51 protein-coding genes and 2 pseudogenes (2 of these 53 only partly in view) are annotated in these 55006 nt (G+C 72.9%); 27 read left to right on the top strand and 26 right to left on the bottom strand.

Annotation, left to right across the window (positions count from 1 at the left end):
- On the bottom strand, nt 1–1772 hold the 5' portion of the coding sequence (locus ACH4SE_RS17055; protein ID WP_398544189.1) for a cellulose binding domain-containing protein. The gene continues 277 nt to the left of window position 1, outside the view; only the first 1772 of its 2049 coding nucleotides appear in the window; the start codon lies at nt 1770–1772; its stop codon lies beyond the left edge, outside the window.
- A gap of 65 nt (nt 1773–1837) precedes the next feature.
- Between ACH4SE_RS17055 and ACH4SE_RS17050 the strand changes: the two genes are divergently transcribed.
- Complete coding sequence (locus ACH4SE_RS17050) at nt 1838–1996, top strand: hypothetical protein (protein ID WP_398544188.1); 159 nt, start codon at nt 1838–1840, stop codon at nt 1994–1996.
- Nucleotides 1997–2055: 59 nt separating this feature from the next.
- Here the strand turns inward: ACH4SE_RS17050 and ACH4SE_RS17045 are convergent, their stop codons facing one another.
- A complete protein-coding gene (locus tag ACH4SE_RS17045) occupies nt 2056–3471 on the bottom strand; it encodes a non-reducing end alpha-L-arabinofuranosidase family hydrolase (RefSeq protein WP_398544187.1) in 1416 nt (471 codons plus the stop codon).
- Nucleotides 3472–4152: 681 nt separating this feature from the next.
- Nucleotides 4153–5208, bottom strand: a complete 1056-nt coding sequence (locus ACH4SE_RS17040) for a LacI family DNA-binding transcriptional regulator (protein ID WP_398544186.1) — start codon at nt 5206–5208, stop codon at nt 4153–4155.
- Between the two features lie 409 nt (nt 5209–5617).
- On the opposite strand from ACH4SE_RS17040, the gene ACH4SE_RS17035 reads away from it, so the two are divergent.
- The 4 genes and pseudogenes from ACH4SE_RS17035 (at nt 5618) to ACH4SE_RS17020 (ending at nt 9733) form a co-directional block, all read left to right on the top strand.
- On the top strand, nt 5618–6670 hold the full coding sequence (locus ACH4SE_RS17035; RefSeq protein ID WP_398544185.1) for a pectinesterase family protein: 1053 nt from the start codon (nt 5618–5620) through the stop codon (nt 6668–6670).
- A 224-nt stretch (nt 6671–6894) separates the two neighbouring features.
- Nucleotides 6895–8025, top strand: a pseudogene (locus ACH4SE_RS17030) (right-handed parallel beta-helix repeat-containing protein); the annotation flags it as partial.
- Between the two features lie 99 nt (nt 8026–8124).
- Nucleotides 8125–8484, top strand: a complete 360-nt coding sequence (locus tag ACH4SE_RS17025; RefSeq protein ID WP_398544548.1) for a cellulose binding domain-containing protein — start codon at nt 8125–8127, stop codon at nt 8482–8484.
- A 127-nt stretch (nt 8485–8611) separates the two neighbouring features.
- Nucleotides 8612–9733, top strand: a complete 1122-nt coding sequence (locus ACH4SE_RS17020; protein WP_398544184.1) for an arabinogalactan endo-beta-1,4-galactanase — start codon at nt 8612–8614, stop codon at nt 9731–9733.
- 367 nt (nt 9734–10100) lie between these two features.
- Here the strand turns inward: ACH4SE_RS17020 and ACH4SE_RS17015 are convergent, their stop codons facing one another.
- Nucleotides 10101–13016 carry an AAA family ATPase gene (locus ACH4SE_RS17015; protein WP_398544183.1) on the bottom strand — a complete coding sequence of 972 codons (2916 nt, stop codon included), beginning with the start codon at nt 13014–13016 and terminating at the stop codon, nt 10101–10103.
- Nucleotides 13017–13222: 206 nt separating this feature from the next.
- On the opposite strand from ACH4SE_RS17015, the gene ACH4SE_RS17010 reads away from it, so the two are divergent.
- Entirely contained in the window at nt 13223–13900 is a 678-nt protein-coding gene (locus ACH4SE_RS17010; protein WP_398544182.1) for an esterase/lipase family protein, read from the top strand.
- A gap of 138 nt (nt 13901–14038) precedes the next feature.
- On the opposite strand, the gene ACH4SE_RS17005 is transcribed toward ACH4SE_RS17010, so the two are convergent.
- The gene (locus ACH4SE_RS17005; protein WP_398544181.1) at nt 14039–14896 is read right to left on the bottom strand and encodes an alpha/beta fold hydrolase; all 858 of its coding nucleotides are present in this window, start codon (nt 14894–14896) and stop codon (nt 14039–14041) included.
- 100 nt (nt 14897–14996) lie between these two features.
- On the opposite strand from ACH4SE_RS17005, the gene ACH4SE_RS17000 reads away from it, so the two are divergent.
- Nucleotides 14997–15452, top strand: a complete 456-nt coding sequence (locus ACH4SE_RS17000) for a winged helix-turn-helix transcriptional regulator (protein WP_398544180.1) — start codon at nt 14997–14999, stop codon at nt 15450–15452.
- A 154-nt stretch (nt 15453–15606) separates the two neighbouring features.
- Here the strand turns inward: ACH4SE_RS17000 and ACH4SE_RS16995 are convergent, their stop codons facing one another.
- Together ACH4SE_RS16995 and ACH4SE_RS16990 are read right to left on the bottom strand one after the other, a co-directional pair.
- Nucleotides 15607–17145 (bottom strand): glycoside hydrolase 43 family protein, encoded by a 1539-nt coding sequence (locus ACH4SE_RS16995; RefSeq protein ID WP_398544547.1) that lies wholly within the window; start codon nt 17143–17145, stop codon nt 15607–15609.
- A 42-nt stretch (nt 17146–17187) separates the two neighbouring features.
- A pseudogene (locus tag ACH4SE_RS16990) lies at nt 17188–17658 on the bottom strand (RICIN domain-containing protein); the annotation flags it as partial.
- A gap of 734 nt (nt 17659–18392) precedes the next feature.
- Between ACH4SE_RS16990 and ACH4SE_RS16985 the strand changes: the two are divergent.
- Entirely contained in the window at nt 18393–20819 is a 2427-nt protein-coding gene (locus ACH4SE_RS16985) for an RICIN domain-containing protein (protein ID WP_398544179.1), read from the top strand.
- Between the two features lie 93 nt (nt 20820–20912).
- On the opposite strand, the gene ACH4SE_RS16980 is transcribed toward ACH4SE_RS16985, so the two are convergent.
- Together ACH4SE_RS16980 and ACH4SE_RS16975 are read right to left on the bottom strand one after the other, a co-directional pair.
- A complete protein-coding gene (locus ACH4SE_RS16980) occupies nt 20913–21518 on the bottom strand; it encodes a lytic polysaccharide monooxygenase (protein WP_398544546.1) in 606 nt (201 codons plus the stop codon).
- Between the two features lie 412 nt (nt 21519–21930).
- Nucleotides 21931–22359 carry a nitroreductase/quinone reductase family protein gene (locus tag ACH4SE_RS16975; protein ID WP_398544178.1) on the bottom strand — a complete coding sequence of 143 codons (429 nt, stop codon included), beginning with the start codon at nt 22357–22359 and terminating at the stop codon, nt 21931–21933.
- A gap of 193 nt (nt 22360–22552) precedes the next feature.
- On the opposite strand from ACH4SE_RS16975, the gene ACH4SE_RS16970 reads away from it, so the two are divergent.
- Together ACH4SE_RS16970 and ACH4SE_RS16965 are read left to right on the top strand one after the other, a co-directional pair.
- Nucleotides 22553–22894, top strand: a complete 342-nt coding sequence (locus ACH4SE_RS16970) for a hypothetical protein (protein ID WP_398544177.1) — start codon at nt 22553–22555, stop codon at nt 22892–22894.
- A 19-nt stretch (nt 22895–22913) separates the two neighbouring features.
- Entirely contained in the window at nt 22914–23195 is a 282-nt protein-coding gene (locus tag ACH4SE_RS16965) for a hypothetical protein (protein WP_398544176.1), read from the top strand.
- A 174-nt stretch (nt 23196–23369) separates the two neighbouring features.
- Here ACH4SE_RS16965 and ACH4SE_RS16960 read toward each other — a convergent pair whose 3' ends face one another.
- Nucleotides 23370–23660: an ArsR/SmtB family transcription factor gene (locus tag ACH4SE_RS16960; protein WP_398544545.1), complete on the bottom strand. Its 291-nt coding sequence runs from the start codon at nt 23658–23660 to the stop codon at nt 23370–23372.
- 287 nt (nt 23661–23947) lie between these two features.
- On the opposite strand from ACH4SE_RS16960, the gene ACH4SE_RS16955 reads away from it, so the two are divergent.
- Nucleotides 23948–24901, top strand: a complete 954-nt coding sequence (locus tag ACH4SE_RS16955) for an NmrA/HSCARG family protein (RefSeq protein WP_398544175.1) — start codon at nt 23948–23950, stop codon at nt 24899–24901.
- A 122-nt stretch (nt 24902–25023) separates the two neighbouring features.
- Here ACH4SE_RS16955 and ACH4SE_RS16950 read toward each other — a convergent pair whose 3' ends face one another.
- From ACH4SE_RS16950 to ACH4SE_RS16935, 4 genes are all read right to left on the bottom strand, one after another.
- Entirely contained in the window at nt 25024–25986 is a 963-nt protein-coding gene (locus ACH4SE_RS16950; RefSeq protein ID WP_398544174.1) for a zinc-binding dehydrogenase, read from the bottom strand.
- 89 nt (nt 25987–26075) lie between these two features.
- Nucleotides 26076–27950: a hypothetical protein gene (locus tag ACH4SE_RS16945; RefSeq protein WP_398544173.1), complete on the bottom strand. Its 1875-nt coding sequence runs from the start codon at nt 27948–27950 to the stop codon at nt 26076–26078.
- Nucleotides 27951–27972: 22 nt separating this feature from the next.
- On the bottom strand, nt 27973–29799 hold the full coding sequence (locus ACH4SE_RS16940; RefSeq protein ID WP_398544172.1) for an arabinofuranosidase catalytic domain-containing protein: 1827 nt from the start codon (nt 29797–29799) through the stop codon (nt 27973–27975).
- A gap of 710 nt (nt 29800–30509) precedes the next feature.
- Nucleotides 30510–31583, bottom strand: coding sequence for an alkene reductase (locus ACH4SE_RS16935; RefSeq protein ID WP_398544171.1), 1074 nt, complete (start codon nt 31581–31583; stop codon nt 30510–30512).
- Nucleotides 31584–31743: 160 nt separating this feature from the next.
- Here ACH4SE_RS16935 and ACH4SE_RS16930 point away from each other — a divergent pair, with 160 nt between their 5' ends.
- On the top strand, nt 31744–32190 hold the full coding sequence (locus tag ACH4SE_RS16930; protein WP_398544170.1) for a MerR family transcriptional regulator: 447 nt from the start codon (nt 31744–31746) through the stop codon (nt 32188–32190).
- Between the two features lie 159 nt (nt 32191–32349).
- Here the strand turns inward: ACH4SE_RS16930 and ACH4SE_RS16925 are convergent, their stop codons facing one another.
- Nucleotides 32350–33420 (bottom strand): aldo/keto reductase, encoded by a 1071-nt coding sequence (locus ACH4SE_RS16925; protein ID WP_398544169.1) that lies wholly within the window; start codon nt 33418–33420, stop codon nt 32350–32352.
- 190 nt (nt 33421–33610) lie between these two features.
- Here ACH4SE_RS16925 and ACH4SE_RS16920 point away from each other — a divergent pair, with 190 nt between their 5' ends.
- Nucleotides 33611–34189: a TetR/AcrR family transcriptional regulator gene (locus ACH4SE_RS16920; RefSeq protein WP_398544168.1), complete on the top strand. Its 579-nt coding sequence runs from the start codon at nt 33611–33613 to the stop codon at nt 34187–34189.
- Between the two features lie 241 nt (nt 34190–34430).
- Here ACH4SE_RS16920 and ACH4SE_RS16915 read toward each other — a convergent pair whose 3' ends face one another.
- A complete protein-coding gene (locus ACH4SE_RS16915; RefSeq protein ID WP_398544167.1) occupies nt 34431–35393 on the bottom strand; it encodes a zinc-dependent alcohol dehydrogenase family protein in 963 nt (320 codons plus the stop codon).
- A 165-nt stretch (nt 35394–35558) separates the two neighbouring features.
- Here ACH4SE_RS16915 and ACH4SE_RS16910 point away from each other — a divergent pair, with 165 nt between their 5' ends.
- Nucleotides 35559–36212, top strand: coding sequence for a TetR/AcrR family transcriptional regulator (locus tag ACH4SE_RS16910; protein ID WP_398544166.1), 654 nt, complete (start codon nt 35559–35561; stop codon nt 36210–36212).
- Between the two features lie 77 nt (nt 36213–36289).
- Here ACH4SE_RS16910 and ACH4SE_RS16905 read toward each other — a convergent pair whose 3' ends face one another.
- The 3 genes from ACH4SE_RS16905 to ACH4SE_RS16895 all read right to left on the bottom strand — a co-directional run bounded on the left by ACH4SE_RS16905 (nt 36290) and on the right by ACH4SE_RS16895 (nt 38818).
- Nucleotides 36290–37207: an MBL fold metallo-hydrolase gene (locus tag ACH4SE_RS16905; protein WP_398544544.1), complete on the bottom strand. Its 918-nt coding sequence runs from the start codon at nt 37205–37207 to the stop codon at nt 36290–36292.
- Between the two features lie 72 nt (nt 37208–37279).
- Nucleotides 37280–37954, bottom strand: a complete 675-nt coding sequence (locus tag ACH4SE_RS16900; RefSeq protein ID WP_398544165.1) for a TetR/AcrR family transcriptional regulator — start codon at nt 37952–37954, stop codon at nt 37280–37282.
- A 222-nt stretch (nt 37955–38176) separates the two neighbouring features.
- Nucleotides 38177–38818, bottom strand: coding sequence for a carbonic anhydrase (locus tag ACH4SE_RS16895; RefSeq protein ID WP_398544164.1), 642 nt, complete (start codon nt 38816–38818; stop codon nt 38177–38179).
- An 899-nt stretch (nt 38819–39717) separates the two neighbouring features.
- Between ACH4SE_RS16895 and ACH4SE_RS16890 the strand changes: the two genes are divergently transcribed.
- From ACH4SE_RS16890 to ACH4SE_RS16875, 4 genes are all read left to right on the top strand, one after another.
- A complete protein-coding gene (locus tag ACH4SE_RS16890) occupies nt 39718–40113 on the top strand; it encodes a peptidoglycan-binding protein (protein ID WP_398544163.1) in 396 nt (131 codons plus the stop codon).
- Between the two features lie 863 nt (nt 40114–40976).
- The gene (locus ACH4SE_RS16885) at nt 40977–41642 is read left to right on the top strand and encodes a hypothetical protein (protein ID WP_398544162.1); all 666 of its coding nucleotides are present in this window, start codon (nt 40977–40979) and stop codon (nt 41640–41642) included.
- 71 nt (nt 41643–41713) lie between these two features.
- Entirely contained in the window at nt 41714–42790 is a 1077-nt protein-coding gene (locus ACH4SE_RS16880) for a polyprenyl synthetase family protein (protein ID WP_398544161.1), read from the top strand.
- Between the two features lie 952 nt (nt 42791–43742).
- The gene (locus ACH4SE_RS16875; protein WP_398544160.1) at nt 43743–44198 is read left to right on the top strand and encodes a hypothetical protein; all 456 of its coding nucleotides are present in this window, start codon (nt 43743–43745) and stop codon (nt 44196–44198) included.
- Nucleotides 44199–44553: 355 nt separating this feature from the next.
- Here the strand turns inward: ACH4SE_RS16875 and ACH4SE_RS16870 are convergent, their stop codons facing one another.
- On the bottom strand, nt 44554–44682 hold the full coding sequence (locus tag ACH4SE_RS16870; RefSeq protein ID WP_398544543.1) for an LPFR motif small protein: 129 nt from the start codon (nt 44680–44682) through the stop codon (nt 44554–44556).
- 483 nt (nt 44683–45165) lie between these two features.
- Between ACH4SE_RS16870 and ACH4SE_RS16865 the strand changes: the two genes are divergently transcribed.
- The gene (locus ACH4SE_RS16865; protein WP_398544159.1) at nt 45166–46158 is read left to right on the top strand and encodes an Acg family FMN-binding oxidoreductase; all 993 of its coding nucleotides are present in this window, start codon (nt 45166–45168) and stop codon (nt 46156–46158) included.
- Between the two features lie 520 nt (nt 46159–46678).
- The gene (locus ACH4SE_RS16860) at nt 46679–47197 is read left to right on the top strand and encodes a hypothetical protein (RefSeq protein WP_398544158.1); all 519 of its coding nucleotides are present in this window, start codon (nt 46679–46681) and stop codon (nt 47195–47197) included.
- Between the two features lie 87 nt (nt 47198–47284).
- Here the strand turns inward: ACH4SE_RS16860 and ACH4SE_RS16855 are convergent, their stop codons facing one another.
- Complete coding sequence (locus tag ACH4SE_RS16855; RefSeq protein ID WP_398544156.1) at nt 47285–47965, bottom strand: hypothetical protein; 681 nt, start codon at nt 47963–47965, stop codon at nt 47285–47287.
- A 110-nt stretch (nt 47966–48075) separates the two neighbouring features.
- On the opposite strand from ACH4SE_RS16855, the gene ACH4SE_RS16850 reads away from it, so the two are divergent.
- Together ACH4SE_RS16850 and ACH4SE_RS16845 are read left to right on the top strand one after the other, a co-directional pair.
- On the top strand, nt 48076–48510 hold the full coding sequence (locus ACH4SE_RS16850) for an Hsp20/alpha crystallin family protein (RefSeq protein WP_398544155.1): 435 nt from the start codon (nt 48076–48078) through the stop codon (nt 48508–48510).
- Between the two features lie 100 nt (nt 48511–48610).
- Nucleotides 48611–48907: an STAS domain-containing protein gene (locus tag ACH4SE_RS16845; RefSeq protein WP_398544154.1), complete on the top strand. Its 297-nt coding sequence runs from the start codon at nt 48611–48613 to the stop codon at nt 48905–48907.
- Nucleotides 48908–48973: 66 nt separating this feature from the next.
- On the opposite strand, the gene ACH4SE_RS16840 is transcribed toward ACH4SE_RS16845, so the two are convergent.
- On the bottom strand, nt 48974–49417 hold the full coding sequence (locus ACH4SE_RS16840; RefSeq protein ID WP_398544153.1) for a winged helix-turn-helix transcriptional regulator: 444 nt from the start codon (nt 49415–49417) through the stop codon (nt 48974–48976).
- 97 nt (nt 49418–49514) lie between these two features.
- Here ACH4SE_RS16840 and ACH4SE_RS16835 point away from each other — a divergent pair, with 97 nt between their 5' ends.
- On the top strand, nt 49515–50372 hold the full coding sequence (locus tag ACH4SE_RS16835) for an NAD(P)H-binding protein (protein WP_398544152.1): 858 nt from the start codon (nt 49515–49517) through the stop codon (nt 50370–50372).
- Between the two features lie 46 nt (nt 50373–50418).
- Here the strand turns inward: ACH4SE_RS16835 and ACH4SE_RS16830 are convergent, their stop codons facing one another.
- Complete coding sequence (locus ACH4SE_RS16830) at nt 50419–50886, bottom strand: PPOX class F420-dependent oxidoreductase (RefSeq protein ID WP_398544151.1); 468 nt, start codon at nt 50884–50886, stop codon at nt 50419–50421.
- Between the two features lie 278 nt (nt 50887–51164).
- Here ACH4SE_RS16830 and ACH4SE_RS16825 point away from each other — a divergent pair, with 278 nt between their 5' ends.
- The gene (locus ACH4SE_RS16825; protein ID WP_398544150.1) at nt 51165–51863 is read left to right on the top strand and encodes a rhomboid family intramembrane serine protease; all 699 of its coding nucleotides are present in this window, start codon (nt 51165–51167) and stop codon (nt 51861–51863) included.
- A 60-nt stretch (nt 51864–51923) separates the two neighbouring features.
- Here the strand turns inward: ACH4SE_RS16825 and ACH4SE_RS16820 are convergent, their stop codons facing one another.
- Entirely contained in the window at nt 51924–52343 is a 420-nt protein-coding gene (locus ACH4SE_RS16820) for an organic hydroperoxide resistance protein (RefSeq protein WP_398544149.1), read from the bottom strand.
- An 83-nt stretch (nt 52344–52426) separates the two neighbouring features.
- Between ACH4SE_RS16820 and ACH4SE_RS16815 the strand changes: the two genes are divergently transcribed.
- Nucleotides 52427–52873, top strand: a complete 447-nt coding sequence (locus ACH4SE_RS16815; RefSeq protein ID WP_398544148.1) for a MarR family winged helix-turn-helix transcriptional regulator — start codon at nt 52427–52429, stop codon at nt 52871–52873.
- A gap of 171 nt (nt 52874–53044) precedes the next feature.
- Entirely contained in the window at nt 53045–53293 is a 249-nt protein-coding gene (locus ACH4SE_RS16810; RefSeq protein WP_398544147.1) for a WhiB family transcriptional regulator, read from the top strand.
- A 150-nt stretch (nt 53294–53443) separates the two neighbouring features.
- On the opposite strand, the gene ACH4SE_RS16805 is transcribed toward ACH4SE_RS16810, so the two are convergent.
- Together ACH4SE_RS16805 and ACH4SE_RS16800 are read right to left on the bottom strand one after the other, a co-directional pair.
- On the bottom strand, nt 53444–54238 hold the full coding sequence (locus ACH4SE_RS16805; protein ID WP_398544146.1) for an SDR family NAD(P)-dependent oxidoreductase: 795 nt from the start codon (nt 54236–54238) through the stop codon (nt 53444–53446).
- 116 nt (nt 54239–54354) lie between these two features.
- The gene (locus ACH4SE_RS16800) at nt 54355–54630 is read right to left on the bottom strand and encodes a hypothetical protein (protein ID WP_398544145.1); all 276 of its coding nucleotides are present in this window, start codon (nt 54628–54630) and stop codon (nt 54355–54357) included.
- A 138-nt stretch (nt 54631–54768) separates the two neighbouring features.
- On the opposite strand from ACH4SE_RS16800, the gene ACH4SE_RS16795 reads away from it, so the two are divergent.
- Nucleotides 54769–55006, top strand: partial view of a LysR family transcriptional regulator gene (locus ACH4SE_RS16795; RefSeq protein ID WP_398544144.1) — the 5' end (the start) only. The gene runs 677 nt beyond the window's last position; the window shows 238 of its 915 coding nt (coding positions 1–238); the start codon lies at nt 54769–54771; its stop codon lies off the right edge, out of view.

Genomic DNA, 55006 nt, shown 5'->3' with positions numbered 1-55006 from the left:
GAGATGTTGGCGACGAAGCCGCTCTCCCAGTCGGTGCTCACGTCGTAGCTCACGGCGCAGGTGCTGTTCTGGGGTGTGCCGGTGATGAAGGTCACGGGTTCGGAGGGCGCACTGAGATAGCCGCGCTGGCTTCTGGCCAGCACGTTGAGCGTGTAGGCGGTGCCGGGCCGCAGGTTGTGCGCGGTGAACGAGGTCGAGGCGGACTCGCCGAGCAGCACGCTGTTGGTGCCGTTCTGCTGGTAGACCTCGTAGCGGGTCACGTCGCCGCCGGTGGACGGCCGCCAGGAGATGGTGGCGCCGTCCGGGCCGACGGAGGTGACGGTCGGGCTGCCGGGCGCGGTCAGGGTGCGGTCGACCGGGTTGTCCGGCGACGGGGTGAGCTTGACGGTGACGATCGAGTACGGGGGGACGACCTGGGTGCCGGCCGTGCCCTTCTGCGTACTGGTGATCGAGGTGGCTTCGTCTGCGTAGGTGTAGACGGTCGGGGTGGCGCTGTCGGGTGTCCAGCCTCCGTAGTCCAGGTTGACGGTGTAGGCGGCCTGCGGGTCCTGGTTGACCAGTTCGACGCTCAGGTCGCCGTTCGCGTTGCGGGCGGCGTGCACGGAGAGCAGGGGGTTGCTGGAGGAGGAGTTGACCAGCGTGTCGCCGGGCTGGGCGACGTGGCTGAGCATCTGCAGCCCGTAGTAGGAGGGAAAGGGCGTGTTCCACGGCGGTTCGCAGGACGCCCCGCTGGAGAGCAGGCCTCCGTCGCCGTAGTCCGTGGCGCCGTCGGGGGCGGTGGTGATGTTGCTGCAGTCCGTGCCGTTGCGCGTGTCCCAGTAGTCCACGGTAAAGGCGCCGTTCTCCAGGGCGGTGAAGAACATGTCGGTGTCGAACAGGGCCCCGACCTGCGTGTCGGACTGGAAGTTCGACTGGGCCTCGGTCACCGCGACACCGATGTTCGGGCCGTTCGTCCCGGCGTACCGGTTGATCTGCTGGCGCAGCTGCGCGAGTTCCGCGGGGAGCAGTTTCGTCTGCTGCAGGATGTCGGCGGCGGTGGTGTGATTCGGGTAGTAGTGCACGCTTGCGAAGTCGACGTAGGGGCCGACGACGGGCAGCACCGTCCGGTTCCAGTCCTTGCTGTCTCCGGAGGCGACGACGCCGTCGGGCCAGCTGTCCGGCAGGGTGAGCACGACTCCGATCTTGATCGTGGGGTCGACGGCCTTCATCGCCTTCGCGTACTGCACCACGTTCGCCGCGTAGGTGGCCGGGCTTTTGTCAGCGTGCTGATCGAGCTCCCAGTCGGCACCGTAGTAGCCGTTGCCGTAGACCTCGTTGCCGATCTCCCAGTACTGGTCGTGGTACCCCTTGGTGACGTTGGCGTAGCGCACCCAGTCGGCTGCTTCGTCCGCGGAGCCGGAACCGTAGTTCGCGATCAGGATCGCCTGCGCGCCGACGGACCCGACGGTACCCATGAACGAGTCGAAGTCCGTTCCGGGCGCGACGTACCCGCCGCCCGTGACCGTGTTGGTCTGCCAGTGGTAGCCGTCGCCGTAGGAGCCGCCCGGGTAGCGCATCATGCCGACGTTCGCCCCGCGCAGTACGCTCGCGGCCTCCGGCACGTTCATGCTGCCGTCCCACACGGCCTGATTCGCGCCGTACGCGGTGGAAGAGACCGTCCCGAGTCCCTCGTTGGCGTTGACCGTGACGTCGACGGTCGCGCTCGCCGCGTGGGCCGCCGTGCTCTGGGCCGCGGGGGGTGCGGCGATCGTCAGGACGGCTGCCGCGCTCACCGCGAGCCTGCGCAGTCTCCTGCTCCTGCGCAGAACGGGCACATTGGGACGGAATCTGCTTTCTGATGGCATTCGGGCCTCCAGGTCGACAGAGCGGCACCGGATCGGACGAGCAGGTAGGGGAGCACTTCCCCGTGCGGATGGGCCCCGTCGACGCGACGAGTTGCGCCGAATTCGTCGACGGGGCCGAGGAGGAGGTGGCCGCGAAGTCGCCCGCGCCGTGAATTGCTCGTCCACGTGTAAGCGGACCGCACCACCTCGCGATCACCGAAGACCGGGCGGGTCAGTGCTGCAGGGTGAGCACGCCCGGCCGCCACGGCAGCAGGTTGTAGGAGGTGCCGTCCGAAGCAGGGTTCCTGCCCTGGTAGAGGAACTGCAGGTTGCAGGGGTCGATGGTCATGGTCTGGTCGGGGTTGTTGCGGACCAGGTCACCGTGGCTGATGTCGTTGGTCCAGGTGGCACCGCTGTTGACCTTGCCCGCGAAGGGGTTGCTCTCGGAGGCGGCCTGCGGGGTCCACGAACCGCTCAGACTGGAGGCGGTGAAGGAGCGGAAGTACCGCCCGTTCGCTCCCATGGCCTCCACGATCATGAGGTACTGGCTCTGCCCCTGGACCTTGTACACCTGCACCGCCTCGAACAGGTTGGCCGTCGTGTCGCTCATCACCGTGGTGTACGAGGAGCCGAAGCTGCCGGGGAAGTTCCCGATCGGCATGCTGGCCCGGTAGATGCTGCCGTTGTCGCCGGCGAAGAACAGGTACATGTTCTGGCCGTCGGCGATCAGCGTCTGGTCGATGGGGGCGGAGTTGGGGATGCTCCCGGTGAACAGCGCCTGCGGCGCGGACCAGCTGTTGGGGTTGGTGGGGTCGCTGGAGGTTCGGTAGAAGAACGGCCACTGCCCCCACTGGGACGCCAGCACCCAGATGTTCCTGGGCGCGAAGTAGAAGAGCGTGGGCGCCACCGTGCCCTGGTTCATTCCGGTCTGGCCGGCCGACGCCATGTCCGACCAGTTCGTGAAGGGCGCGAAGCCCATCGAGCCGTATGACCCGGACTGGTTGACGGTCGAGCCGTAGACCAGGTGCTTGCCGTTGTAGACGACGCTCGAGAAGTCCTTCAGCGACACCCAGCCGTTCGCCGGCTGCGCCAGCGCACCCGTGGACGTCCAGTGGTACGCGGAGGGAAGAGAACAGGTGCCGCCCGTCCCGGACAGGCCGGTCCACTGCTGGTTGGTACGGCCGTTGCAGGTCCAGATCTCCACCGGGCTGCCGTTGACCGTGGCGCCGCCCGTGACGTCCAGGCACAGTCCGGACTCCACGGCGACGACCGTGCCGTCGGGGTTCACCCGCCACTGCTGGTTCGCACCACCGTTGCAGGTCCAGATCTCCACCTTCGTACCGGCGGCGGTGGCGTGACCCGGGACGTCCAGGCACTTGCCTCCGTACACGGTCAGCTGGTTGCTGTCCGTCAGCGTCCACTGCTGGTTGGTCCCGCCCGAGCAGTCGTAGATCTGCAGGTACGTCCCGTCGGTCTGGCCGGAATTCGGCACATCGAGACACCGGCCGGAACCGACACCGCGCAGGGCACCGCTGGTGGCTGCCTGAGCTGGAGCGGCGACGAGCATCGCCGCCACCGCGACCAGGGCCGCCACCACGGCCGTGAGCACCGCGGACAACCGCCTGCGGCGGATTCGTCCTCTTCGCATGGGAAACTCCTCATTCCTGACTGATCCCGAGCAAGCCGTTACGGACCGGTTCCGGCCAAGGGCCGGAACCTCGACGGCGATCACACCGGTGACCACCGCGAAGGCAGGGGACAGGACGCTCCGTGGAAAGCCAGGACATGGAAGATCAATCTCCTCGCGTGGGGGGCAAGGCGGCAATCGCGCCTTGGAGAGGAACTGGGCCGTGCTGGGTCCGACCGTCGGCCGACGGCCCTCGCGCTTCCTCGTAAGGGAGACAGGGAGGAAAGTTTCTCGCGATGTGTCCGACACATAAACTGCATCAGGCGGCAGAAGCCGTCAAGACCGCAGAGCCCGAACGCGCGCACCGGCAACCCAGTTGTCCGGAAGTGCACGATGCGGCGCCGCGACCACCGCCCGAGTACCGCCCGGCACCGCTCGGATCACGGGGTACAGCGCCGCTTGCGGAACGCGTGCCAGATCCGGGGGCGTTCTTGACGTTCCGTGCCAAAGAGGACCTCGGGCGCACCCACCGGCCGCTTTCGGTTTCCGAAAGACGGAGCGAAACGTATCGCACGAGCTGAAGGCCGGCTGACGCTTCGGTGGGCACGGGCTCCCACGCGGCAGTACGCCGGCAGGAACCGGCCGGAGCGGGGAAGGAGCCGGGGCGGCACGGCCGGCGGATGCGCGGACCGGCCCGCAGGGTCAGATCGCCTTCGGTTCCTCTGCCGGCGGAGCCGTGCTCTCACGGACGGTCAGCGACGTGGCGATCTCCAGACCGGTCCGAGTGGGCCGCTCGCCCCGGCCGAGCGCCAACGCCAGCTCCGTGGCGGCCTCCGCCATCTCCGTGAGCGGTTGGTGAACGCTCGTGAGCGGCGGATCCACCCAGGACACGATCGGCAGGTCGTCGAAGCCGACCACGCTCAGATCGGCCGGAACGGCCAGGCCCAACTCGCGTGCCGCCTGGTAGACGCCCAGAGCCTGCAGGTCGTTGGCGGTGAAGATCGCAGTGGGTCTGTCGGGGATCCTCAGCAGCTGGTGTGCGGCCTGGCAGCCGCCCTCCCGGGTGAGCGCCGCGTGAACGACCAGGCCGTGGTCGACGGGAAGTGCCGCCGCCGCCAGCGCGGAGACGTAGCCCGCCTGCCGCGCCTGGAAGCAGGACTGCTGCGCAGGCCCTCCGATCATGGCGATCCGCCGGTGACCGAGGTCGATCAGGTGCCGCGCGGCCGATCGCCCGCCCCGCCAGTTGGTGGCGCTGACGTACGGCACACCGTCGGGGAGTTCCTCCGTGGGATCGAAGACCACGAAGGGGATTCCCCTCTCGGCGAGCTGGGCCCGCTCGTCGTCGGAAAGCTGGGCCACGGAGAGCACGCTGTGCGGCCGCCGGTCGACCATGTCGTCCATGGTCCGGTCGTGCAGGCCGAACTCGGAGACCATCACTCCGACCCGGTTCCTGCCCGCGGTCCGTTCGACCCCCCGGATGATCTCCACCGCCCACATGCTCTCGAGCTCGCGGAAGATCAGCTCGACCACGTTGTTGCGGCTTGCGGGGGGCCTTTTGTAGCCGTATCTGTTGATCAGGTCCTCGACCCGCGCGCGGGTGTCACTGGACACCCCGGACCTGCCGTTGAGCACTTTCGAGACGGTCGGGATCGACACTCCGGCCGACTTGGCGATGTAGGCGATGGTGACCGGGCCCCTGGGCTCGTCGGGCAGATCCTGCTCGTCCTCCGGAGACCCTCCAGCCCTGCTGTCCGCCACAGTCGCCTTTCCCTGGTCGCGCAGACTGTCGGGACGAGCGGTTCTCGCAGCCCGCCGCAGCCTGGAGCCGTCATTGTGGCACGCCGCTCCGAGAACGGTCATGCAGGCCGCAGCCCGGCAGCAGGCCCCCCGCCGGGCGCCCGGCGGGGGGCCGGGACAGCTGCGCGACGTCCCGGGGCAACGGCGGTGAACGTCCGGCTCCCCACCCCTGTGCCGGTGCGCCCCAGCGCCCGGCGGACGGGTGCCTCGGATCCACGGTGAAGCGCTTCGATTGCCCGCTCCCGACGTCTTGCCGACCCCGGGACTGTGGCCTAAGTTCTGGGCTGCAAGCGCTTCACGCGTGCCGCGTTGTTAGCGCTAACGTTTGACGATCCGCTTCCTCACCCCCCACATCCGAGGACGGTCTCCCATGTTCTCCCCATCCTCAAAAGCGGTCGGGACCGCGGCCCTGGCATGTCTGCTCTCCCTCGCCGGCCCGGCCCTCCTCCCCACCCCCGCGCACGCCGCCGGCGTGACGCTCACCGTCGCCCACAGCGGCGCGCAGTTCTCCAGCATCCAGTCGGCGATCAACGCCGTGCCGGACAACTCCCCCACCGCGTACACCATCTCCGTGGCCGCCGGGACCTACGACGAATACCTCACCGTGCCGGCCACGAAACTCCACCTGACCATGACCGGCGCCACGGGGAATCCGGCCGACGTGCACATCGACGGCGCCCGCTACAACGGGCTGGCCAAGCCCGGCGGCGGCACGTACGGCACCGAGGGCTCGGCCACCGTGCATGTGAAGGCCAACGGCTTCACCGCCGAGCACCTCACCTTCCGCAACCTCTTCAGCCGACTCGCCAATCCCTCGGTGACGGGCACCCAGGCAGTGGCGCTCGCCATGGAGGGCGACCGGCAGACGTACCTGGACTGCATCTTCTACGGCCACCAGGACACCTTGCTGTCCTGGAACTCCACCCCCACCACGAACCTGCGGCAGTACGTCTACGGCGGCGAGGTGGAGGGGGACGTCGACTTCATCTTCGGCAACGGAACCCTGGTCGTGGACCGCTCCCACATCAAGGTGCTCGACGACGACGGCTTCACCAGCGGCTACCTCGCGGCCCCGGCCACCTACAGCGGCAACCCGCACGGCATCCTCCTCACCGGCGACAACGTGACCAGCACCTTCGCCGCCGGTCGCCTCTACCTGGGCCGTGCGTGGAAGCCCTCGGCGGGCATGGACCCGCAGATGGTGGTCCGCGAGACGACGCTGCCCGCGGCGATCAGGACGGACGGCCCGTGGACCGGTATCTCCGGCGCCACGTGGACCCAGGGCCGGTACGGCGAATACGCGAACACGGGCCCTGGCGCGACCGTGAACTCGGCACGCCCCCAGCTCTCCGCCGCGAACGCCGCCTCCTTCACCGCAGCCGCCTATCTGGCCGGCGGCGACAACTGGGACCCGGTGCGGTAGCGGGCCCGAGAACCCCGCGAGCCTGCCCGCACGTGCGTGCCCCCAGCCGTTCCGATGACGTACGCCTCCGGACGAAAGGTCCCCCCACCGTGAGACACGATCCGCTTCCCCCTGCCCTCCTGCACGGCTCCCGCCCCGCGAGAGACGGCGCCCCAGCCCGTCGGCGGCGGCCGCGTCCGGGCGGCATCACCGCGGCGCTGGTGTCAGTGGCCGCAGCAGCCGGCCTGGCGGCGCTTCATCCGTCGGTCTCGCAGGCTGCCCCTGCGCTGAACAGCAACGCCCTGTACGTCGCACCGTCGGGCACGGACAGCGCGGCCGGCACGCAGTCCGCGCCCACGACGCTGGCCTCGGCGGTCACACGGATCTCCGCCGGCGGCACGATCTACGTACGCGGGGGCACGTACCACCTCTCGCAGACGGTCACGATCGCCACCGGCAACAACGGGACGTCCGGCGCCCGCAAGGAGATCTCGGCGTATCCCGGGGAGACTCCGGTGCTCGACTTCTCCGCACAGAGCGAGAGTTCCGCCAACCGGGGCGTCGAACTGAACGGCTCCTACTGGCACCTGTACGGGCTGACGGTCGAGCACGCCGGCGACAACGGCATCTCCGTCGGTGGCAGCAACAACATCATCGAACGCACGGTCACCGCGTACAACCGCGACTCCGGGCTGCAGATCTCCCGAGCAGGCTCCAGCACCCCGCAGAGCCAGTGGCCGTCCGACAACCTGGTGATCAGCTCCGAGTCGCACGACAACGCGGACTCCGACGGTGAGGACGCCGACGGCTTCGCCGCCAAACTCACCGCCGGGACGGGGAACGTGTTCCGCTACGACGTGTCGCACAACAACATCGACGACGGGTGGGACCTCTACACCAAGTCGGACACGGGCCCGATAGGTCCGGTGACCATCGAGAACTCGCTCTCCTACGGAAACGGCACCCTCACGAACGGGCAGCGCAACAGCGCCGGTGACCGCAACGGCTTCAAGCTCGGCGGGGACGGCGTCGCGGTCAACCACATCGTCCGGAACGACATCGCCTACGCCAACGGCCACCACGGCTTCACCTACAACAGCAACCCCGGCTCGATGACGGTCTCCGGGAACGTCGGCATCGACAACGCCGAACGCAACTTCTCCTTCGACAGCGGTACGTCCACCTTCCGCAGCAACACCTCCTGCCGCAGCAGTTCCGGCTCCAGCGACAAGGTCGTCGGCGATGCGGACGGCTCCAATCAGTTCTGGTCCGGCACCAACGGTTCGCGCTGCAGCTCCTACGGGGGCGCCATGGCCTGGTCCTTCGCCTCCGACGGCACCCTCGTCGTCACCTTCGGCGGCCAGTCCGTCACCGGGGGCACCACCGGCTCCGGCGGATCGACGACCTCCGGCACCTCGACCGGCGGCACCTCGACCGGCGGCACCTCGACCTCCGGCACCTCGACGGGCGGCACGGTGACGGGCGGCGGGACGGCCACCGGAGGCACCGGCACCGGACCGGCCTGCACGGCCACCTACACGCCCAGTTCCTGGCCCGGCGGATTCACGGCCAACGTGACACTCACCAACACCGGCTCGACGACCGTCAACGGCTGGACGGCTGCCTTCACACTGCCCGCCGGCCAGACGGTCACCAGCTCGTGGAACGCGACCGTCAGCCCTGCCTCGGGCGCGGTGACCGCCACGAACGTCTCCTACAACGCGCAGATCCCGCCGGGGGCAAGCCAGTCATTCGGCTTCCAGGGCACCTATACCGGGAGCTTCGCGCAGCCCACGGGCTTCACGCTCAACGGAGTCTCCTGCTCGGCCGCCTGACGGGCGGCGCCGGTGGCCGGGCGTGCCCGGGCACCGGCGTGGGAGGGCGGCGGGCGCCCCGTCCCACCCGGGTCGGGCGACGTCCCCGCCTGCACCGCCTCCTCGATTCACGGAAAGGGGATCGGACATGACGACCCACAGAACCGGCCGGTGGGCGACCGTCGGCCTGCTGCTCGCAGGCCTTGTCGTGCCGGCGGCCATGCTCGGCAGTCCCACCACGGCATCGGCCGCGAACGCGCTCAGCATGCGCGGCGCGGACCTGTCGACCACACAGCGGGCGCTGGACCTCGGCGCGAAGTACTACGACGCGAGCGGCAACGCCGGAGACCCGCTGGACATCCTCAAGGACGTGGGCGTCAACTACGTCCGCCTGCGGGTCTGGAACAACCCCGCCAGCGGCTACAACAACAAGGCGAAGGTCCTGCAGTACGCGCGGGCGGTCAAGGCCAGGGGCCTGAAGCTGCTGGTCGACTTCCACTACTCCGACAGCTGGGCCGACCCGGGGCAGCAGAACAAGCCCGCGGCGTGGACGGGCCACGGCATCGGCCAGCTCCAGACGGACGTCTACAACTACACCTACGACGTCTGCACCAGCCTGAAGTCCCAGGGCACGACGCCGGACAGCGTGCAGATCGGCAACGAGATCAACACCGGGATGCTGTGGAACGACGGCAAGGTGGTGAACAACGACTTCACCAACCTCAGCCTGCTGCTGAAGGCGGGATACAACGCGACCAAGGCGTGCAACAGCGGCACCCAGGTCGTCATCCACACCGCGGACGCCGACAGCGACGCCCACGCCCGCTGGTTCTACGACGGGATCAGGGCCAAGGGTGTCACCTGGGACGTCACCGGCCTCTCCTACTACTGCATGTGGCACGGCTCCCTGGCGAACATGGGCAGCGTCGTCTCCGACATGAGGTCCCGCTACGGCAAGGACGTCGTCATCGCCGAGACCGCCTATCCCTTCACCTCGGCGAACGCCGACGGCACCGGCAACTCGGTCACCTCGGGGTGCACGGGCTACCCGCTCACCTGGCAGGGGCAGGCCGACGAGTTCGCCGCGGTGCAGAACACCGCGCGTAACGCCGGGGCGGTGGGCGTCTTCTACTGGGAGCCCACCTGGTACGCCGTGCCCGGCAACGGGTGGGACCCCGCCGACATCAACAACAGCGGGGACGGTTGGGACAACATGGCCGTCTTCAACTGGACGGGTCACATCAACCCCGGCGTCAGGTGGACCCCGTAACGCGCAGCCCCTCCCTTCGCCGCGTGCTGCGTGGCCGCACGCGGCGAAGGGCCACGCGGCCGGTGGACGACGCGTTCGCCCACCGACGGCCGGGCGAGCCGTTGTCGCCGCGGGGGGGCGTCGTCCTCCCGCGCGGCGACGATGCGGCCGCCGGGCGGCTGCGCCGGCTTCGGGTGCGGCACGCACGGAACGTGTCTCGGCCCGCGGTGTCCGCGCGGCGGGACCACCGCATCGGCGAGAGGTTCGCACCACCCTCTCGCGTTCGTGACCCGCTTCCCGCGCCGTTCACGGGAGGGAGCCGTGACGACCGGTCCGAGGTGCTGCGGTCTCCCCCGGCGGCCGCTCTTCTCACCCCCCCGGAGGCCTCTCAGCGGATGACGGACACCAGCTCCACCCGGGACCGCACTCCGAGCCGGACGAAGATGTTGCGCAGGTGGTACTCCACCGTCCGGGTGCTCAGCACGAGCAGGTCGGCGATCTCGCGGTTGGTCGCTCCCTGGGCGACCAGGTCGCAGATACGGGCCTGCTGCGCCGTCAGCTCGGCGGTAGCACGTGTGCCGCCACGCGGGGCGAGGGGACCCACGCTGTCGCCGGCCGCCCGCAGTTCGGCGGTGGCGCGCTCGGCCCAGGCACGCGCCCCGGCCTGCCGGAAGATGCCCAGGGCCTCGCGCAGCAGGCCGCGGGCAGCGCCGGGCCGGCGGGCGCGGCGCAGCCGGTGCGCGAAGAACAGCTCGGTCTTGGCCCGCTCCAGTGCGGTGTCGCCCGCCGCGTGCAGCAGCAGGGCCTCGCGGAAGTGCTCCTCGGCCGCCGCGTGCCCGTCGGCGAGCAGCCCGTGGCAGCGGTGGGCCAGGGCCCGCCGGGTGGTGCTGCCGGAGGCGACAGCCCAGTGCTCGAAGCCGCGCAGGGCGCCGGCGGCCTTGGTGTGCCGGCCGCACCGGACGGCGGCCTCCACGAAGTGCGGAGCGGCCAGGCCGCGGATCGCCAGGTTGATCTGGCCCGCGCCGGCGGTCATGTGCCGGAAGCGGTCGAGCGCGTCGGCGGGCCGGTCCTCGACGAGGTCCACACAGGCCGCGACCCAGCAGCCGAAGGCGCTGGGGCGGCCCAGTTCGCGCGACGCGACCTCGTGCGCGGCCGTCCGCAGCCGCACCGCCGCGGACGTCCCGTCCCCTTGCAGCGCGGCCAGCAGGCCCAGCACGGCCAGGTGGTCAACCGCGAGGTTGCGCTGCCCCAGCGAACCGGCGAGCCGCAGTCCGTCCAGTGCTGCGGTCTCGGCGGCGGCGTAGCGGTCGAGCATCAGGGCGGACAGGGCCTGGTAGACCAGCGCGCCGGGCACCAGCGAGACGGCGCCCAGCTCCTGGGCCTGCTGCACGGAGCTGACGGCCAGCCGGTGGGCCCGGTCGGCGTCGCCGAGGGTGTACGCGGCCTGGCTGGCCCAGCACGTGGCCTCCGGCTCGCGGACGGCGGCGGCCAGCCGTACCACCTGCCGCAGCGAACGGCTCGCCTCGTCGTGGTTCCCCCTGAAGGTGGCGGCCATCCCCGCGAAGTGGTCGTGGATGAGCCGTACGGCGGGCGGGTCGTCGTCCGTGCGCAGCCTGCGGGCGCGTTCGGCGAGCGAGAAGTAGCCGGCGAAGTCGCCCGCCAGGCAGCCGGCCTCGCCCGCCAGCATCAGCGCGCGGGCGGCCGGTTCGCGCTGGGAGGGCGGGAACGCGGTCACCGCCGCCGAGAGGTCACGGTACGCCCGGGCCGGCACGCCCTCGCGCAGTTCCATCTCGCCCCGCACCAGCATCCGCAGGGCCCGGGTCGCCGGTGCCGGGCCGTGCGGCAGCACCCTTCGCAGCAGGTCGCGGGCGCGCGCGGACTCACCGGCCAGCAGCCGGTCGGCGGCCGCCGCGACCAGCCAGCGCGCCCTGGCGTCGGTGCGGACGGTCACCTCCGCGGCCCGTTCCAGTGCGGACGCGGCCGCCCGGGGTTCACCGGCCTCCCGGGCCGCGGCGGCGGCCGCGTCCAGTTCCCCCGCCAGCCGCCGCGACGGCCGCTCCGCGGCCGCCAGCCGGTGCACCGCCGCAGGGAGGCGGGCCGAAGCGCGGTCCAGCACCCCGGCCAGTGCCGTGTGCGCGGCCTGCCGGTCGGCGAAGGCGAGATCGGCGGACAGGCAGCCGCGCACCGGAGGCCCGGCAACGGTGACGGCACCGGAGTCCACCGTCACCAGTCCGGAGCCGAGGGCTTCGTCCAGCGCCTCCGGGCCGGCGCCGAGCCGGGCCGCGGCCGCCAGCGCCGCCCGTACCTGCAACCGGTCTCCGACGAGGCCCAGGCAGACGACGGCCCGCGCGCCGGGGGTGAGCGCTGCCAGGCGTTGCCGGTAGTGCGCCCGCAGGCGGCTGCCCGGCGGCAGCGCGAGCGGCGGGGTCCCTCCCCCGTCCAGCACGGCGGCCAGCTCCACCAGGGCCAGGGGGTTGCCGCCCGCGAGGTCCACCGCCTCGGCCGCCGCCTCGGGGGCGGGCTCGGCACGGCACCGGTCGGCGACCACCCGCAGCGCCGCGGCCCGGTCCAGCGGCGCGAGCCGCGCCACGCCGGCTCCGTCCAGCTCCCGCTCGGCGGCCGCCCCTTCGTCGGCCGCCAGCAGGAAGGCCACCGGCAGGGCCGCCGAGCGGCGTGCCACGAAGCCCAGCAGGCGCAGCGACGTCTCGTCGAGCCACTGCGCGTCGTCCACGCACCACAGCAGCGGGCACTCCGCCGACGCCGCTGCGAGCAGCCGCAGCAGGGCGACACCGGTGGCGAACGACTCGCGCGCGGAGGGGGGCCGGCCGGCGAGTACCCGCTCCAGCGGGCGCGTCTGCGCCGCGGGCAGCCTCTGCGTCCAGGCGCCCAGCGGCATCAGCAGCCGGTGCAGCCCGGCGGCCGGGACCAGCGCCTCGGACTCTGCGCAGGCCGTACGGCACACCGTGAGCCGGGCGGCCCCGGGGGCCGGGGCCGCCCGGCCGTTCGCGGTCCCGTCCCCGGGCCCTGGGCCGCCGCCCGTGACGGCACCGGCCCGGGAGCCTGCTCCCGCCGGGGCGTCGGGAGGTGTGCCCCCGGGGGTGCCGCTCGCCCCCTCGGCGGCCGCCGCCCGGGCCGCCTCCGCCAGCAGCGCGGAACGGCCCGTGCCCGGTGCACCGGCCAGCAGGACGGCCGTACCCCGTCCGGCGCGGGCACCGGACACCGCGTCGGCCAGCAGTGCGCGCTCGGCGTCCCGCCCGTGCAACGGATGCGGGAGCACGGCGCGCCGGCCCGGTTCCGCCATCATGCCGCCAGTGTCACGCGCCGGTAGCCCGGCCCGGAAGGGGTAGGCCGGTGCCGCCTGTGACAGCAGAGGCGAACCGGGCGGCGGGCGGGGCACAGGAGCGATCGCACCCGAAGGGCTCCGGGAAGACCGGTGATTCCACCGGTACGCGCGCGCGGGCGGCGGCCCACACTCCAAGGATCCGGCCCCCCACTCGACAAGGAGAGTCCATGCGACGGATATCCGCGGTCCTGCTCGCCCTGCTGTCCGCTCTCGGCCTGGGATTCGTGCTGCAGCCGGGCGCCGCGAGCGCCGCGACCGCGCACACCCCGGTGGTCTTCGTCCACGGTTTCAGCGGCAACGCGGGCAACTGGGCAACCGCCGAGGCCGTGTTCGAGGCCAACGGCTACGGAAGCAGCGAGCTGTTCGCCTACCAGTACGACTGGACGCAGTCCAACAGGACCAGCGCGGCGGGCCTGGCGGCGTACGTCAGGCAGGTGCTCGCCACGACCGGCGCCGGCCAGGTCGACATCGTCAACCACTCCATGGGCGGCCTGGTCAGCGACTGGTACGTCAAGGAACTCGGCGGCCAGCCGTACGTCCGCCACCTCGCCTCGATCGCCGGCGCCAACCACGGCACCACCTTCGCAGCCGCGTGCCTGGTCTACAGCTCGTGCGTCGAGATGTATCCCGGCTCCGGCTTCCTCGGCACGCTCAACGCCGGCGACGAGACGCCGGGCAGCACCGCGTACGCCACCTGGTACTCCCCGTGCGACGGCGTGATCATCCCCTACACCAGCACGGAACTGAACGGCGCCACCAACAACCTGGTCCCCTGCCAGACCCACCTCGGCTACCTCACCGACGCCGTGACCCTGACCGCCGTGGAGCGTTTCCTCGCCTCCTGAGCCGGCCTGCACCGCCCCGGTGAGCCCACCGTCCGGGCCGCGGCACCCACCGCGTCCCGGACGGTCCGCACGAAGGAGCGGCCCGCGACCACGCTGACCGGCTCGCCCCGGCGCCATGGTGCGTCGGTCCCGCTCCGGTCACTTCGGCAGATCGGCGGAGAGGAAGGGGTCGAGGAGCGCGGTCAGTGCGTCGGGGCGGTCGAGGGGGATGATGTGGCCGCAGTCCTGGAGGTGGTGTCCGACCAGGTCGTCGGCGACGGGACGGAGCTGGCGCTCGAGCCCGGTGCCGACGGGGTGAGAGCCGACGGCCACGGTGGGCATCGTCAGCCGAGCCGTCGCGACGGCGTCCTGCAGCTGCTGCGCGCTGGTGGGCAGGGCCCGGTACCAGGAGAACGCGCAGCGCAGGGCCTCGCTCCCGGTGTACGCACGGACGAAGGCCGCACGGATGTCGTCGGGTACCCCCCGCCCGAGCGTCCCCGCGTCGAGGAACCAGTCGAGGTACGGGGCCTCGTTGCCGGCCAGGACGGTCTCGGCGAGGCCGGGGACGGCGTGGAAGCCGAACCACCACGGGGCGCCGCCCGCGATGCCGTGTTCCGCTCCGGGCAGGCCGCCGAGCAGTGCCTCCATCGCGACCAGGCGCCGGACGCGGTCGGGGCGGCGCAGCGCGAGCAGGACGGCGGGGGCGGTGCCCGCGTCGATGCCCACCACCGCGGCCGAGGGCTCGCCGAGTGCGTCGAGCAGCCCTTCGGCGTCGGCGGCGAGGGTGCCTGCGTCGTAACCGTCGACGGCTCGCGTGCTGGCGCCGAAGCCGCGCAGGTCCGGGGCGATGACCCGGTACCGCCCGGCCAGCCGGCCCATGATGCCGCTCCAGAGCTGCCAGGTGTGCGGGAAGCCGTGCAGCAGGAGGACAGCCGGTCCGTCCCCGGCGACTGCGACGTTGAGCCGGACGCCGTTCGTCGCGACACGGCGGAGGGGGATTGCGGTGGTGGCGGGCATGACGGCTCCTCCGACTGGTTACCATTGGTGACCAGAAAACGATAGGTAACCGTCCGACCGCTGCCCAGACGGCACTTTCGGGGAAGGTGGTGAGCCACAGGTGACCACCCGGGGAACCGCGGCCGCCGGCCGCGGGGTGCGCGGCGATCTGTTCGATCCCCAGTGCCCGACGCGGCAGTTGCTGGACCGCATAGGTACGAAGTGGACGTCCATGGCCGTCAGGACGCTCGCCGATGCGGCACCGGACGAGGTGCGCTTCGCGGAGCTGAGACGCCGGATGCCCGGTGTCTCGCAGAAGATGCTGTCCGTGACGCTGCGAAGCCTGACCCGCGACGGGCTGGTGTCGCGCCGGGTCGAACCGGCCGTTCCGCCGCGGGTCTTCTACCGGCTCACCGCACTCGGGCTGTCCCTGGAGGTCGCCCTCGCGGGGCTGCGGGCCTGGGCGGAGGAGCACATGGCCGAGATCAGCCGCGCCAACGAAGCCGCCGACCAGGAGGACCCGGGCCGTACGGCCGGTGCCGGCGTGGTGGACGGTGTTGCGGACGCCGCCTCGTAGGCGGCCGGGCCCACCGCACCGGGGCCGTGGACGGTGCGGGTGGCCCGGCCACGGCGGGGGTCGAGGTGACCACCGCCGTGGCGGGCGACCGGACGGGCAGCCCGGCGAGCGCGCCGCGTGTCCTCGCCGGCGGGCGAAGGCGCGGCGCACCGCGTCATGGCGTGGCCAGGTCGAAACTGCTGACGTTCACCGATCCGCCGAGGGACTGGGTGGCGTAGTCGAACAGGGCGAAGCGGTAGCCCATGAAGAACTGCCAGCTGCTGTCCATGGTGAAGGCGGATCCCAGCGGCGTGAAGTTCGTTCCGTCGGTGCTGTAGGAGAAGTGCGCCTGGCGGCCGGAGCCCGGGCGGATGTCGGCGGTGGCACGCAGCCAGATCTTCCCTCCGGACACCGGGGCGGAGGCGACTTCCGTGCCGGTCGCCGTGGTGTTCCAGTTGCCGTCCATGGTGATGTTGTCGACCATGGACACCCGGGTCTGGCCGCCGTCACGTCTGACGCCGATCCAGGCGGAGGAGTTCCGCAGCATGGCCAGCCCCGCTCTGTCGCCGTCGTGCATCGCGGAGTAGTCCATTGTGACGGTCGCCGTGGAGGACGGGCCGAGGATCCGGTGGGTGAGGGTGTTGCGGGCCGAGTAGAGGTCGCCGGTGACGGTCGCCGTCCGGAGCTGGAGGCCGTTGTTCACGGTGTACTTGGTCGTGTCGGGGTTGTGGTTCCACTCCCACTCCGGTCCGAGCGCGGTGCCGCTGAAGGTGTCCGTCCCGGTGGGGGACTTCACCTGCCGCGTCGAGGCGGGGATGTTCGGCAGGGGGTAGGACGAGCCCCACGCGTTGTTGACCGTCTGCACGACCGGCCAGCCGTCGGACGTCCAGGTGACGGGGGCGAGGACCGGAACCCGGCCGCCGGGGTAGGCGTCCTGGAAGGCCATGTAGTACCAGTCGCCGTTCTGGGTCTGCACCAGCCCGCCCTGGTGCGGCACTCCGCCCCCGGCGACCGGCCCGGGCAGGTCGAGCAGGACCTGGTGCATGGTGTAGGGGCCGAACGGACCGCTGGTCGACTTCAGGATGTACTGGCCGTTGGCCGGCCTGGTCAGGAAGATGTAGTAGTTCCCGTTGATCTTGTACATCCGGGAGCCCTCGAGCGTCCCGACGCTGGACGGCGTGCTGAACACCTGCTGCGTGCGCACCTGGGTCCGCCCGTCGGCCGACAGCTGGGCCACGCTGATGTTGGTGTTGCCGTACGAGACGTACATGGTGTCGTCGTCGTCGACCATCATCCCGGCGTCGTAGTAGCAGTTGTCGATCGTGGTGTGCCTGCTCCACGGGCCCTCGACCGACGTGGCCGTGTAGATGTACGTCTTGTTGAAGTCGATGCAACCGCCCCAGTAGAACGTCTTGTCGCTCTTGCGGTAGTTGAGGAACGAGGCCCACACGCCGCGCACGTAGCCGCGGCCGCCGTTCAGGTCGTACTTCGACCCGAAGTCCAGCGAGGGCACCGAGTGGCCGGCGAACTCCCAGTGGACCAGGTCGTACGAGCGCAGGATGGGCGCACCCGGCGAGTAGTGCATGGTGGAGGCCGAGTAGTAGTAGGTGTCGCCGACCCGGAAGACGTCGGCGTCGGCCAGGTCCTCCCACAGGACGGGATTGCCGTACTGCCCGGTCGTCGGCGGTGGCGTGGTGGTGCCCACGGGGCTCAGCCTCCAGTGCTGGTTGGCTCCGCCGGTGGAGTCCCACACCTGGACCGCGGTGCCGTTGGCGGTCTGGCCGCCGGGCGTCTCCAGGGCCCGGCCGGAGGCGACGTTGACGAAAGTGTACGTGCCGTCGCTGTTCTGGCTGAGCCTCCAGCGCTGGTTCGTGCCGCCGTTGCCGTCCCACACCTGCATCCGGGTGCCGTTGGCGGTCTGCCCGCCCGGCTCGTCCAGCACCCGGCCGCTGGCCGTGTTCGTCAGCGTGTACGTGCCGTCGCTGTTCTGGCCGAACCGCCACTGCTGGTTCGTACCGCCGTTGGCGTCCCACACCTCCAGCTTGGTGCCGTTGGCCGTCTGCCCGCCCGGCTCGTCCAGCACCCGGCCCGCCGCGACGTTCGACACCGTGTACACCGTGCCGGACACCACGTCCGCGGAAGCCGGCTGCACACCCACCAGGCCGGCCGCACCGGCCAGCAGCAGCGGTGCGACGACCAGCGCGGCGCGGCGGCTCGGCCGCCTCATGAGGCGCCGGCCCCGCGGTTCCGGCCTCGCACGGCGTCCTGGCGAGCGCCTCGCCCTGGCCCACGGCAGCAAGAGCATGCCGGTCTCCTCTCACGAACGGGAAGAAGTGGGGTTCACTCCCGGGAATCCGCCGTTCCGTGCCGGCGCAGCCCTTCTCCGCGCCGGCGCGACCGCGCGGCGCCACGAGGCGCGGCAAGGGGGCGGTCGTCCTCCTCGGACCTTGATGGGGCCACCGTGTCGCTCTCCAGGGGGTGGGGGGAAGAGAGTGACGGGGAAGAGGCAACGAGACATCCCATGTCGCTCTACGGATCCCACGCGGACTGACCCTGTGTCAAGAGGCGTGCACCAAACCCACGCAGCCCGCAGGACTCACGAGGAAGCCGCGTCGCCGACATTCATCCCATGGCATCGCACGACCAGCAGGAACGCACTGAATCAAACGTGACCGAACAACAAGGTCGGACAAAACCCTTGACCTGCGATCACGGCGTTCCTACGATCGGCCACCGCTGAGGCAACACGACGGCCCAGGTACACCGGCAGCCACGAAAGGTGGCCGCTTCGGGTCCGGCACCTGCGGGCGCTCACGGCGGAGAGCGGTCCCCGCGCACAGGGGAGCGATCCCACGGGCGCGGGGCGGGCGGCGCGGTACACGAACACGCATCGACTCACGGCTCGGCGCCGGCACCCTCGGCCGGTACCGGGCCCCACCTCGGAAAAGGGACCGGTGACACATGAACAGAAGGCGATGGCGACCGCGCCGGGCGGCCTCCGGGAAACGGTGGCTGCGGCTCGGTCTGGCACTCGTCCTCAGCGCCGCGGCGGGAAGCGGCGCCGTACTGGCGAGCGCCCCGGCGGCCCAGGCGGCCACGGCGATCACGGTCAACGGCGCCTCCACCGGCCGGGCCTTCGACGGCGTGGGGGCGATCAGCGGCGGCGGCGGGAACTCCCGCCTGCTGATCGACTACCCGTCCACGCAGCGCTCGCAGATCCTCGACTACCTGTTCAAGCCCGGCTACGGCGCCGCGGTGCAGTTGCTGAAGCTGGAGATCGGCGGTGACGCCAACTCCACCGACGGCAGCGAGCCGAGCATCGAACACGCCCGCGGCGACGTCAACTGCAACGTGGGCTACGAGTTCTGGCTGGGAGAGCAGGCCGTCGCCCGCAACCCGAACATCAAGATCGTCGCTCTCCCCTGGGCCGCGCCCGGCTGGATCGGCGGCGGCAACTTCTGGTCGCAGGACATGATCGACTACGACATCCAGTGGCTGGACTGCGCCAAGCAGCACGGCCTGCCGATCAGCTACATCGGCGGGTGGAACGAGCGCGGGCACAACAAGACCTGGTACGAGAACCTGCGCACCGCCCTCAACTCCCACGGCTACAGCGGCGTCCAGATCGTCGCGGACGACAGCTTCGGCTGGGGTGCGGCGGACGACGCACAGAGCGACCCGGCGTTCAAGGCCGCGGTCGGCGTGATCGGCGCCCACTACCCGTGCGGCTACCTGGGCGACGCCACCTCGTGCGCGTCGAGTTCCAACGCGGTCGCCAGCGGCAAGCAGCTGTGGGCCAGCGAGTTCGGCTCGCAGGACTACATGACCGGCTCCGGCCCGTACATCCGCAGCATCACCCGCGGCTACCTCGACGGCTCCATGACCGGCTTCATCAACTGGCCGCTGATCGCCGCGCTCACCCCGAACCTCCCCTTCGCCACCGACGCGCTGGCCGTGGCCTCCTCGCCGTGGTCCGGCGCCTACCAGCTCGGCAAGAGCCTGTGGGCCAATGCCCAGGTCGCCCAGTTCACCCAGCCCGGCTGGCGCTTCCTCACCGGCTCGGCCTCCGGGTACCTCGGCGGCAGCCGCGGCAACGGCAGCTACATCTCACTGAAGTCCACCAACGGCACGGACTACTCGACGGTCTACGAGACCACCACCGCCTCCGCGGCGCAGACGGTGAACGTCAACGTGACCGGCGGGCTGAACACCGGCACCGTCCACGTGTGGTCCACCGACCTGGGCTCGTCCAGCTCGTCCGACTGGTTCGTCAAGCAGTCCGACGTCACGCCGAACGGGGGCAGTTACTCGCTCACCCTCCAGCCCAACCACATCTACTCGGTGACCACCACCACCGGCCAGGGCAAGGGCACGGCGACCGGCCCCGCGGCCGCGTCGCTGGCACTCCCCTACAGCGACACCTTCGACGCCAACGCCTCGCGCACCGAGGCGAAGTACTTCTCCGACATGCAGGGCTCCTTCGAGGTACGGCCCTGCACCGGAGGCCGGACGGGGCAGTGCCTCCAGCAGGTCACTCCCGCCAAGCCGATCGAGTGGCAGGACGACAGCGACGCCTTCGGCCTGCTCGGTGACCCCTCCTGGAGCAACTACACGGTCAGCACGGACGTGAACTTCCAGCAGTCCGGCACCGTCACCCTGCTCGGCCGGGCCAACACCCAGCAGCGCCCGCAGTCGCACCAGGCCGCCTACCAGCTGCGGCTGAGCAACAGCGGGGCCTGGTCGATCGCCAAGAACACCACCTCCGGCACGCTCACCACCCTCGCCTCGGGGACCCGCGCCTCGCTGGGCCTCAACACCTGGCACACCGCCGCGCTCAGCTTCACCGGCAGCCAGATCAGCGCCACCCTCGACGGCACCGCCCTCGGCTCCGTCACGGACGGCTCCTACTCCACCGGCCAGGTGGGACTGGGAGTCGTCGGATACCAGACGGACATGTTCGACAACCTCACGGTCACCGCGACCAGTGGCGGGAACGGCGGCAGCGTCGGCCAGATCCGGGGCACGGACTCCGGCCGCTGCATCGACGTCCCCAACGCCACCCAGGCCAACGGCACCGTGACCGAGCTGTGGGACTGCAACGGCGGCGCGAACCAGATCTGGACCTCCACCTCCACCAAGCAGCTCACGGTCTACGGCAACAAGTGCCTCGACGTGTACGGCCGGGGCACCGCCGACGGCACGCCTGTCGACATCTACGACTGCAACGGCGGCACCAACCAGCAGTGGACCCTGAACTCCGACGGCACGATCGTCGGCGCCGGTTCGGGCAAGTGCCTGGACGCCACCGGCGGGGCCACCGCCAACGGCACCCTGCTGGAGATCTGGACCTGCAACGGGGGCGCCAACCAGAAGTGGACGCGCAACTGACCCTCGGCTGAACGCGCCCGGTGGCCCCCGCACCCGCGGGGGCCACCGGTCTGTTCCCGACCGACGACGGTGCCGGTTACGGCGCTCCCCCGCTCAGCCGAAGTTCACGTCACTGCACCACATGTAGGTCTGGTCCATGTGCGAGGCCTGCCAGATCACGAACAGCACGTGGTGCCCGGTGTAGCCGGAGGTCGAGAGGTCGAACGTGTAGTCCGTCGCCGGGGCGTACCTGCCGGTCTGCGTGAGGTAGTCGAGGTTGCCCCAGCCCAGCGTCTGGGTCTCGGGGTCGTAACCCTGCTTGCTCACGTAGGCCTTGAAGTAGTCGGCGCCGTGGGACGCCTGGTCGTGCACGTGGACCGAGAAGTTGCTGCCGACGTCGGTCGCCTTCCACGCCCCGGCCCTGTTCAGGCTGTCGTTCTCGGCGATGTTGTTGCTGCAGAGCTTCCCGTCGGGAGTCTGCGCCTGGAACTGGCCGGCGAGCCCGTTCCGGAGCGCGCTCATCCAGTTCCACATGGTGTTCGTGTTGGCCTGCCAGGCCTGCCAGCACATGGGGTCTTCCGTCTGCATGGCCGGGTCCTGGAAGTGGCTGCCCCAGACGCTCCAGCACCGGTACGCGCGGGAGGCGGGGTCGACGACGGAGCCGTGAGCCTGGGCGGGGACCGACCAGGTCAGGGCGCCGGCAACCACGGCGGACAGCAGGACGAGGGCCTGGACAGGGCGGCGGAAGGCCGACCGGGCACGCCCGCTGGATCGACGTGAGTGGTGCATGTGGGGGGTCTCCAATCCGGTCGAAGCAATGGGAGCGCTCCCACTGTAGGAAAAGTCCGAGTGAACACAACACGGGAGACAGGGCGGAGCCAGAGTTGTCCGAGAAGTGACCCCCGTTGACGCTGGGACAGGTGGGTCCCGAGGTACCACTCACAGGGAGGCGTGGCCACGGGGCCATGGCTTTATCGGGAGCCGCGCGCGGCCACGCCGCCGCGAGCGGCCCGCAGACGGTTTGCGGTGGCCCGACGCGCCCCCAAGGTGTCGGAACCCCGCCGGAAGGCGGCGGGCGGCGTCATGCCCGGCCGGCGGCCCGGGGTCTCCGGGCCGCCGGCCCGGGCCGCCCTCAGTCCGCGGTGCGGGTGAGGACGACGACCGGGATGAGGCGGTCGCCCGCCCGCTCCTGAAAGCCCGCGAAGTACGGTGCCGCCGCGAGCTGGAGTTCCCACAGCCGCGCGTGCTCGGCGCCCTCCGCGTCCGCCGCGGTCACCTGGTAGGCCTCGGTGCCGACCTCGACGCGCGCGACCGGATCGGCGAGCAGGTTGCGGTACCACGCCGGGTGCGCCGGACGGCCGCCGTTCGCCGCGAAGACGGCGAGCCGGTCGCCGTCCCTGAGGTACGTCATCGGGGCCGTGCGCGGCTCTCCGCTGCGCAGGCCGGTCGTGGTGAGCAGCAGCAGCGGGACACCCGCGTAGTCGCCGCCGACGACCCCGCCGGCGGACCGGAACTCGTCGATCACCTGCTGGTTGAGCCGCAGCCGTTCGGACATGCTCATTCTTCTTCCCCTCCCCCTTGGGCCGATGGTCGGCCGCGCTCACTCTAGCCCCGCGGGAGCGGGCGACGACTCAGGCGGGTCTGCGGACGGACCGTCAGTTCCTCATCCCGCCAACGGAGTTGATCACCACCGCACGAGATCGACTTCCGTGACGGCCCGGCGGCGGCCACCGTCCCGTGCGACCATACATGTCATGGACATCATCAAACGGCGACGAACCGTGCCCCGGTGGCTCACCGGAGCCGTGGTGGCCACCGCGGCGGCCACCGCCCTGATCACGAGCCCCGCGCAGGCAGCCCAGGCAGGTACCAATTTCTGCGTCAGCCAGGGGCACGACATCTACAGCAGCGCCACGTCCAACTCCACGCGGGTGGGCTGGGTCTCCTACTACGACGTCTGGCACCACTACGCGACCAGCGGCAACTGGAGCCTCGGGTACGACCGCCAGAACGACGTGGCGGGCTACGTGCCGCTCGGGATCCTCGCGCAGGACCTGGGCAACGGGTCCACCGCCACCCAGTGCCCCTACCACTGACGGGACGGATGAGATGACCTTGAAGACGCGTGCGGCCACCGCGGCCGGCGCCCTGCTGGCCACCGCCGGCCTACTGGCGACCACGGCCTCGCCGGCCGAGGCGGTCACCCGCCGGACGATCTGCGCGCAAAGCGTCTGGGTGCGCGACGCCCCGGCGGGCCATGCGATCGCCATCCTCTACAACGGCGAGAGCTTCGACTACGACCACAGCGCCTACCACAACGGATACCAGTGGGCGTACGGATTCGCGTACGGCGGCGAGAACGTCTGGGGCTGGCTGCCGTACGAGTACCTCTGCTAGGACGTCGTTCGCCGTTCCCGGCCTCGCGCCGCCACCGGCGGTCTCGCCCGCGCGCCGTCCACGGCAGGACACCGTGCCGACCGTGGACGGCACCCCGGCGCCGGCCGCACCGGCCGCCGGGCTTCGCCGGACGGGCGCCGACCGCGCGTGCCGTGCCGCCCGACGCGGGTGAGGTCATCCCGCCGGAGTACCGGCCGGTGATGTCGAAGAAACTCCCTGCGTACCGCGGAGCGCCTCCGCGAGCCGCGACATCATGTCCTCGTCGCGCTTGTAATGGATCCACTTGCCGATGCGCGTGGACCGGACGAGGCCCGCCCGCTCCAGCGTCGCCATGTACGACGAGACGGTCGACTGCGCCAGGCCCGACTTGGCCTGCAGATGGCTGACGCAGACACCGACCTCGTCCCGGTCGGCGATCGGCTCCCACTGCGAGAACTCCCCGTGCGGATCCCGCAGCCAGTTCATGATCTGCAACCGCGCGGGGTTCGCCAGGGCCTTCAGGGCCTCGACCGCGTCCAGGGGGCGGTCGTCGCCCGGGCCCGTTGCGCGTGACGTCACCACGGCCTCCTCCTCGCATCCACGCACCATCGTATCGCGATGTGACGTACCGAGCCCGGGGGTCGCCCCCCCTCACACATTGACATATCGCGATCTCTCGATACGATTTCCTTGTCCACGCCCGGTGGGGATGCGGCCGGTACCGCTGCCGGCCGCCGGTACACGCACCGGGCCCACAGGAGAAGGAAGGCACGATGTCCGACGCCGGCAAGCCGTTGATCGTCGTCGCGGGTGCGACGAGCAAGCAGGGCAGGAGTGTCGTCACCTCCCTGCTCGGGAGCGGGAGGTTCCGGGTGCGGGCCCTGACCAGAGCCGCCGGTTCCGCCCAGGCCCGCAGCCTCGCGGGGATGGGCGCGCAGATCGTCACCGTCCCCCTGGAACCGGGCCGCCACGGCGAGTTCGTGCGGGCCTTCCGAGGGGCCGACGGGGCCTTCCTCATGACGCCGCCCGTCGCACCTCCATCCGATGCCGAGTTCCGCCTGGGGTGCGAACTCGCCGACGCCGCGGTCGAGGCAGGCGTGGATCACCTCGTCTTCAGCACGCTCGAGAACGTCCAGGAGAGGTCGTCGGGCACCAAGTACGCCCCGCACTTCACCGACAAGGCGCTCGTCGCCGAGCACATCCGGTCTCTGCCGGTCGCGCACACCTTCGTCATGCTCGCGTTCTTCTACACGAACGCGCTGGAGTACTACGCCCCTCGGGTCGACGGCGACACGGTACGCATGCCCTTCTACCTTCCCGAGGACTTCCGCGCCCCGTTCGTGGACCCGCTCACCGCGACCGGGCCGGCCGTCCTCGAGGTGTTCTCCCGCCCGGACGCCTACTCCGGCGCCTCCCTGCCGGTCGTCGGTGACGTCATCTCCCCGGCCGAGATGGTCGACGCGTTCTCCCGCGTCACCGGGCTCAAGGCCGAGTACCGCAGTGCCTGCTCCAGGGAGGACCTGCTGGCCTGCTTCCCCGAGCTGGGAGAGAACCCTCTGCTGGTCGACGAGATCCTCGGCATGGCCGAGTACGCGGTGGAGCACGGCTACTTCGGCGAGCACCGCGACACGGGGTGGAGCCGGCGCATCGATCCCGGCGCACTGACCTGGGAGCAGTTTCTCCGCAGGTCCGACTGGCGCGGCGAACGGGTCTCCTTCGGCGGCTAGTGCCGCGTCAGTGGCGGCCGGGGCGCCGCCCGAGCACGGGCCGCCCGGAACAGCACCCGGACGGCCCGTCGCCACGGGGCGGAGGACGCGTGATGCGGCACCGCATCCACCGCCGGCGCGGCTCAGGGCGTCAGCACGACCTTGCCGAAGACGTCACCGGCCGCGAGGCGCTCGAACCCCTCGCGGGCGCGCTCCATCGGCAGCACCGAGTCGATCACCGGCCGCACGCCGGTGACCGCGCAGAAGTTGAGCAGCCCGGCCAGTTCCTCCTTGGTGCCCATGGTGGAGCCGACCACCTTCAGCTCCAGGAAGAAGATCCGGTTCAGCTCGGTCGCGGGCGGGTTGGGGCCGCTGGTCGCGCCGGAGATCACCAGCGTGCCGCCGGGCCGCAGCGCCTTCACCGAGTGCGACCAGGTGGCCGCGCCGACCGTCTCGATCACCGCGTCCACCCGCTGGGGCAGCCGCGCGCCGGGCTCGAAGGCGCCGTGTGCGCCCAGGTCGAGCGCCCGCTTGCGCTTGGCCTCGTCCCGGCTGGTGGCGTAGACCCGCAGGCCCGCCGCCCTGCCGAGGACGATCGCGGCGGTGGAGACGCCGCCGCCGGCGCCCTGGACCAGGACGGAGTCACCGGGCTTCACCCCTGCGTTGGTGAAGAGCATCCGGTAGGCGGTCAGCCATGCGGTGGGCAGGCAGGCCGCCTCCTCGAAGCTCAGCTCCGCGGGCTTGGGCAGCAGGTTCCAGGTGGGCACGGCGACCTGCTCGGCGAAGGTGCCCTGGTAGCGCTCGGTGAGGATGGAGCGCGGCTCCTTCGGCCCAACGCCGTGGCCGCTCAGGCCGATCACGGGGTAGACCACGACCTCGTTGCCGTCCGGGTCCGTTCCGGCGGCGTCGCAGCCGAGGATCATCGGCAGCTTCTCCTGCCCGAGGCCGACCCCGCGCAGCGACCACAGGTCGTGGTGGTTGAGCGAGGCGGCGCGCACCGTCACGGTGCTCCAGCCCTCACGTTCCTCCGGGGCCGGACGCTCCCCCAGCTCCAGAGCGGACAACGGCTGTTCGGCATCCGTACGGGCGGCGTAGACAGCAAACATGGCCCGACCTTACGGCCCCTACCCGCGGGTACGGAACCGCCCCGCGGTGTGACGCACACCGCGGGGCGGCCGCCGGGTCGCGGACGGTCCTACACCGGCGGGGTCCCGTACTTCGCCGACAGGTCCTGCGTGGACCACGGATCACCCATCGCCGGCAGGTACGTCTCCTGCAGATGCCTGTCGGAGACGTTGACGGTGAAGAGGCTGGCCCAGGTCAGGCCGCCGCCGGTGTCGTAGTGCAGCAGCGCGGACGGGGCCTGGTCGGCCGCCGGCGTGCCGTACTTCGCCGACAGGTCCTGCGTGGACCACGGATCGCTCATGGCCGGCAGGTACGTCTCCTGCAGGTGGTTGCCGGACAGGTCGACCGTGTACACGCTGGTGTACCCGGAGTGGTACAGCGCCACCGGAGGAATGCCCGCCGCCACCTGCGGGGTGCCGTACTTCGCCGACAGGTCCTGCGTGGACCACGCGTCGCCCATCGCCGGCAGGTACGTCTCCTGCAGGTCGTGGTCGGCGTCGACGGTGTAGACGCTGGTGTACCCCTCGTGCACCGCGGCGGCCGGGGACACGGTGGTGGTCGGGGTGCCGTACTTCGCCGACAGGTCCTGGGTGGTCCACGGGTCTCCGATGGCGGGCAGGTAGGTCTCCTGCACGTCGTGGCTGGAGTCGTCGACCGTGTAGACGCTGGTCCAGCCGGAGTGGACGGCGGCGGACGGGGACGTGCCGGGGCTGACCGGCGGGGTGCCGTACTTCGCCGACAGGTCCTGCGTGGACCACGGGTCGCCCATCTTCGGCAGGTACGTCTCCCGCAGGTGGCCGCCGGCCGTGTCCACGGTGTAGACGCTGGTGTACCCCTCGTGCACGACGGCGGCGGGGGTGGTACTCGCCGGAGCCGTGCCGTACTTCGCGGACAGGTCCTGGGTGCTCCAGGGGTCACCCATCTTCGGCAGGTACGTCTCCTGCAGATGGCCGTTGGCGGCGTCGATCGTGTAGACGCTGGTGTACCCGTCGTGGGTCACCGTCACCGGCGCGGTGTTCTTCATCACCGGCGGCGTTCCGTACTTCTCGGACAGGTCCTGGGTGGCCCACGGCTGGCCCATGGCGGTCAGATAGGTCTCCTGCAGGTGGCCGCTCGGGGTGTCGACCGTGTAGACGCTGGTGTACCCGTCGTGGATCACCGACCAGCCCGCCGTGGGGAACCGCGTCGCCGGCGCGACGGGCGGGGTGCCGTACTTGGCGGACAGGTCCTGCGTGGTCCAGGGGTCGCCCATCTTCGGCAGGTACGTCTCCCGCAGGTGGCTGTCGAACTGGTCGACGGTGTACACGCTGGTCCAGGTGAGTGCGCCGCTCTCGTCGGAGTGGAGCAGCGGGACCGGTGTCTCGGTGGTGGGCGCGGTGCCGTACTTCGCGGACAGGTCCTGGGTGCTCCAGGGGTCGCCCATCTTCGGCAGGTACGTCTCCTGCAGGTGGTCGCTCGCCTGGTCCACCGTGAAGAGGCTGGTGTACCCGCTGTGGTCGAGCGCCACGGGCTGGGTGCCCGCCGCCACGGGCGGCGTCCCGTACTTCGCGGACAGGTCCTGGGTGGACCAGGGGTCGCCCATCTTCGGCAGGTACGTCTCCTGCAGGTGGTTGGTGCGGCCGGCCTCGTCCACGGTGTAGACGCTGGTGTACCCGTCGTGGACCACGGCGGTCGGCGTCACGGTGGTGGTCGGGGTGCCGTACTTCGCGGACAGGTCCTGGGTCGACCAGGGGTCGCCCATCTTCGGCAGATACGTCTCCTGCACGTGGCCGTTGGCGGCGTCGACCGTGTACACGCTGGTGTACCCGTCGTGGGTCAGCGCCACCGGGGTCGTGCCCGGCTGCACGGGCGGGGTGCCGTACTTCGCGGACAGGTCCTGGGTCGACCAGGGGTCCCCCATCTTCGGCAGGTACGACTCCTGCAGGTGGCCGTTCGCGGAGTTCACCGTGTAGACGCTGGCGTACCCGTCATGGACCACCGACGGCCCGGCGGGCGCGACCGTCACCGGCGGGGTGCCGCCGGAGTTGCCGTCGTAACCGGCCGCGACGGGGGTAGCCCTGCGTCATCACGCCCTCGAAGAACGAGCCGACCGACCAGTTGCTGTTGTCCCCTCCCGTCCCCATCACGATCGCGCCCTCCTGCTGCATCGGCGCGTAGCCGCCGCGGGTCGGCAGGGGGCCGCTGTACCAGGTGGTCAGCGAGCCCTTCTGTGCGTCACCGCCCTTGAGGGCGTAGGTCGTCTGCCCGTTGTTCTTCAGCATCGCGGTGACGTAGTTGCTCTTGTTCCCCGCGTTGTCGGTGTCCGAGCCGTTGCCGCCGCTGAACAGGCCGTTCTCCAGGTCGGCCTCGACCCAGGGGCCGCTTCCCGTGCACGGCGGGAAGTAGCACTCCGTGCCCAGGTTGACGGCGTCCATGTGCCCGTTGCCGGTGTCCCGGGTGTTGGTCTCGGCGTTGCCGTAGTCGAAGCAGCAGCCGGAGTTGACGTGGGTGCCGCTGGCCACCATGTACATGCCCTCGGCCCGGCCGTTGACGGCGACACCCTGCGTGTCGTTGTCCCGGTAGCCCGTCTGCCCGACGATGTCGACGCCGTACACGTGGTGGCCGTTCACCGTGACGGGCAACGCGGAGGCGTCGGCGCCGTGATCCGCGCCGGCCGCACCGCCGGCGCCCTCGATCGTCAGGTCGTTCCACTCGGGCGACTGGTCGTAGATCTTGTTGATGACGCAGCTGGTGCCGGCGCAGAACGAGTCCTGTGCCGCCGCGTCGGCGTAACCGCCCGCCGACAGCGGCAGGATGTCGATCCCCGCCTGGTCGGAGGCACGCTGGATCTGGTAGAGCGGCCCGCGGTAGTACGCGTAGAGCGCACGCACCGTGCTGTGCGCCGCCACGCAGGGGGTGCCGTAGGTGCCGTAGATGTCGCACGGCAGGCTGCTCGCCGTTGTCGCCGGCGGCCCCCACTCCACGAATCCGTCGGGAAGCAGCTCGGCGACGTCCGCGAGCAGGTCGGCGACCCAGGAGGCGGCGGACTTGGCCCAGGACCACGCCTGTGCCTTGATGCCGGAGCTGATCGCGTTGAGGACTCCGGGAAGCTGCGTCTCGAGCCACTGTTTGAAGCTGGCCGTCGCGTACCCCCACAGAGCCCCCTGCAAGGCCCCCAGGAACGTTTTGGCCCACGCCTTCCCGTCCCCGAGCGTGCCGTCGAAGTACTGCGTGAGCATGCCCCGCAGCAGGCCGGCGGTGAATCCGCTGACGGTGGTGCAGGCGATGAAGGCTTCCGGGACGACGAGTATGCAGGCGTCGAAGACCAGCCAGCTGGCCAGGTAGGCCATCGCCTTGGCGAAGGCCCACTGCAACCAGGATTCCGAGGCCTGTACGTCCCAGACGGGGATGGTGAGGGACAGGCCGGTGTGGTCGGGCGTCATGCTCAGCGTGCCGTCGAAGTGCGCCGGACCGGAGGTGTCCTCGACGAGCGGGAACTCCTCGAGCTGCCGGTCGATGGTGTCGCTGAGGCGGCTGTTCTCCGCCTGGGCCTTGTCGAGGTTCCGCTGCATGGTCGTCGCGTCGTACGCGAGACCCGTGTCGAGGGTGAACGTGAGGTCCCCGTCGGCCGCGGTGCTCACCGAGGTGCTGACGGCCGACGGGACCGACCGGGCCGGTAACGAGGACGGCGTCGCGGCCTGCGCCGGCAAGGCGGCGGCGGTCAGCGCGGTGGCCGCGACCAGGGCCGTCACCATGAGCAGCGTGCGGGTGAACCACGGGAAGGGTTTTCTGCCGGTTCTGCGCAGTCTTCTCACTGGATCTCTCTTTGTCGGGACATTCCGAACGGTACGAGCCGAGCGGGACAAACCAACGGAGCAGGAGAGCGGAGAGCCGGCGACAGGCATTCGGTGAAGGTGCACCCGGTGACGACGCACGCCCGCGAACCATTGGTTGACGGAAAGGAAAGAGTTCCTGCCTTGCACACGTACAACGGGGGCCGGGACGCGCCAACACCTTTGGCAACCAAATTCAACAGGCCACCGGAACACATGTCAACAAATTCCTCCGCCGCACTTCCGCGACCGGGACGGCATGCCCCGACCCGCCCCGCCCTGCCCGTGGCCAGGGAAGACCGCCGCAGACCGGCGCGAGCGGCGGGGCGGCCGGATATGGGCATCATCACCCGCGGGCCAGGTTTATTCACTGCCGGCCGGAGAAAGGCGCACCATTGTCGAAGGTTTGCCGTGGTACGCCCCGCGAAGTTTTTTACCTCTCGATGCCGTTCTTTGACTTTCCGCTGGGCAACCGCGCCGTCGCTGCGGAATGGCGGATTTCGCTCTTCACCCCTGTTGCCCGGACCGTGTGAGGATTCCCCGGAGCCGGGTGGCGGTGTCGCACGGCCGGTCGAAGAGCGTCGAGGTCAGCACTTCGACGAACTGCCCGGGGTCGACCTCGGCGCCCTCCGCGAGGCCGACGGGCGCCCCGGGGGGAGTGGGGGTCCGGAGCGTCTTCGCCCGTGGCACCGTCAGGCGGCGTGCGGGTAGGCCGGGTAGGTGATGTACCCGGCGTCACCGCCCTGGTAGAGGGTCTTCTCGTCGACGGGCGCGAGCGGGAGGGCCGAGCGCAGGCGTTCGACGAGGTCGGGGTTGGCGAGGAAACCGCGGCCGAAGGCGATCAGGTCGGCGCCCAGGCCGAGCCAGTGGTCGGCTTCCGCGCGTCCCGTCTGCTTCGGGCCGCCGGGCATGGTGGGGTTGACGACCAGGGTGCCCGGCCAGGCCCTGCGCAGCCCGAGGAGGGTCTCCTCGTCGGTGGTGGCCTCCAGGTGCACGTAGGCGAGGCCGAGGCGGGCCAGTTCCGTCAGCAGGGCGGTGTTCAGTTCGGCGGCGTCGTCCTCCCTGACGCCCCAGATGCCGCCGCCGGGCGACAGGCGGATGCCGGTGCGGCCCGCGCCCACGGCCTCGGCGGTGGCGGCGGCCGCCTCGACGGCGAAGCGGATCCGGTTGGTGACCGAGCCGCCGTAGCGGTCGTCGCGCAGGTTGGCGTTGGACGACAGGAACTGGGAGATCAGGTAGCCGTTGGCACCGTGCAGTTCGACCCCGTCGAAGCCCGCCTCGACGGCGCGGCGGGCGGCGTCCGCGTAGGACCGGACGTGCTCGGCGACCTCGTCGGTCTCCAGGGCCCGCGGCACGGGCAGCGGCTGGGGCCCGCTCGGTGTGAACACCGCGCCCTCGCCGGGGACGGCCGACGGGCCGACCGGCCGCAGGCCCGTCGTCTCGGGGTGCGAGACCCGGCCGCCGTGCATGATCTGGGCGAAGACGCGTCCGCCGTTGACGTGGACGGCTTCGGTCACCTGACGCCAGGATGCCGTCTGCTCGTCGGTGTGCAGACCGGGCGTGCCGGGGTTGGACTGCCCCACAAGGCTGGGCTGGACGCCCTCCGTGACGATCAGGCCGGCCGTGGCGCGCTGCGCGTAGTAGGTGGCCATCGAAGGGGTGGCCAGCCCGCCGGCGGCGGCCCGGACACGGCTCATGGGAGCCATGACGGTCCGGTTGGGCAGCGTGAGTTCGCCGAGACGGTAACTGCTGAACAGGGACGGCATGTCGTTCTCCTCGCGTACGGCCGGGGTGCGCGCTCCGCCTTCCGGAGCACACGAGTACGCTAAAACCTGACATCAATGTCAGAGACAAGTCGGGAACGGCGCGGAGCCGGGTGAGGCGTGTCACAGGACCCGGGTGCCGTGGCCCCGGAAGGAGGCGGTCGTGCGGATCGGGGAACTCGCGGCGCGCACCGGCGTGAGTGTGCGGTCGTTGCGCTACTACGAGAAGCAGGGGCTGCTCACCAGCACGCGTACGCCGGGCGGACAGCGGCTGTACGCGGAGGGGGACGTGGGGCGTGTCCACTTCGTCCAGGGCCTCTTCGCGGCCAACCTCTCCAGCCGCACCATCGCCGAACTCATGCCGTGCGCCGACGCTCCCAGCGAGCACAACTCCGACGCGGCGCTGGAGCGGATGGCCCGCGAGCGCGAGCGGATCACCCAGCAGATCGACGAACTCCTGCGGGCACGGGACACCCTGGACGCCATGGTGGCCGTGGCCCGCGCCCACCGCGAGAGGCTGCTGCGCGACCCTCCGGCCACGGGCCCGTCGGTGCAGGGCGTTCTGGCTCCCTGCACACCGGCAGAGTCGCCGGCCGGTGTCCCGGGGTGAGCGCGGGGCGCTGCGGAACGCCCGTCGGGGCCGATGCCGGAGACGGGGCGGCCCGGGGAGCGGCGGTGGCGGTCGGTAAGAACTCCCGAACGGGCGGGCCGCCCCGGGCACGTCCGGTCGGTGCCGCCGCACCGGCCGCCGTCGCCGTGCGCGAGGGGGTCAGCGGCGGGTCTCGATCTCCATGTCGCCCGAGGTGACCGCGCGGATGTGGTCGCCGGCGAGCAGGGCGTGCGGGTTGCCGAGCTCGACGGCGCTGATCTCGTCCAGGCGGGCCAGGTGCGCAGGGGTGAGGCCGACCCGCAGGGCGCCCAGGTTGTCCTCGAGCTGTGCGACGGTGCGGGCACCGACGACGGGTGCCGTCACACCCGGGGCGTTCAGGGTCCAGGCCAGTGCGACCTGAGCGGGGGTGCACCCCACCTCCGTGGCCGTCTCCTTCACCGCATCCGCGACGGCGAGGGTGCGCTCGGTGACCATTCCCAGGGCCGCGTTGAGGCTCCTGCGGCTGCCGGCGGTCTCGCCGGCGACGGGGCCCGCCGGATTCAGGTCCTCACGGCCGTACTTGCCGGTGAGCACCCCGCCGCCCAGCGGGGAGAAGGGGACCACGCCCAGTCCCATCTCGCGCGCCATCGGGATCAGGTCGCGCTCGCCGGTACGCTCGATCAGGCTGTACTCGATCTCCAGCGCGACCAGCGGCGACCAGCCGCGCAGGTCGGCGATCGCCTGCATGCGGGACACCTGCCAAGCGGGGGCGCTGGATATGGCCACGTACAGCACCTTGCCCTGCCTCACCAGGTCGTCCATGCCGCGCAGGATCTCCTCCACGGGCGTCCTGAAGTCCCAGACGTTCAGGTAGAGCAGGTCGATGTAGTCCGTGCCCAGCCGCCGCAGGCTGGCCTCCACCGACGCCAGCATGCTCTTGCGGTGCGTGCCTGCGGAGTTCGGGTCACCGGGGCGGCGCAGCGTCGAGTACTTCGTGGCCAGCACCAGACGCTCGCGGTCGCTGCGGGCGAACTCGCCCAGGAGCCGTTCGGAGCTGCCGTTGGTGTAGGTGCTGGCGGTGTCGAAGAAGTTGCCGCCGAGCTCGGTGTAGCGGTCGAACAGCCTGCGCGCCTCCTCGCGCTCCGCGCCCCAGCCCCACTCGGTGCCGAACGTCGCCGCGCCCAGCGCCAGCGGTGAGACCCGCAGTCCGGAACGGCCCAGCAGCCGGTAGGTGTCGAGAGTGATGGGCATCGCGTTCTCCTGTGGGTGTGGTCGGTCGCCGCCGTCATGAGCCCGCGGGCACGGCGGGTCCTTCGCAGGGCGGGCAGGGGCGGACCCCGGATAAGCGGGGACCTCCCCGCTTGTGTTTCACCGTACACTAACCGGAGAGGTCCCCGATTCGTTCACCGCCCCTCGACCCGACACCCCGATCGCGAAGGCCATGACACCTCCACGAAGCACCCTGCGCGCCGATGCCCAACGCAACCGAGAGCGCCTGATCGCCACGGCCGCCGAGGCCTTCGCCTCCGGGCGGCCGGTCTCGCTGGACGCCGTCGCCAAACGGGCGGGCGTGGGAAGCGGCACCCTCTACCGGCACTTCCCCACCCGGGAGGACCTGGTCGAAGAGGTCTACCGCGACCAGATCCGCCCTCTGCGGGAGGACGCGCGCGCCCTCCTGGCCACGGAGCGGCCCGCACAGGCCCTCCACTCCTGGATGCGCCGCTTCGCCGAGTGGGCGGGCGAACGGCGCGGCGTCTGCGAAGCCCTGGTCGCCATGAGCGCATCCGGCCGCTTCGGCACCGGACCTGTCTGCGACGAGGTCCAGCACATCCTGGGGACACTGATCGAGGCCGGCGCCGAGGCAGGGGAACTGCGCGCCGACATCGATCCGGTGGACGTCGGCGGCATTCTCGCCGGTGTGCTCTCCGTGGCCGGCGATCCCGGGCAGCACGCCCGGCTCGACCGCATGCTCACCGTCGTCGTCGACGGGCTGAGGCCGCGCGCGGGCGAAGTGCGGTAGCCGCGGGACGGCCGCGGGGCCGTTCACCGAGGTGCCGGGCGCCCGTCCGGCGGCCCGCGCACGGCTCTGCGGCCCCCGCGGGCTCTCCCGGTGAATCTCACGGTGGTCTCCCGGGGGCGGTGGCGGATCAGCTCACCGGGGGACTGGCACAGGTCCACGTCCGCCGGCGCCGGCGCGCCGAGTTCCCGGAGCGCGTCCGGGGTCTCCGCGCCGCCGCCGGCGCGGGGGACCCGGGTCCACGTCAGGGCGCGAGGACGACCCTGCCGAACACCTGCCCCGCGTCCATCCGGCGGTGGGCCAGCGCCGCCTGGTCCAGCGGCAGCACCTCGTGCACGACCGTGCGCAGCTCCCCCTGCGCGGCAGCCGCGAACTGGGACGACCGCACGGCCCGGCGGTCGGGGCCGGGCACGGCGTCCGAGCTGAAGGTGGCGAACGACAGCGACTTGCGGAAGGCGTCCATCAGCCGCACGCCGAAGTCCGCCGGCGGCTGCCCGCCCACCACGCCGACCGCCACGAACCGCCCGTTGGGGTTCAGCCTGTCCAGGAAGAGGGGGAGCCGGGGGCCCGCCACGACGTCGATCACCACGTCGAAGCCCGCCGGCGTGTCCGGGCCGCCCTCGCCGGTACGGTCGAGGACATGGGTGGCGCCCAGGTCCCGCAGCCGGGCCCCGCGTTCCGCCGACGAGGTGGTGACCGCCACCGCGTGCGCGCCGCGCCCGGCGGCGAGCTGGACCGCGGTGATCCCGATGCTGCCCGCCGCACCGCGTACGAGCACCGTCTCCCCCGGCGTGAGGCGGGCCCGCTCCAGGGCGAAGTGGGCGACCACGCCGGAGCCGCCGAGGGTCACCGCCTCGGCGCCGGTCAGGCCGGCGGGCAGCGCGAGGACGTCCTCCACCGCGGCGACGGCCTGCTCGGCGTACCCGCCGGACAGGCCGGTGAACGCCCACACCCGCCGTCCGATCCACGAGGCGTCCACGCCCTCCCCCACCGCGTCGACCCTTCCCGCGACCTCGCTGCCGAGGAGGTGTCCCTCCCGGAACCCGTAGGCGGCAAGCGACCCCCGGCGGATCACGGCGTCCACGCCGCCCACCCCGATCGCCTCCGTGGTGATCCGCACCTGCCCCGCGGCAGGAACGGGGGCGGGCACTTCGACGGCCTCCAGGCCGTCGGGATCGCCGAAGGCCCTGATGACGACGGCTTTCATCGCTGCTCCTCATGCCGGTGGAGAGACGGTCCGCAGCTGCTGCGGCCGTGGGGCGCCGGGCCGCCCCCGATGCCGGGCGTCGCCGGTGACGTGCCAGGTGGGGCGGCCGCACCCGCCGTCGGAACGTAACGGACGCCCTCGTCCGCCTGGCTAAAGTGAAACTCGATGAACGGCCAATTGCCTCGGACCGCGCGCTCCGACGCCCGCGACAACCGGGCCCGCATCCTGGACGCCGCCCGCGTGGTGTTCGGCGAGGAAGGCCTGGGCGCACCCGTGCGCAAGGTCGCCCGGCACGCGGGCGTCGGCCCCGCCACGCTGTACCGGCACTTCCCGACCAAGCAGGAACTGATCACGGAGACCTTCGCCGAGCAGCGGCGCGCCTGCCGCACGGCTGTCCGCGACGCCCTCGCGGACTCCGACCCGTGGCGCGGGTTCCGCGGCCTGGTCGAGCGGATCTGCGAACTGCACGCGGACAGCCGCGGATTCGCCGACGCCTTCGTGGCGGCCTTCCCCGAGGCCATGGACTTCACCGCCGACCGGGAGCAGACGCTGCGCGCGGTCGGCGAACTGGCGCGCCGCGCCCAGGAGAGCGGCCGGCTGCGCCCCGACTTCGTCGTCGGCGACCTGGTCCTCATGCTCACGGCCCACCGGGGCCTCCAGGACACGCCGCACGCCGTCCGGGCCGCCACCTCCCGCCGCTTCGCCGCCTACGTGATCGAGGCGTTCCGCGCCGCACCGCAGGCGGCGGCGCCCACGCCCCTGCCGCCCGCGGTGCGGTGGCCGGTGCGGCGTCCCGGAGCCCGGTCACCGCAGGGGTGAGGCCGGGGGCGGCGCCACGCGGGTGACGGCGGTCTTCCCGGGCACGAGCCTGCGGTGAGGCCGGCCGCCACCGGGCGTCAGCCCCGGGGAAAGGCGGCCCACGCGCTGATGGCGAAGCCGTCGCCGTCCTGCCGGACCTCGGCCGCCCCGTGCCCCGGCCAGTGGGCCGGGACGACGAGCTCGCGCAGCTCGGCGGCGCGGGAGAGCCAGGCGCGCCGGGTCCTTGCCGCGAGCCGCAGGTCGTCGCAGAAGCAGCTGTTCCAGTCGGGGTCCAGGACCTGGACGGGGCTGTGCAGCATGTCCCCGACGAAGACGGCGCGGTCGGTGCCCGAGCGCAGGGTGAGGACGGAGGAACCGGGGGTGTGGCCCGGCGCGGTCTCCAGCAGCAGGTTGCCGTCGATGCGGTAGGAGCCCTCCCACAGCACCGCCTGCCCGGCACGGAGGACGGGGGCGATGCTGTCGTTGTACACGAGCTTGCTGCCCTCCCAGCGGACACGCTCGTGATCGTCGCGCGGCGGCCGGCTGCGGCGCGGGCTCTCCGGGTCGAAGTACGCGTTGTCGGCGCCGGGGATCAGGTACGTGGCGTTGGGGAAGGTGGGCACCCACTCGCCGTCGCGCCACTCGGTGTTCCAGCCGACGTGGTCGTAGTGGATGTGCGTGTTGACGACGACGTCGACGTCCTCGGGCGCCACGCCGGCCGCGCGCAGGCGGGCGAGGTAGTCGGTCCGCAGCCCGGCGAACTGCGGGACCTGCGGCCGCTCCCGGCCGTTGCCGACCCCGGTGTCCACCAGGACGGTCCTGCCCTCGCTGCGCAGGACCCAGGTCTGGATGCGGCAGCGGTAGGCGTCGTCGTCCGGGGTCCAGAAGTCGGGCGCGAGCCACCCCCGGTTGCGCCGCCAGGTTTCCTCGTCACTGTCCGGGATGATGAAGCGGGCGGTACGGATCGGGCCGGACCACTCGACGACGCGCGTGATCTCGACGTCGCCGAGCGACATGTCGGGTGCGGGCACAGCGGTTCCTCCGGAGGGCGGACGCGGAGACGGTGGTCGCGCGGGGGGGGGCGCGGGTCAGGCAGACCGCGGCGGGCTGTCCGGCGCGGGCGCGTAGCGGGCGAGGAAGGTGCGTACGGCCTCCTCGACCACCGCCTCCGCGTCCGGCTGAAGGGCGATCTCCTCCTCGAACGCCATGACCCGCGGCCAGACGAGGAACTCCTGGACGAGGCCCATGAACTGGCGCGCCGCCAGGTAGGTGTCCGGGCAGCGCAGGCGGCCGCCGCGGACCAGGTCGTCGAGGGCGGCCGCGAACGCCGCCACGACCGGCCCTTTCCCCAGCCGGTGGAATTCGTCCGCGATCCACGGCAGACGGCCGGATTCGGTCACCACCAGCCGGGCGAAACGGATCTGGTCGGTTTCGGCGGCGAAGCGCTGGAGGGACCTGGCGAACCCGCGCAGCACTTCCTCGGCGCTCGCGCCGGCGACGTGCTCGACGAACCGCCGGTCCGGGCCGGCGAACGCCGACCAGTGGTGGCGGACCGTCTCCCGGAAGACCGCCTCCTTCGACCCGAAGCGGTTGTAGACGGTCTGCCGCGACAGGCCGGCGCGCTCGGCGACGTGCTCCAGGGTGACGTGGTCGTAGCCGCCGGCCAGGAACAGCTCCTTCGCCGCTGCGAGGATCTTCTCGTCGGAGGCCGACCTGCGGCGCCCGGCCTCCGTGGCACGGACGTCGTCCACCCGGGTCTCCATGGCGGGGCCTTCCTTCCGCAGATCTTTACTTGACAGTACAGTCCAATTTCAGCCCTGCAAGGACCCTCACCGGGGCGGAGCGGGAGCGCTGTCGGCCCGCCGCCCCGGGGACAGCGGGCCGACAGCGCTCCGGCCGACGACGTCCCCGGAGCGCAGACGCCCCTACCGGTGGGTACAGCAGGCACGCGTGCCTGCGGCGCCGGCACGCGGACGGCCCGGGGGTCAGGAGCCGGTCGTGACTTCCGCCTCGAGACCGCGGGCGGCCACCACCTGGGCGCTGCCGTCGGTCAGGCGGTAGCACAGGCCCACGACAGCCGTTCGGCCCGCGGCCACCTTCTCGGCCAGGATCCGGGAGCGGTCCAGCAGCATGTCGACGGTGCGGCTGACGTGCTCGGCGAGGATCTCCTCGGGCTGAGTGCGCCCGGCGGTCCGGGCGGCCAGCACATGGGGGGTGACGCGCTCGACGACGTCCCGGATGTAGCCGGCGGGCGCCAGTCCCTCGTCCAGGGCCGCGCAGGCCGCGCCGACCGCGCCGCAGGAGTCGTGACCGAGGACCACGACGAGCGGGCAGTCCAGCAGTTCCACACCGTATTCGATGCTTCCCAGCACTTCCGCGCTCGTGACGTGTCCCGCGGTCCGCACGACGAACAGGTCGCCCAGGCCCCGGTCGAAGATGATCTCGGCGGCCAGCCGGGAGTCCGAGCACCCGAACAGCACCGCGAAGGGCTGCTGGGAGGGAGCGGTCTCGGTGCGGCGGACAGCGTCCTGGTTCGGGTGCTCGGGGGCGCCGGCGACGAAGCGATGGTTGCCGGCCAGCAGCAGCTCGAACGCCTCGCGCGGCGTCGGATCGTGGGTTTCGGTCATGGCCGCAGCATACGAGCCGGGTCCGTCGCGGCCTCGCCCGGGCACGGGCGGTGGCGGCGTCCCGCGCGAGGCACGGGCGGGCGCCGCGCGTCCGCGCCCCTCCCGGCCGCCCCCGCCCGTCCGTCCGCGCGGCGCTGCGGCGCCGCCGGGCGGGACCGACCGCGTCTGCCGGAATGTCCGGGGGCGAGGGCCCGGCGGGGTGCAGTGCTCCGCGCAACCGTGGACGGTCTTCCCCCGCGACGGGACGCGCTCCTGGATCTCCCGCAGCCAGCCGTTCTCGAACCGCCCTTCGCCGGCCGGCCGCCGTGGGGGCGACGAGGAAGCCGGAAACCTGGCCGCCTTCGTCCGGCGCCCGTGGGCCGACGCCGCGGACACGCGGCAGGCCCTGGTCCGGGCCGCCTTCACCTGCCTGCGCCTCCGCGCCCGCCAGGAGGACGCGGGCTGGCCCGGCGGTTTCGCCGCGGCCCTCCCCCGCGCCGCCGGCGACCCCGCCGCCGGGGCGTTCGCCCACCACGTCCTGGCGGGGCAGTACCCGAGGCGGGACGGCCCGGCGACGCCCTGCCGCCGCCGGAGCGCGAACTGCGCCCTGCTGCGGCAGCGGGGCGTCCGACCGGCCGCGCGTACGGGCCGCACCGCCCGGGCGACCGCGGCCTCGGCCGGAAGTCGGACGAGCGGCTGCGGCGGGGGTTTACCCCCGCTACGCGTACCGCGGTACGCGCAGCTCGCGCCACCCGCGGCGGTTGACCCGGGAAGTCCATCCGCTGCGGGACGCGGCACCGCGGCCGGTGTCCCTAGCGTGTGGTGCGGGCCGGGCACCGGCCCACGCCGCCGCGGTCCGCCCGGACCCGGAGCGCGCGGGCCGGTGCCCGGCGGGGGAACCGACACGAGGGGAGAACGACATGAACGGCAAGAGGCTCGGCCGGGCGCTCGGCCTCGGCGCTGGCGTCCTCGCGCTGTCCGCCACGGTCCTGGGCGGCACGGCGGACGCGAGCACGTCGCGGGCGAACATCGGCGTGGGCTCCGGCAACTACTGGGGGGTCATCTGCGCCCAGCGGGCCATCAACGCCCTGCACTGGGAAAGCGGCGCGTACCACTACGTGTCGGAGGACGGGATATTCGGCTCCGACACCTACAAGGGCATCAAGTCCTTCCAGCTCTACATCAGCACCCACACCCGCGTGACCCTGGCCCAGGACGGCATCGTCGGCCCCCACACCGGGGACTTCGTGGTGGGCTACGCCTACGAGTGGAACTCCACCAGCAAGTGCTACCCGTACGTGCCGACCACGTACTGACCGCCCGAGGGGGAACCCCCGCGGCCCGCCACCGGCGGCGGGCCGCGGGAGGCACCGCGTCCACGGGAACGGAGGGGCGCAGCCGCCCGCGGACCCGACGGCGAGCGCCGCCGGTGGCGGGCCGCGGGATCTCCCCGCGGACGAGCGGGCTCGTCACGGGGTGCCGCCCCCTCGCGGGGAGCGGGGAGACGGGTGCCGACGGCGGGGGCGGAGCGTGCCCCCCGGGGGACCTTCCGACCGGTCACCGGCGGCGCCTGCCACGGTCCGTGGACTTCCCCTTGCTCGCGCGGCGCCCGCGCCCGTGGCCGCGCGCGGCCACGGACGCCTCCTCTGCATTTCCGCCCGCCGGTATCCCGCCAACCCGGTGAATTCACTCCAGCCGGAATTCGGTGACTCCGGCGAAATCCTTTCTCCCGCCCATCGAAAGCCGGCGGGCCGCCTCCGGCCGAAACGGTGTCGCGGCGGCGCAACAGCGAACAGAATGCCGCCCGACGTGGTATTTTCACCGAGCCGGGCGGTTTTTTGCTGCGAACTCCGGGGACTCCGCAATTGCGTTGGCCGGGCGGCCGCGTGACCGTGCCGGGCGCCCGGCGGAATGCCCTCCGCCGGCCGTGGGCACGCAGATCCGGCGACAAGTCCAGGAGGTTCGGCATGGCCCGTCACCACCGCGGCGAGCGCCAGGGCTCCGCCTGCTGTCCGCCCGGGCCGGGCCGAACCCGGACGCCGGCGGCGCCCGGTGCGACGACGAGCGCGACGCCCGTGTGCCCAGGGCGCGCGGGACGGAGGGAAAGGCCCTCCGGCAGGACATCACGCGGCTGGCCGGCCGGGGCCCGTCACCGGGAGTGCGGCGGAGGGCGGGCGGGATGAGCCGGAGCCGCGCGGGAACGCCGGTGCGGGTCGTAGCGCACCTGGCGGGGCGCGAGGCGGCGGCCGCGCTGCCGCCCCCGGGCCGGGCGTCGCGGCGCGCGGCCGGGACGGCGGCGGAGCGCGCCCGCGAGATCCGGCCGGCCGCGGAGGGCCCGGGGCCCTTCGGCGTCACGGTGGGGCGGGCGCCGGGCACCCGCCCCGGCGTTGTGGCGGCGGAGATGACCGCCGGGTCGGAGATGCCGCGGGGCGAGGCGCCGCCGGCCCCCTTCGCCGGCCTCGAACCGGTACGCGCCCGCGGGGACATGGCCGCACCCGTACCGCAGAGCGCCACCGCCTCCCTGGAGGCGCCCGGCTCCGGTGCCGCGCTCACCGCCGTCATCCAGTGCTCCACCCGGCGGGGCATCGGCACCGGCCCGACGATCTCCGTCCTCGGCGAACAGGCCGTCCGCGCCGCTCCGGGGACCGTGAGCGCCGTCGACACGGCCCCCCGGCAGGTGCGCGGCGTCACCAGGGACCTGTCCGGCCGCGGCCCGGGCTTGCGTACGGCCCTCGACGAGTCCGGGAAGGGCCGCCGCCGCGGTCTGCCGCCGGCCGGTGCCACCCGGATCGGCCTCGCGGCCCCCACCCCGACACTCCGGCGACGCACCGCCGGGAGCCGCTGAGGCACTTGCCACGGGCCGCCGCCCCTCCCCGCCCCTCCACCCGTTCTCCCCGTTCCGCCAAGGGAGCCACCATGTGCCGCGACGTCGCCGCCGACACACTCGACCTCGCGGACATCCGCGGCCGGATCGACGCCACCCTCGCGGACTTCCTCCGCGGGCGGCCCGCGTCCCTTCCCGCCCGTCACCGCTGCGGGGACGAACTGGCGACCGTGCTGGCTGACTTCGTCCTCGCGCCCGGCAAGCGCGTCCGCCCGCTGCTGTGTGTTCTCGGGTGGCACGCGGCCGGTGCGCCGGGCGGCGAGCGCAGCGTCCTGCGTACCGCCGCCAGCCTGGAGCTCTTCCACTCCTTCGCCCTCATCCACGACGACGTCATGGACGCCAGCGACACCCGCCGGGGGCGCCCCAGTGTCCACCGCGCCTTCGCGGCCCGCCACGCCGCGCGGGAGGACGCCGAGACCTTCGGCGTCAACGCCGCCATCGTCCTCGGCGATCTCGCCCTCGTCCTCTCCGACGAGTTGCTGCACTCCGCCCGCCTGTCCCCGGAGCAGCACGCCGCCGCCGCGCCCCTGCTCGACGCGATGCGCCGGGAGGTGTGCCTCGGCCAGTACCTGGACCTCCTCGCGGCAGGCGGGGCGGGCGACGACCTGGAGACGGCGCTGGCCGTCGTCAGGCTCAAGACCGCCACCTACACCGTCGAGAAGCCGCTGCAGCTCGGAGCCGCCCTCGGGGGCGCCGGGCCCGCGCTGCTCCAGGCCCTCTCCGCCTACGCACTGCCCCTCGGGGACGCCTTCCAGCTGCGCGACGACCTGCTGGGGACCTTCGGCGACCCCGAGGTCACCGGCAAGTCCGTCGTGGAGGACCTCCGCGCGGGGAAGGCGACCGTGCTCATGGCACTGGCCGTCCGACGCGCCGGGCCCGAGCAGCGCAAGGTGCTCGACGACCTGGTGGGCCGGCCGACACTGGACGAGGACGGAGCCGCGCGCGTCCTCCGCGTCCTGCGGTCCACCGGCGCCGTGGCCGCCGTCGAGGCCATGATCGCCGAGCGCCACGGCGCCGCGCTCGCCGCCCTGGACCGCACCCCGCTCCCCGCCGGTGTCAGGGCCGCGCTGCGCCGCATCGCCGCCGGCACCGTCCGGCGGGCCGCGTGACCGTCCGCACCGCACCGCGCCGCCCCCCGCCGACCGGCAAGGAGGACGAGGCTGCGGATGCCCCCTGGACGCCCACCTGGTGATGCGCTCCGCGGGCGGTGAACCGACCGCCGCCTGAGGGAGACCCAAACGGCATCCAGGTCCCCGCCTTGAGGTGGGCTCCCCGGCGGTAATCTGCGCCCTCGCCGAAGCGGCCGTCCGCGACAACGACCGCCCGCGGCCGGAACGGCCGGGCCGGGGCTCCCCGTCACCTCCCGGCCGTTCCGGCCGGACGCGCACGCCCGCGGCAGCATCAGGGCGGCACCGCCCAGCGCCGCCGCGACGCGGTGGATCCTCCCGCTGATGATCAGCACGTAGGTGCCGGCGAAGACCGCCACGGCCGCCCAGCTGTGCCAGTCGTTCATATCGCCCTCGGAAGGCGTCCGCGCCCTGCCGTACGGGACGCGGGGGCCTCCGGCCGGGCCGTGGAGCGGACGTGTCCGGCTCCGCCGGCGGTGCGCCCGGGGGTCCGAGGGCCGCCGGGCTCTGCGACGCGACCGGTGCGCAAAAGCCGCGGGACAGCGGCACGCGTGGGCGCCGGGGGCGGCGGCGGGCGGTCCGGGACGGTGGCGGCGAGCGGCACCATCACGGAAACGGCCTCCTGGATCAGCGAAGAGAGTTCTCCCTCGTCGCCGACCAGACTTCCCGGCACACCGCCGGCAAAGTTGCACGACCCGTACGGCTCCTTGACACGGTCCTGGCACGTCACACCGCCTGAGCCCCCGTCACCCGGTGCGTACCGGGGACGGCCCGCCGGTACGCCGCCGGCGCCCGCGTCCCGCCCACCGCACCCCGCGGGGTACCCGGTCCGAACGCCCGGGCGGCGTCTGCGCAACCCCCGGTCCCGCGCGCCGCGTTGTGCCCAGCCCGCCCGGGGCACCCGGCGGCGCCGCCCTGCACTACCTTTGGCCTGATGCAGTCACAGCAGCCCGCCACCGGGGCCCCGCCAGCCGTTCCGCCCGCTCCCCCGCAGCCGCGACGCCGTACGGCGGCCACCGCCCTCGCCCTGGTCGCGGGGCTCGTGCTGGGCGCCGGCGCGGTGGGCGCCGGCTGGGCCCTGAGCGGCGGCGACGGCGCTCCCGCCGCGGGCACCTCCCCCGCGGGCGACGCCCGCGCCGCCTGCCAGGCACTCGGCGGTTTCGAGGAGTCGGCGTACGGCACGAAGGGGCCCGAGGGCGACATCGCCGTCAACCGCTACGCCGCGGCGGGCGCGCTGTCCGCGGCGGCCGCGGCGGGGGACGCGTCGTACGAGCCGCTCGCCGGGGCCGTACGCCGCTCCCAGGAGCGCCACGCCCGGGTCTTCGCGTTCGACGCGCAGGCGAGGCACGATCTGGACGAGGCCCGCCGGATCTGCGCCGCTCTGCCGTAGAGCGCCGCCTCACGCGCCGGCCGGGCGGGAAAACGGCCCGCTCCGGGGGCGGCGCCGGAGGCCGGGCCGGAGCCTGCCGCATGCCCCGTCGGCGGACCGCGCCCGCCGTCGGCGACGCAGCCGGGGACCCGCGCCGAGGCGCGGCCAGTGGTGCGCAGCCGCGGCGGGCGCCGGGGTCACTCCTCGCGCGGCACGTTCCGTTCCTCCCGGCCCGCCGGTGGGTTGCCACGTACGAGGCCCGACGGGGGCCTCTCCGACCGGGGGCCGGCCTGCCCGGCCAGGTCGGGGGTCGCGACCCGGGCCGGCAGGTCGGGAGTCATGTGTCTGCTGTGCGGCGCTCCCACGTCGGCGCCCCTCAGTGGTGCCCGTGGGCGGTGTCGGCCGCGCCGCCGAACAGCCGTGCCACGGCCTTGAAGGGCAGCGAGACGACGGTCGCCACGGCCTTTCCGACCGACCTCAGGATGTCCGCCAGAGCGGTGAGCATGGTGAATCCCTCCGATTCGCAGTCGGTGCCGCCGAGCCGTTCGCCCGCCGGCCTCCTCATGTCTGTCGGGTACCCCGCCTTCGCGCCGTCATGGCCCGGGGCCCGCGGAGGCCGGTCACGGCAGGCCTGCGGCCCCGGCGGCCCCGCCCGGGGCGGCGAGGCCGTTCGCCTCGCCGGGGCGGCTGATCCCCCTGCCGGAGGACCGGTGCCGTGGCCCCACAGGAGCGGCTGCGGCACGGCACGACGGCCGGGGGAAACCTCTCCCGGCTTGCGGCGGAGGCCGGCGTATGGCGCGGCCCGCGGCCCTCGGTGCCGAGGGCCGCGCTCGCCGCGGGCCGCGGGGCCGGAGCGGCGGCCGGTTCCCGCTGGGGGCACGTGCGAACAGGGCCGTTCGGCCCCGGCGGCGGTGACCTCGGGCACTGGACCGGGCGGCCCGGCTCCAGCACGCTGGTGGAAGGGGGTGCACGGCGTGAGGAGGCGGCGATGACGACCGGAGCGGTGGCAGGGACACTGGACGGGGCGACGCTGGAGAAGCTGGTCGCCGCGGCAGTGGCGGCGCCCTCGATACACAACACGCAGCCATGGCGCTTCCGCCTCGATCCCGCCACCACCACGGTGGAGGTGCACGCCGCGGCGGACCGGGGGCTGGACCGTATCGATCCCACCGGACGGGGACTGCACGTCTCCGCCGGAGCGGCCCTGTTCAACCTGCGGGCCGCCGTGGCCCACTTCGGCTGGGAACCGGTCATCCGGCTGCTGCCCCGGTCCGCCGACCCGGGCCGGCTCGCGGCAGTGCGGCTGGCGGGGCCCCGCGGTCTGGGCGGCCGGCACGAGGAGGCGGAGCTGTACGACGCGGTGTGGCGGCGGCACAGCAGCCGCGTCCCGTTCAGCGGTCCCCCGGTGCCGTACGCGGTCCGTGACGAGATCGTGGCGGCGGCCGCCGTGGAGGACACGCACCTGGTGTTTCCCGGCACGCAGGAGACGGCACGCGTCCTGCACCTCACCTCCGAGGCGGAGTGGCGCGGGCTCGCCGACCCCGCGCGGGCCGCGGAGAGCCGCGCGTGGGTGCGTGACGGCTCCGCAAGCGGTGTCCCCACCGCGGCCCTCCCCGCCCGGGACTCCTCCGGGCGCATGCCGGTACGCGACTTCAGCGCGGGCGTCAGCGCGAGCCCCCGGCAGCCGGCGGCCTACGAGCAGCGGCCGACCGTTGCCGTGCTCGGCACCAAGGACGACGGCCCCGCGGACTGGCTGCGTGCCGGGCAGGGGCTGGAGCGGGCGCTGCTGGTGGCCACCGCGCACGGGGTCCGGGCGTCGCTGTTCAGCCAGGCGGTGGAGTGGCCCGACCTGCGGTGGGCCCTGCGGGACCCGCGTGAGGAGTACGTGCACGTGCAGATGGTGATCCGGTTCGGCTACGGGCCGGAGGGGCCCGCGACACCGCGCCGGTCGGTCCACGACGTGCTGGACACCGGTGGCTGAGCGCCCGCGGTGCTCTGCCGGCCGGTCCCGCCGGGCGGCTACGCACCAGGTCGGCCGGGTGCCGCCGCGCGGTCCCGCGCCGCTCGCGAAGCCGTGGCCGGGTTTCCCGGCGCGGTGGGCGGGATTCGCCGGGCCGCACCGGGGACGCGCCCTGCGGCACGCCCGTGCCACCGTCGGTGACGGCCGCGGCCGCCCGCCGTGGCGCGCGGCCTCCCCGGGACCACGGCCCGGAACGCCCCTGACCGTCCCGCCCGGGTCCTCCACGGCCCCGCGTCCCGCGCGCGGCGCGCGGCGTGCGGGAGCCGGGCCGGCTCCCGCGGCAGGTGCGCCTCGTGCCGCCCGCCTGGGGCGCTGCCTCCGCCGGGGCGCGCCACGTGCCGCATCCCGGCAGCGTGTCCCCATCCGCCATGTGACGGCCCCCCGGGCCGGGCGCCGCCGCACACCGCCGTCGGTGCCGTCCGCGGGGAGGAGCGGACGGGGCGCCCGCGGGGACCGGCGGGCCCCTTGGCATGATGCAGGGGTGATCGCGACGCGCACCGCCCCCCGTTCCGTCCGTCTCGTCCGTGCCGCGTGCGCGGCCGTCGCGCTGGCGGCCCTCGCCACCGCGTGCGGCGGCCACGACGAGGGGGACACCGCCCCGCAGACGTCCTCCTCGCCGGTCCTCGGGCGGCTCCACGTCGTCGCGCCGGACGTCGACCTGACCGTCACCGACGCCGTCGCCCATGTCGACGCGTCCGGCACCGGCACGCTCACCATGACGATCCACAACGGCAGCGGGGTGCCCGAGCACCTCGACATGGTCGCCACGCCGGACAGCGGCAGGGGGCAGCTCGTCGGGGGCCGCGGCAGCGGCAGCGGATCGATGACCAGCGCCGGCATTCTCCTTGCTCCCGGCGCCACGGTGACCTTCGGCTCCTCCTCCGGCCCCTCCGTCCGCCTCACCCGCGCCCACCTCGGCGCCGACCACACCCTGCCGCTGAAGCTGGAGTTCGGCGTCGCCCGGCTGGTGGAGCTGTCGGCGAGGGTCTCCGGCGGCTGAGGCCGGCGCCACCGCACGGCCGCCGCGCACACCGGGCCCGCGGGGGCGCGTACCCCTTTCCGGGTACGGTCCCCGCGGGCCCGGTCGTCAGGCGCGGCGGTGCTTGCTGGCCTCGCGGAGCCGGTCGGTGTGGGCGGTGAGGGCGTCGACCCGGGCAGCGAGCTCGGTGTGGCCGGCGCCGAGATGGGCGCGGACGGTCGACAGGGGCCCGATGAGGGCGGCCGCGTCGGTGGCGCCGAGGGCGCTGTGCAGGGCGGCCATCGCCGTATCGGCCTCGCGCGGCAGGTCGGCGAGGGCGGCGACCTGTGCGGCGAGCACGCGCAGGTCGGCGGCGTGGTCGCGGGCCCAGAGGCTGACGCTGCGCTCGGCGGCCCTGCGGTCGCGCACGGCCTTGACCCGCGCCGCGCCGGTGTCGGCCCTCCCGGAGGGCGAGGGCCGCAGCCGCAGGTAGCGGTTCTCCGCCGCCTGGCGGCTGGCGACGCCCATGGAGGGGGCGAGGTCGGCCCAGGTGGCCCCGGCCGCGCGCGCGGTCTCCACGATGCCGGCCTCCCAGCCCGCCAGCTGGGTGCGCAGCTCCCGCAGCAGCAGGAGGGCGGCCATGGCCTGCTGGGGCTCGGGCCCCGGCTCGCCGTCGCGGTGCCCGGCGGGATCCTGGGCGCCGCGTACCGCGTCCTCGATGGCCGACAGGGCGGCTGCCGCGGCCATGAACGACACGGGCTCACCCGCGGAGCGCCCCCGGCCGGCGGACGGTTCCGGCTCGTCACTCATTGCGTCACCCTCTCCATGACATCTCGCCTTGTCATCCGATGGATGACATGTTACAACGGGTTCAGGTGAAGCGCACTGGCACCCTGACAGAGCAAATGGAGGTGTTCACGATGCTGATGCGCACCGATCCCTTCCGCGAACTCGACCGCCTGACGCAGCAGTTCCTGGGCTCGACGGGCACCTGGTCCCGGCCCGCCCCCATGCCGCTGGACGCGTACCGCACCGGCGACGAGTACGTGATGTGCTTCGACCTGCCGGGCGTCGACCCGCAGGCGATCGACATCGACGTCGAGCGCAACATGCTGACCGTCAAGGCGGAACGCCGGCCCCGCCACGAGGGCGACGGCGTGAAGTGGGAACTGTCCGAGCGTCCGCTCGGCGTCTTCTCCCGGCAGGTCGTGCTCTCCGACACCCTGGACCCCGACGGGATCAGCGCCGACTACGACGCCGGTGTGCTGACCCTGCGGATCCCGGTCGCGGAGAAGGCCAAGCCGCGCAAGATCGCCGTCAGCCGCAAGGACGACCGCAGGCAGATCCAGGCCTGACGGCCGGGCGGGCGCCCGCACGTTCCCCCTCCATGTGCGGGGCGCCCGCCCCGTCCCGGCGGCCCACGTCAGCCGCGCGCCGAGCAAGAGCGAGAGAGCCATGCAGGAACAGCACCGGGGCACCACCGTGGTCACGGCCTGCGGCGACATCGACATCGAGACCGCACCGTCACTGGACGCCGACCTGGCCGCCGCCCTGCACACCCATCACCGGGTCGTGCTGGACCTGTCGGACGTGACCTTCATGGACTGCACCGGTCTGCGCGCACTCGTCCACGCCCGGAACCTGGCCGACCGGCTCGGGAACCGGCTGGTCCTGCGCGGCGCCGCACGTCCGGTGCTCCGGCTGCTCCGGCTCACCGGCCTCGACAAGCGCCTGTGTGCCGAATCCGGCTGACACCGGCACCCGCCGTCCGAGAGCCGCCGGCACCCCGCCGCGCAGCCGCCCGCCGCCGGGAGCCGCTCATGCCGGGAGGGGCGGTTCCTGTCCGGCGGACGGGGTCCGGGCGGTGCGGCGGGCGTCGTAGGACGCGCGGCACCGTAGGATCGCCTCGGCGTTGGCCTCCGCCCAGGTGACGATTCCGATGACCAGCGCGGCCGCCTCCTCCCCGGAGGACGTGAGGGTGTACTCCACGTGCGGCGGCACCACCGGGCGGGCCTCGCGGTGCACCAGGCCCTCGCGCTCCAGACCCTGCAGGGTCTGCGCCAGCATCTTCTCGCTCACTCCCTCGACGGTGCGGCGCAGTTCGCTGAACCGCATCACCCGTCCGCGCCGCAGGGCGGCCAGGACGAGTACGCCCCAGCGGCTGGTCAGCCGGTCCACCACGGAGCGGGACGGGCAGTCGGCGGACAGCGCGTCGAAGGGCAGTGCGCCCGCCGCGGGAGCGGAAGCCGGGGTCGTGGTCATGGAGGGAGCTTACCTGGAAGTGCGTACTTCCGAGGCCGCATGAACCCCACATAAGGTGAGTGAGGCAAGACGCCGATAACGGACCTTGGAGATATACGTGAGCATTGTCGTCACCGGAGCCACCGGGCAGCTGGGCCGCCTCGTCATGTCCGCGCTGCTGCGGCGTGTTCCGGCCGGCCAGGTCGTCGCCGCCGTGCGCGACCCGGGGAAGGCGTCCGGCCTGGCCGAGCAGGGCGTCGAGGTCCGCCCGGCCGACTACGACCGTCCCGGCACCCTGGCCGGTGCCTTCCGGGAGGGCGACACCGTGCTGCTGATCTCCGCCGACCAGGTGGGCAGGCGCCTCCCCCAGCACACCGCCGTCGTCGAGGCCGCCGCGGCCGCGGGCGTGGCCCGCCTGGTCTACACCGGCATCCTCGGCGGCCCCGCCGCCGACTTCGCCCTCGCCGACGAGCACAAGGCGACCGAGCGGCTCATCGTGGACTCCGGCCTGGTCCACACCTTCCTGCGCAACGGCTGGTACACCGAGAACTACACCGCGCAGATACCGGTGCAGCTGGCCCACGGGGTCGCCGGCGCGACGGGCGAAGGCCGCATCGGTGCGGCCCCGCGCGCCGACTACGCCGAAGCCGCCGCCGTGGTGCTGACCACCGACGGGCACGACAACACCGCCTACGAGCTCAGCGGCGACGACCCCTTCACCCTGGCCGAGTACGCCGCGGAAGTGGCCCGGCTCAGCGGCCGCCGGGTCGACCACCACGAGCTGGAACCCGCGCGGCTGCGGGAGGTCCTGGTCGGCGCCGGCGTGCCCGCGCAGCTCGCCGGGATCCTCGTCGACGTCGACGTCAACGCCATCCGCGCCGGACTGCTCGAAGGCGGGAGCGGCGAGCTGGCCCGCCTCGTCGGCCGCCCCACCGGCACCCTCGCCGACGCCGTCGCCGCGGCCCTGAAGAACTGACCGCGCCCGGCGGGCGGCCGGGCAGCCGGGCAGCCCGGCCGCGCGCTCAGGCCGGCGGCCCGCTGTACGGCCCGGCGGGTCCCAGCCCGTACACGTGGTCGGCGCGCAGGCTGATCACCAGCCGCCCGTCCGCCACCATCGCCGCCCGGTACTCGTCCCAGTCCGGGTGTTCGCCCGCGATCGCCCGGTAGACCTCGACGAGTTCGTCCACCGTCGCGTCGTGCGGATCCGCGGCCACCGGCGTGACCACCGCGTCCCCCTCGACGACCAGGTACGCCAGGTGGTCGGGAGAGGTGACGTAGAAACTCGCGCGCGGCTCGCGGCGCAGATTGCGCGTCTTGGCCCGGTCGTCGGTGGCCGAGACGCGGATCAGCCGCGTGGCCTCGTCGTAGGTGAAGGACACGTTCGACAGCTGCGGTCGCCCGCTGCGTTTGAGGGTGACGAGGACGCCGGTGCGCTGCGTACGCAGCAGGCCGAGCATCGCGTCGGCGGGCTTCCCGTTCGGCTGGCTCATATCGCTCCTTGGCGGTGTCGCGGCCGGGCCGCAGCACACGCGACCCGTCCCGCTCCCGGCAACACCCGCGCCGCCGCGCCGATTCCGCCCCCGGCCACGGGCCACCGCACCGCGCCGGCGAACCGGGCGATCGCCCGCGCACCAGCGGCAGGCGAATCCGCCCCCGGGCGTGTGCCGTTCGGGGCCCCGCGGCCCCTTCCCCGCGGCATCGCTTTCCGGCCGCGCCGGGGACTAGGATCCCGCTGACCACGGCGGAAACAGCGAGACGGAGGCAGCGGATGGAGAGTTCCCGGCCGGGACCGGCCGGCCCGGAGGAGATGATCGCGGAGGCGCGCAGGGCCCTCTTCGTGATGGTGGGCTTCCTGGCCGTCATATGGGCCATCCAGTGCGCCAACTGGGCGGACGACTACGCGCTCTCCCGCGACTACGGGCTGATGTCCGGCGACCCCGGGCGGCTGCTCGACGTCTTCACCGCCCCGCTCCTGCACTGGAACTGGAAGCACCTGGAGGCCAACTCCGGGCCGCTGTTCGTCTTCGGCTTCCTCGCGGCGTACCGGGGCGTGGCGCGTTTCGCGGTGCTGACCGCGCTGGTGGCCCTCACGAGCGGGCTGACCGTGTGGTTCTTCGAGGACGGCCGTATGGACACGGTCGGCGCGAGCGGACTGATCTTCGGCTACTTCGGGTACGTCGTCGTCCGCGGGCTGTTCGACCGGCACCTCGTCGACACGCTCGTCGGCGTCGTCATGGCCGCGTCCTTCGCCTACCTGCTCACGGTGGTGGTCCCGGGCACGCCCGGCGTCAGCTGGCTCGGCCACCTCGGGGGGCTGGTGGGCGGCCTCGCCGGCGCCTGGCTGCTGCGCGACCGGCGCACCGGCGGGGCGCCGCCCCGGCAGCCGGGGCGGGCCGTCGTCCCGCGCGGGGCGGCGCACCCGCGGGCGGGGCTGCACAAGGAGCTGGAGGACCTGGGTCTGCTGTGACCCGGCCGGCGCGCGCGCCCCGCCCGGTGAGCGGTTCCGGCCGGGGCGCGGCGGTGCGCGTCAGGCGTGCGCGACGACCAGCTCGACGGGCATGTTGCCGCGGGTGGCGTTGGAGTACGGGCAGACCTGGTGGGCGGCCTCGACGAGCGCGGTGCCCTGTTCGGGCGTCAGGCCGGCGGGGAGCTCGATCCGCAGGACGGCGGCGAGGACAAAGCCCTGGCCCTCCGGGTTCTTGGACAGGGTCACCTCGGCGGTGACCGCGGCGTCGTCGGCGTTCAGGCCCCTGGTGCGGGCCACCAGCTTCAGGGCGGAGCCGAAGCAGGACGCGTAGCCCATGGCGAAGAGCTGCTCGGGGTTGGTGCCCTCGCCGTCGCCGCCGAGTTCCTTGGGCATGGCGAGCTGGAGGTCGAGGCGGCCGTCGGAGGTGGTGGCGCGCCCGTCGCGGCCGGACGAGGTGGCGACGGCGGTGTAGGTCGGCATCACGGGGACCCTCTCACTGGATTGCAGACAATTAAGTTGTACGCAACTTAATCGCGTGCTGTCAAACCTGTACCCTTGCAGGCATGGGACTCGTACCGGATGACCTGGCCTGCTTCGCCGTCCACGTCGCGGCCCGCGAGCTCGACAACGCCTACCGGCGCGAGCTGCGGCCGCTCGGGCTCACGTACCCGCAGTACCTGACGATGCTGCTGCTGTGGGACCGCGACGGCCGCAGCGTGAAGGAGCTGGGGGAAGCGCTGCGCTTCGAGTCCGGCACCCTCTCGCCGCTGCTCAAGCGGCTGGAGGCGGCCGGTCTGGTGACGCGCGAGCGCAGCCGCACCGACGAGCGCTCGGTCCTGGTCCGGCTGACCGGCGCGGGACGCGCCCTCCGGGAGCCCGGCGAGGGGGTGGTGGAGCGGGTCTTCGGCCCCCTGGACTACACGGCCGCCGAGGCCGAGCAGTTGCACGCCGGCCTGCGCCGCCTCGTCGCCGCCCTGGAAGCCGCTCCTCCGGCCGCCGACTCCCGGTAGGAACCGGGGACGGGCGGGGTTGGGCCGCGAAGTCCCGGCAAGGCGAACAGAGGAGCGGAGCCGGTGCGTCCGACGCGGGGGGAGCGTCGGAGAAGGACGGCGCGTCGTCCCACGGCCGCGTGTTCCCGCCGACCGCTCCCGACCTGAGGCCGACCGAGAGACGGAGGAACGATGACCCCCGACTGGCAACTCCGCGCCGCATGCCGCGACGAGGACCCCGAGCTGTTCTTTCCCGTCGGCACCTCCGGGCCCGCGCTGCTGAAGATCGAGGAGGCCAAGGCCGTCTGCCGCCGGTGCCCCGTCATGGACGCCTGCCGCAGCTGGGCACTGGAGACCGGCCAGGAAGCCGGCGTCTGGGGCGGCCTGAGCGAGGACGAGCGCCGCGCGGTGCGCCGCCGCGAGCGCCGCGCCCGCCGCTGAGGCCCCGTCACCCCGGCCGGCAGGCCTGCGCCCGCCGCCGGGCGCTGCCGCCCGAGCGGCACCGCGGCGCCCCGCGGGGGTGCCGGCGTACCGCCCGCCGCGGGGTGCCCGGTGGTGGAGTGCGCGGCGCCCGCGGGCACTGACGCCCGGTCAGGGCAGGATCGAGTCGACGTACCCGCCGTCCACCCGGACGGCCGCGCCGGTCGTCGCCGTCGCGAAGTCCGAGGCGAGGTAGACGGCCATGTTCGCGATCTCCTCCGGCTCGATCAGCCGCCGCAGCAGTGACTGCGGGCGGTGCTCGGCCATGAAGACGCGCTGCGCCCGGTCCCACGGCAGGTCCCGGTCCACCAGCGAGTACACGAAGTCCTCGACACCACCGGTGTGCGTCGGCCCGGCGATCAGCGAGTTGACGGTCACCCCCGTGCCCGCCGCCTCCTTCGCGAAGCCGCGGGTGACGGCGAGCAGCGCCGTCTTCGTCATGCCGTAGTGGACCATCTCCGCGGGGATGACGACGGCCGAGTCGCTCGCGACGTTCATGACCCGGCCCCGGCCGCGGTCCTTCATCCCCGGCAGGTAGGTGCGGATCATCCGCACCGCCGCGAGGACGTTGACCTCGAAGTACCGGCGCCACTCCGCGTCGTCGATCTCCAGCGCCGGAGCGGCGCCGAAGATGCCGAGGTTGTTGACGAGGACGTCCACGGCGGGCAGCGCGTCCGCGACCCGGCGCGCGCCCTCCTCGGAGGCGAGGTCACCGGGCGCGGCGAAGAAGCCGTCGCGGCCCGTCTCCTCGCGCAGCCCGGCGACCGCGCGCTCCACCGTCCCGGCGCTGCGGCCGTTGACCGCGACGCGGGCTCCGGCCCGCCCCAGGCCGGCCGCGATCGCGCGGCCGATGCCCTGGGTGGAGCCGGTGACCAGGGCGGTCCGTCCGGAAAGGTCGATGAGCATACCGGCGTCTCCCGCGGTTCCCGGCGGCCCGCGGGCCGGGCCGCCAGGGTTCTCCTTCCCGCACCGGCCCGCCCCCGGCTCGGCCACCCGGGGGGTTCGCCGCCGCCGTGCCGGGCTCAGCCCTTGCAGGCGGGATCGGCGAGCACGATGGGCGCGGCCTCCCGGGTGGTGACGAAGGCGCGGAAGCCGGGGGCGCCCGCGACGCACTTGGTGGCGATGTTCGCGAAGCCGTCGGGGAAGTTGGTGACGTCGGCGGGGCTGTCCTCGCCCCGGTGGTCGGCGACGGGCGAGTCGCCGGTGCCGCGGGAGTCGCTGGCGCATCCGGTCAGGGCGGCCAGGGTGACGGCGACCGACGCCATCACGGTCAGGTACTTCGTCGAACGGCGCTTCATCTCGTCCTCGTCTCGGCGTGCGGCCCCCCGTCCGGGCCGGGCGGATGCCATGGAAGACCTGCCACGGACCCGCCCGGTTCCGCCGGATAGCCTGGAAGGGGTCCGCGGGCGCGGAGCCGGGCGAGGAGGAACGGCGGCATGGAGCTGCGCCAGCTGCGGTACTTCGTGGCCGTCGCACAGGAACTCCACTTCGGCCGGGCGGCCGAGCGCCTGATGATCGCCCAGTCGGCCGTGAGCACGCAGATCCGCCGGCTGGAGCGGGAGCTCGGCGTCGAGCTGTTCGACCGTTCGCCGCGTCATGTGCGGCTGAGCGAGGCGGGCCAGGACTTCCTGCCCGCCGCCCGCGAGGTGCTCGACGCCGCCCGGCGCGCCGTGG

Origin of the sequence: Streptomyces sp. NPDC020983 (genome assembly GCF_044333485.1) — a bacterium.
Lineage (GTDB): Bacteria > Actinomycetota > Actinomycetes > Streptomycetales > Streptomycetaceae > Actinacidiphila.
This window is presented reverse-complemented; position numbering and strand designations above follow the sequence as displayed.

Coding starts and splice junctions, on each gene's coding strand:
- ACH4SE_RS17050 (WP_398544188.1), top strand. CDS start 1,838: ATGGCATTCGGGCCTCCAGGTCGACAGAGCGGCACCGGATCGGACGAG.
- ACH4SE_RS17045 (WP_398544187.1), bottom strand. CDS start 3,471: ATGCGAAGAGGACGAATCCGCCGCAGGCGGTTGTCCGCGGTGCTCACG.
- ACH4SE_RS17035 (WP_398544185.1), top strand. CDS start 5,618: ATGTTCTCCCCATCCTCAAAAGCGGTCGGGACCGCGGCCCTGGCATGT.
- ACH4SE_RS17020 (WP_398544184.1), top strand. CDS start 8,612: ATGACGACCCACAGAACCGGCCGGTGGGCGACCGTCGGCCTGCTGCTC.
- ACH4SE_RS17015 (WP_398544183.1), bottom strand. CDS start 13,016: ATGATGGCGGAACCGGGCCGGCGCGCCGTGCTCCCGCATCCGTTGCAC.
- ACH4SE_RS17010 (WP_398544182.1), top strand. CDS start 13,223: ATGCGACGGATATCCGCGGTCCTGCTCGCCCTGCTGTCCGCTCTCGGC.
- ACH4SE_RS17005 (WP_398544181.1), bottom strand. CDS start 14,896: ATGCCCGCCACCACCGCAATCCCCCTCCGCCGTGTCGCGACGAACGGC.
- ACH4SE_RS16985 (WP_398544179.1), top strand. CDS start 18,393: ATGAACAGAAGGCGATGGCGACCGCGCCGGGCGGCCTCCGGGAAACGG.
- ACH4SE_RS16975 (WP_398544178.1), bottom strand. CDS start 22,359: ATGAGCATGTCCGAACGGCTGCGGCTCAACCAGCAGGTGATCGACGAG.
- ACH4SE_RS16970 (WP_398544177.1), top strand. CDS start 22,553: ATGGACATCATCAAACGGCGACGAACCGTGCCCCGGTGGCTCACCGGA.
- ACH4SE_RS16960 (WP_398544545.1), bottom strand. CDS start 23,660: ATGAACTGGCTGCGGGATCCGCACGGGGAGTTCTCGCAGTGGGAGCCG.
- ACH4SE_RS16955 (WP_398544175.1), top strand. CDS start 23,948: ATGTCCGACGCCGGCAAGCCGTTGATCGTCGTCGCGGGTGCGACGAGC.
- ACH4SE_RS16950 (WP_398544174.1), bottom strand. CDS start 25,986: ATGTTTGCTGTCTACGCCGCCCGTACGGATGCCGAACAGCCGTTGTCC.
- ACH4SE_RS16935 (WP_398544171.1), bottom strand. CDS start 31,583: ATGCCGTCCCTGTTCAGCAGTTACCGTCTCGGCGAACTCACGCTGCCC.
- ACH4SE_RS16925 (WP_398544169.1), bottom strand. CDS start 33,420: ATGCCCATCACTCTCGACACCTACCGGCTGCTGGGCCGTTCCGGACTG.
- ACH4SE_RS16920 (WP_398544168.1), top strand. CDS start 33,611: ATGACACCTCCACGAAGCACCCTGCGCGCCGATGCCCAACGCAACCGA.
- ACH4SE_RS16915 (WP_398544167.1), bottom strand. CDS start 35,393: ATGAAAGCCGTCGTCATCAGGGCCTTCGGCGATCCCGACGGCCTGGAG.
- ACH4SE_RS16910 (WP_398544166.1), top strand. CDS start 35,559: ATGAACGGCCAATTGCCTCGGACCGCGCGCTCCGACGCCCGCGACAAC.
- ACH4SE_RS16905 (WP_398544544.1), bottom strand. CDS start 37,207: ATGTCGCTCGGCGACGTCGAGATCACGCGCGTCGTCGAGTGGTCCGGC.
- ACH4SE_RS16900 (WP_398544165.1), bottom strand. CDS start 37,954: ATGGAGACCCGGGTGGACGACGTCCGTGCCACGGAGGCCGGGCGCCGC.
- ACH4SE_RS16895 (WP_398544164.1), bottom strand. CDS start 38,818: ATGACCGAAACCCACGATCCGACGCCGCGCGAGGCGTTCGAGCTGCTG.
- ACH4SE_RS16890 (WP_398544163.1), top strand. CDS start 39,718: ATGAACGGCAAGAGGCTCGGCCGGGCGCTCGGCCTCGGCGCTGGCGTC.
- ACH4SE_RS16885 (WP_398544162.1), top strand. CDS start 40,977: ATGAGCCGGAGCCGCGCGGGAACGCCGGTGCGGGTCGTAGCGCACCTG.
- ACH4SE_RS16880 (WP_398544161.1), top strand. CDS start 41,714: ATGTGCCGCGACGTCGCCGCCGACACACTCGACCTCGCGGACATCCGC.
- ACH4SE_RS16875 (WP_398544160.1), top strand. CDS start 43,743: ATGCAGTCACAGCAGCCCGCCACCGGGGCCCCGCCAGCCGTTCCGCCC.
- ACH4SE_RS16870 (WP_398544543.1), bottom strand. CDS start 44,682: ATGCTCACCGCTCTGGCGGACATCCTGAGGTCGGTCGGAAAGGCCGTG.
- ACH4SE_RS16865 (WP_398544159.1), top strand. CDS start 45,166: ATGACGACCGGAGCGGTGGCAGGGACACTGGACGGGGCGACGCTGGAG.
- ACH4SE_RS16855 (WP_398544156.1), bottom strand. CDS start 47,965: ATGAGTGACGAGCCGGAACCGTCCGCCGGCCGGGGGCGCTCCGCGGGT.
- ACH4SE_RS16850 (WP_398544155.1), top strand. CDS start 48,076: ATGCTGATGCGCACCGATCCCTTCCGCGAACTCGACCGCCTGACGCAG.
- ACH4SE_RS16845 (WP_398544154.1), top strand. CDS start 48,611: ATGCAGGAACAGCACCGGGGCACCACCGTGGTCACGGCCTGCGGCGAC.
- ACH4SE_RS16840 (WP_398544153.1), bottom strand. CDS start 49,417: ATGACCACGACCCCGGCTTCCGCTCCCGCGGCGGGCGCACTGCCCTTC.
- ACH4SE_RS16830 (WP_398544151.1), bottom strand. CDS start 50,886: ATGAGCCAGCCGAACGGGAAGCCCGCCGACGCGATGCTCGGCCTGCTG.
- ACH4SE_RS16825 (WP_398544150.1), top strand. CDS start 51,165: ATGGAGAGTTCCCGGCCGGGACCGGCCGGCCCGGAGGAGATGATCGCG.
- ACH4SE_RS16820 (WP_398544149.1), bottom strand. CDS start 52,343: ATGCCGACCTACACCGCCGTCGCCACCTCGTCCGGCCGCGACGGGCGC.
- ACH4SE_RS16815 (WP_398544148.1), top strand. CDS start 52,427: ATGGGACTCGTACCGGATGACCTGGCCTGCTTCGCCGTCCACGTCGCG.
- ACH4SE_RS16810 (WP_398544147.1), top strand. CDS start 53,045: ATGACCCCCGACTGGCAACTCCGCGCCGCATGCCGCGACGAGGACCCC.
- ACH4SE_RS16805 (WP_398544146.1), bottom strand. CDS start 54,238: ATGCTCATCGACCTTTCCGGACGGACCGCCCTGGTCACCGGCTCCACC.
- ACH4SE_RS16800 (WP_398544145.1), bottom strand. CDS start 54,630: ATGAAGCGCCGTTCGACGAAGTACCTGACCGTGATGGCGTCGGTCGCC.